Raw genomic sequence first — 57,671 nt, 5'->3', positions numbered from 1 at the left:
GCCATCGGCGTCGGTGCCGGTAATACGCCAGTGGTGATTGATGAAACCGCCGACCTGAAGCGGGCCGTCGCCTCGATTCTGATGTCCAAAACCTTTGATAACGGGGTGATCTGTGCCTCGGAACAGTCGGTCATCGTGGTTGATGCAGTTTACGACGCAGTGCGTGAGCGTTTTGCCAGCCACGGCGGTTACCTGCTGCAGGGCGCGGAGCTGAGCGCGGTACAGAATATCATTCTGAAAAACGGCGGTCTGAACGCCGCCATCGTCGGCCAGCCCGCGTTTAAAATTGCGGAGATGGCAGGCATCAGCGTGCCACCCAGCACCAAAATCCTGATTGGGGAAGTGAAGCTGGTGGACGAATCTGAACCCTTTGCCCATGAAAAACTTTCGCCAACCCTGGCGATGTACCGGGCGAAAGATTTCAACGACGCGGTAGACAAAGCAGAAAAACTGGTCGCCATGGGCGGTATCGGCCACACCTCGTGTCTCTATACCGACCAGGATAACCAGACCGAACGTGTGCACTACTTTGGCGACAGGATGAAAACCGCACGTATTCTGATCAATACGCCCGCTTCTCAGGGCGGTATCGGTGACCTCTACAACTTCAAACTGGCACCCTCTCTGACGCTGGGTTGTGGTTCCTGGGGCGGCAACTCGATTTCAGAGAACGTCGGTCCGAAACACCTTATCAACACCAAAACTGTCGCCAAGCGAGCTGAGAATATGTTGTGGCATAAACTTCCTAAATCTATCTACTTCCGTCGCGGTTCCCTGCCCATTGCGCTGGAAGAGGTAGCAACGGACGGCGCGAAACGGGCCTTTATCGTGACTGACCGCTTCCTGTTCAATAACGGTTATGCCGATCAGGTCACCCGCGTCCTGAAATCACACGGTATTGAAACGGAAGTCTTCTTTGAAGTTGAAGCCGATCCGACGCTGAGCATTGTGCGTAAGGGTGCCGAGCAGATGAACAGCTTTAAACCGGACGTAATCATCGCGCTGGGTGGCGGCTCTCCGATGGACGCAGCGAAAATCATGTGGGTGATGTATGAACATCCGGAAACCCACTTTGAAGAGCTGGCACTGCGCTTCATGGATATCCGTAAACGTATCTACAAGTTCCCGAAAATGGGCGTCAAGGCGCGTATGGTGGCCATCACCACCACATCCGGCACCGGTTCAGAAGTGACACCGTTTGCCGTCGTCACCGATGATGCGACCGGCCAGAAATATCCTCTCGCTGACTATGCGCTGACCCCGGATATGGCGATTGTCGATGCCAACCTGGTGATGGAAATGCCCCGCTCCCTCTGCGCCTTCGGCGGCCTGGATGCGGTTACCCATGCGCTGGAAGCCTATGTGTCTGTGCTGGCGAATGAATACTCAGATGGCCAGGCACTGCAGGCACTGAAACTGCTTAAAGAGAACCTGCCCGCCAGCTACGCGGAAGGTGCCAAAAATCCGGTGGCGCGCGAACGTGTTCACAATGCGGCCACTATCGCCGGTATCGCCTTTGCTAACGCCTTCCTTGGGGTCTGTCACTCCATGGCGCATAAGCTGGGGTCAGAGTTCCATATTCCGCACGGTCTGGCTAACGCCCTGTTAATCTCGAACGTCATCCGCTACAACGCAAATGACAACCCGACCAAACAGACCGCGTTCAGCCAGTATGACCGCCCACAGGCGCGCCGTCGCTACGCGGAAGTTGCTGACCACCTGGGCCTGAGCGCCCCTGGCGACCGCACCGCGCAGAAAATTGAGAAGCTGCTGGCCTGGCTGGATGAGATCAAAACTGAGCTCGGCATTCCGACCTCTATCCGCGAAGCCGGCGTACAGGAAGCGGACTTCCTGGCCAAAGTCGATAAGCTGGCCGATGATGCGTTTGATGACCAGTGTACCGGCGCAAACCCACGCTATCCGCTGATTGCCGAGCTGAAACAGATTATGCTCGACACCTACTACGGCCGTGAGTTTGTCGAACCTTTCTCAAGCGTTGCCGAAGCGGTCGCTGAACAGCCGGTAAAAGAAGTTAAAGCGGAGAAGAAAGCGAAGAAAGTCTGATAGTACCGTTCTGATAACCTGATAAAAAAACCCGCCGCGGCGGGTTTTTTACTGGCTGAAAAACGTGTCAGATGACTGGCGTATGTGCGCCGTGAATCGCCTGCAGCGAGCCCTGCTCTATGGCCTGTTTATAGTGCTTACGGCAGACCGAGATGTAGCGTTCATTCCCCCCGATGACTACCTGCTCACCTTCACTGAAAGGCTTCCCTTCGCTGTCCAGTCGCAGCACCATGCTGGCCTTGCGGCCACAGTGACAGATGGTTTTGAGTTCGACCAGCTTATCGGCCCACGCCAGCAGATACTGACTGCCAACAAAGAGTTCGCCGCGAAAATCGGTACGCAGGCCATAGCAGAGCACTGGAATATCAAGATCGTCGACCACATCAGAAAGCGCTTTGACCTGCTCACGGGTGAGAAACTGGCTCTCATCGACCAGCACGCAGTGAATAGGCTGTGCGGCATGTTCCGCCGCAATATCGCTGAACAGCGCGGTATCGGCATTATAGAGCAAGGCTGGTGACGAGAGTCCGATACGGGAGCTTACCTGACCGGCACCAAAACGGTTGTCAATTTCGGCAGTGTAGACCAGCGAGCGCATGCCCCGCTCCTGATAGTTATAGGAGGATTGTAACAGTGCGGTCGATTTCCCTGCGTTCATCGCAGAGTAATAGAAATAGAGTTGGGCCATAGGAGCGTATCTTCATCAGGACTGAACAGAATGGTGCGCATATTATCACAAAGCACAGCCCATGCATTGCTGCTGAGAGAGGGAGAAAACCTGACAGATAGCCAGAATTTTCATCAGGAACCGTTTCCAGTGCCGATGGGCTCTGTCGCAGAGTGAAATAGGTTTTTCTTATTTTAACCGCAATAAAAGAGATGACATTATTTGCAGCAACTTAAATACATTAAATTTATTTCATAACGACAGAGGGGAGATTATTTCTTCCGGGCATCGCTTTGATTTTTTATGATCAACATTATTTTTTAATTTTCATTTTATTCGCTGAAGAAATACATTTGTGATTGAAGTTATTTAATGTCACCACTACTATTATCGGGCAACACAACTTCTCCCTTATTCAGAGACCAGGACAATGAGCGAAGCACTAAAAGTTCTTAATAATATTCGTACGCTGCGCGCCCAGGCCAGAGAGTATTCCATTGAAACACTGGAAGAGATGCTGGAAAAACTGGACGTAGTGGTAAAAGAACGTCGCGAAGAAGAGTCGCATTTCCAGGCTGAAAATGAAGAGCGCGCGCGCAAGCTGAATCAGTATCGTGAAATGCTGCTGGCTGATGGTATTGACCCTTCTGAGCTGGTCAGCATGCTGACTGATACCCGCGCGACAGCAAAAAGCAAACGTTCGGTGCGTCCGGCTAAATATGGTTATACCGATGAAAAAGGTGAGTCAAAGACCTGGACCGGTCAGGGCCGCACGCCAGCCATAATTAAAAAAGCGCTGGAAGAAGAGGGTAAAAAGCTGGACGATTTTTTACTGTAACGGCGCGTTATTTTCCTGCCCGACGGGCAGCCTGAGGTGGAATAAAAAAAAGGAAGCGTACGCTTCCTTTTTTATTCAGACGCGATAGAAATCACGATACCAGTCAACGAAGCGCTTTACGCCCTCCTCCACACTGGTCTGAGGTTTAAAACCAATCGCCTTAAACAGGGCTTCGGTGTCGGCACTGGTTTCCAGCACATCACCGGGCTGCATCGGCATCAGATTTTTCTTCGCGGTCATCCCCAGTGCTTTTTCAATCGCCTCAATATAGCTCATCAGCGTTACCGGCTGACTGTTACCGATATTATAAACACGATACGGTGCTGAACTGGTTGCTGGCGATCCCGATTCAACCGTCCAGTGATCGTCCTGCTGCGGAATGACATCCTGCAGACGCACAATCGCTTCAGCAATGTCATCAATATAGGTAAAGTCGCGCTTCATCTGGCCCTGGTTATAGACATCAATCGCCTCACCGGCAATCATTGCGCGGGTGAATTTAAAGAGTGCCATATCCGGACGGCCCCACGGGCCATAGACGGTGAAGAAGCGTAATCCAGTAGTCGGCAGCTGATAAAGGTGCGAGTAAGTATGAGACATTAACTCGTTCGCTTTCTTCGTCGCTGCATATAAAGAGACAGGATGATCCACACTGTCGTCCGTTGAGAACGGCATCTTACGATTCAGGCCATAAACGGAACTCGACGACGCGTAGAGCAGATGTTCAATTTTATGATGACGGCAGCCTTCAAGAATATTGAGGTGACCTGTCAGATTGGAATCTGCATAAGCATGGGGATTTTCGATAGAGTAGCGGACGCCAGCCTGCGCGCCAAGATGAATAACGCGCTGAAAATTATACTGCCCGAACAGTGACGCTATCGCGTCACGATCGGCCAGATCCCGCTCGATAAAAGTAAAGCCAGGTTCAGCATTAATTAAATCGAGACGGGCACGCTTGAGATTTACGTCGTAATAATCATTCAGGTTGTCGATACCGACAACCTGGTGACCGGCGGCCAGCAGACGCTGACTGACATGAAAACCAATAAAGCCTGCGGCGCCGGTGACCAGAAAGTTCATAAATCCCTCGTTAATTATGCAGTTTGAATAGACGCTCCGCGGCCGATTGCATAATAAACGAAACCGCGTTTGCTGATACGCTCTGGATCATACAGGTTACGACCATCAAAAATCACGGCTTCTTTCAGCGCATTTTTGATAACGTCGAAGTCTGGCGCACGGAAGTTCTGCCACTCCGTACAGATGACCAGACCGTCTGCGCCCTGCAGTGCCGCTTCTTTGGTTCCCATCAGCTTAAGATCGCTGCGGTGACCGTAGATACGCTGCGCTTCATCCATCGCTTCCGGGTCAAACGCCTGAACAGATGCGCCCGCTTCCCACAGCGTTTCCATCAGCACACGGCTGGAGGCTTCACGCATGTCGTCAGTGTTCGGCTTAAATGACAGGCCCCAGAGAGCAAACGTCTTACCCTTCAGATCGTCGCCAAAATGGCGTTTGATGAAGGTTGGCAGCTTGTTTTTCTGGTTGTCATTGACATCTTCCACGGCCTGCAACAGACGTGGCTGATAGCCAATAGACTCCGCTGTACGGATTAACGCCTGCACATCTTTCGGGAAGCAAGAGCCACCGTAGCCACAGCCAGGATAGATGAAGTGGTAGCCGATACGGGGATCGGAACCGATGCCCTGGCGTACTTTTTCAATATCCGCGCCTAAACGTTCAGCCAGGTTGGACATCTCATTCATAAAGCTGATTTTGGTCGCCAGCATGCAGTTTGCTGCATACTTGGTCAGCTCTGCGCTGCGGATATCCATCATGATCATGCGATCGTGGTTGCGGTTAAACGGCTCATAAAGCTCGCGTAACAGCTCGACCACCTCATCGTTGTCGGTACCGACAACGATGCGCTCAGGACGCATGCAGTCATTCACTGCCGCACCTTCTTTCAGGAATTCCGGGTTCGACACCACATCAAAGGTGATGTTGGCGTCACGCGATTTCAGCGTTTCCGCCATCACCGCACGAACTTTGTCTGCTGTGCCAACCGGTACGGTTGATTTGTCGATAACCACTTTGTGATCGTTCATATGCTGCGCAATGGTGCGCGCTACGGCGGTCACATATTTCAGATCGGCAGAGCCGTCTTCATCCGGTGGTGTACCTACTGCAATAAACTGCATAACACCATGGTTTACGCCCTGTGCAGCATCAGTGCTGAACTTCAGACGACCCGCTTCGTAATTGGACATTACCAGCGGGGTTAAACCTGGTTCGAAAATAGGAATGATGCCTTTTTTCAGATTTTCGACTTTGTTTGCGTCGACATCAATGCAGAGAACGTCATGTCCGACTTCGGCTAACACCGCAGCCTGAACCAGACCGACATAGCCGATACCAAATACAGTGACTTTCATCGAGTTATCCTGTGTTTATAAATTACTTTTTGTTGCCAACTGCGCTATCGAGCCATTCAGAGAAATCTTTGCCCAATACCGGATGACGAACACCGTACTCAACGAAAGCCTGCATGTAGCCCAGTTTGTTACCACAGTCATGGCTTACGCCTTTCAGGTGATAAGCTTCAACGGTCTCTTTTTCCATCAGCATGGCGATAGAGTCGGTCAGCTGAACTTCGCCGCCCGCACCCGGAGGCGTCTTCGCCAGCAGAGGCCAGATGTCTGCAGACAGAACATAACGACCTACGACCGCCAGGTTAGATGGCGCTTCGGTCGCTTTTGGTTTCTCAACCACACCGACCATCGGTGCGCTGTCGCCTGGGTTCAGTTCTGCGCCCTGGCAATCGACAACACCGTAAGCGGTTACATCGGCAACCGGCTCAACCATAATCTGGCTGCGGCCTGACTCTTCATAACGGGTCAGCATCTCGGCCAGGTTATCTTTGGTTGGGTTAGATTCATATTCGTCGATGATGACGTCTGGCAGGATAACGGCAAACGGCTCGTTACCGATCAGTGGGTGTGCACACATCACTGCGTGGCCCAGGCCTTTCGCGATACCCTGACGAACCTGCATGATGGTCACGTGTGGCGGGCAGATTGACTGGATTTCATCCAGCAGCTGACGCTTAACACGTTTTTCCAGCATAGATTCCAGTTCGAAGCTGGTATCAAAATGGTTTTCGATGGCATTTTTAGATGAATGCGTAACCAGCACAATCTCGTTGATGCCTGCAGCGATACACTCGTTAACGACATACTGGATTAACGGCTTATCAACCAGCGGTAACATCTCTTTTGGAATCGCTTTGGTGGCCGGGAGCATACGCGTACCCAAACCCGCGACCGGGATTACCGCTTTTTTTACTTTGGTATTATTGGCAGACATTAAGTTACCTCTCTCATAGGCCGTTCAAGTTAATACTTGATATGTCGGTTTAAAATCGAAAATGAGTATATCAGTTAGTATCGAACGGATTTATCCTGGAAGGCATCAATCCGTCGAAATTAAGACTATTACCCAACTGTAAAGCTAAGTTCTGGCCCTGTCCTCAGCGCCAGAATCTTTCCATTTTTGCCGTTTATTCTTCTGCTGACAGCATCAGCCGAATGCGACCACCCGCGCCCCAGACGTGGCACTGCCAGTTGTCTGCGCGCTGACTGATTTGATTGAGGTGGGTGCTACCCATAGTGCCAAGGGGAACACCATTACTGAGCTGAATCTGATGGGTATCAACGTGAAGCGTGGCATTTAATCCGGCCGAGACCAGGATCAGATTTTTCAGACCACGATGATAGTAGCCCACCAGCAGAGGGAACTGGCCGCTGAGGTTCGCCTGGCGCAGCAGCAGATTGACCTGTCTGAGCAGCCCGTTAAGTTCCGGCAGACGCTGTTTTTGCCCGGAGAGCTGCTCCTGAAGCAGGCCGTTAAACAGCGCACGCAGCAGCAGAGCGGCCAGCACGCCATTATCACCCGCACGGGTGACGTCCAGACAGTAGAAGGCCAGGTCCTTTTCAGAGAGCGCCGCAATGTCGAGCACCAGGCCCGGCTGTTCGGCCATCGTCAGCTGACGATAGTTGACCCGGCAGTTGGCGACGGTCTGTTGCACCGGCGGCTGGAGTTGTTTGAGCAGTTTGGCGGCCGCTTTCGGGTCGCGGACCAGGGCGTCCCAGTCCTGGAACAGCTGCTCATCCTCTTCCACCTTCGAGGTGAACATGGAGGGATAGAGACATTCATAGACCGCTTCGCGGAAGCGTTCCAGATTTTTCAGTGGTTTAAGCAGCACATCCTGCACGCCAAGGCGCAGCACATGTGCGATGTCAGACATATTTTCTGTCGCTGAGATAATCAAAATCGGCACAACGTTACCGCGGGTACGAATGTGCTCAACAAACTGAATGCCGCTCATACGGGGCATTTCGAGATCGCTGATGATCAGGTCGACAGTATGCTGTTGTAGTTGTGCAATTGCTTCCAGTCCATCTTCCGCTTTTAACGTTACAGCACCCATCGATAACAAAAATTGGTCCAGCAACGAACGGAAAACAGCCTCATCTTCGACAATGAGTATCTTTTTGCCGAGTAGTGGTTTTTCCATTCTTTCCCCCTGCCTGCCAGATAATTCAATAGTGGTTCATAAAACGCAGTTGCGCCTTCAGAATTGCGTAAAGTCACCGTTTTGAATGAACAACCTGATTATCTGCCACGGACCAGTGGTAACAGTTCATCCATTTTCTTTTCCACGGCGGCCCTGCCTGCCTCAATGGCCTCTTCAGCCCGATGAAAGTCCAGCGTTGAAATCTGCGGACAGACCGGCTGTATTAAAACATCGGGTGGATCGCCTGCCATACGGTTGCGCTTCAGGCGATTTTCCAGCACCTGGATAGAGGTTGACATAATCTCCATCGCACCCGGTGACTGAGACGCACGGCGCTGGGTGAAACTCACCAGTCGCTGACGCAGCTTTCCACCCCAACTCAATGCCGCTGCAGCGGCTTCTTCTTCACTATTTTTAGGCGTAACGGAAAACAGATCCTGCTGCATTAAATGCGCGTCATGCTGCAGGTCAACCGCAATCACAATGTCTGCACCCAGCGCGCGGGTCAGTGAGATCGGCACCGGATTGACGACGGCACCATCCACCAGCCAATACCCATTGTAGCCCACCGGCGGTAATAAACCTGGCATACTGCAGGAAGCGCGAACCGCCTGATGCAGATCGCCCTCCGTCAGCCAGAGCTCCCGCCCCGTGCTGAGATTGGTGGCCACCACGCCGAAAGGTTTGCTGCACTGCTCTATCGCATCATTGGGGATCAGCTGGCGCACATGGTTAAAGACCCGCTCACCGCGCAGCAGTCCGCCCCGTTGCCAGGAGACATCCATCAGCCGGATCACATCCCAGTAGCGAAACGCACTGACCCACTTTTCCATCAGCGGCAGCCGGTTATTCACATAGGCTGACCCGACTAGCGCGCCGACAGAGCAACCCGCCACGACGTCGATCCCGATACCCGCACGCTCCAGTGCGTTGATCACGCCAATGTGCGCCCATCCTTTCGCTGCGCCGGCCCCCAGCGCCAATCCTATTTTTACCTTTCTCATTTGTATCTGGTCCTGCCGTCAATACGTAGCGTCACAGCGTGGGGTCAGCTAACATAGCGCGCTTATGAAACCGACTCATCATTTTCGGGAGCTAATGTGTCAGAAACCTGCCCATGTTGTAGCGGACAGCAGTATAGCGTATGTTGCGAGCCCTTTCTGCAGGGTAACCAGATTCCTGTTACGGCTGAACAACTTATGCGCTCCCGCTACTGTGCCTATGTTAAGCACAATGCCGAATATCTGGTCGCGACCTGGCATCCTGACAAACGTCATCCGGAGATGTCAGGGCTTTTATCTGAAAGTTTTTCCGGTACCGATTGGCTTAGCCTGAATGTAACCCGTTGTAATCATGGAAGCCATGATAATGAAGCGTTCGTGACTTTTTTTGCGCGATACCGCGAGAAAACGAACATTCATGCCATTCATGAGTGTTCCCGCTTTCTTCGCGAGGATCAACGCTGGTACTATGTTGACGGTTCCGTGCCGCCCGTTGGGCGCAACGATCGTTGCCCATGCGGCAGTGATAAGAAATACAAAAAATGTTGTGGTTGAGCTGAAGGCTGAGCCCGCAGTTTAACCCCTAATGCTTTGACAGGACTCTGATTGAGATGCAAGCGCAAACCATGCAAAGAAAAGTTTTACGAACCATTTGTCCCGATGCAAAAGGTCTGATCGCCAAAATCACCAATATTTGTTACAAGCACGAACTCAATATCGTGCAGAACAATGAGTTTGTTGATCATCGCACCGGGCGTTTTTTCATGCGTACCGAGCTGGAAGGCATCTTCAACGACAACACCCTGCTGGCCGATCTCGACAGCGCCCTGCCCCAGGGGTCAGTGCGTGAACTGCACAGCGCCGGTCGCCGTCGCGTGGTGATTCTGGTCACCAAAGAGGCGCACTGCCTGGGTGACCTGTTAATGAAGAGCGCGTTTGGCGGTCTGGATATGGAGATTGCCGCGGTCATTGGTAACCATGACACGCTGCGTTCGCTGGTTGAGCGGTTTGATATTCCTTTCGTTCTGGTGAGTCACGAGGGACTGACGCGGGAAGAGCACGATAACCGCATGGTGGAAGAGATTGACCGCTATCAGCCCGATTATGTGGTGCTGGCGAAATATATGCGCGTCCTGACCCCTGCCTTTGTGCAGCGCTTCCCGAACCAGATTATTAACATTCACCACTCTTTCCTGCCTGCCTTTATCGGTGCCCGGCCTTATCATCAGGCCTACGAGCGTGGCGTGAAGATCATTGGTGCCACCGCGCACTACGTGAATGATAATCTCGATGAAGGCCCAATCATCATGCAGGATGTGATTAATGTCGATCACAGCTATACCGCTGACGAGATGATGCGTGCGGGTCGTGACGTCGAAAAAAACGTACTGAGCAACGCCCTCTATAAAGTGCTGGGGCAGCGCGTCTTCGTTTACGGCAACCGTACGATTATTCTTTAATCAGCCAGCGCGCTGAATTGACTGCGGATTCAGCGCTACGCGTAAAAAGTGGGCAAACAGTTCCTGTTTTGCCAGTGGGCGCTTTACACCCTTATCGCATTTGGTATGATGCGCCCCGCTTTGAGAGTGAAAGATTCAGGCCATGGTGGGATTCCCGAGCGGCCAAAGGGAGCAGACTGTAAATCTGCCGTCACAGACTTCGAAGGTTCGAATCCTTCTCCCACCACCATCTGAATCTGAATACGCCTCAAGCCAGCATTATCCCCGGTGGGATTCCCGAGCGGCCAAAGGGAGCAGACTGTAAATCTGCCGTCACAGACTTCGAAGGTTCGAATCCTTCTCCCACCACCATCCTGCATTCAGCACACTTTCCCCATATCGTAACATCAGCTTCCTGTTCTGCGGGGAGAGGGATGAGAACCTTCGACTAAGGTTCGTGTCGAGCATCGTGAGACAACGCGCTTCAGCGCGGCCCGCAGGGTGAGGCGCAACGCGCCGAATCATCCTTCTCCCACCACCATCCTGCATTCAGTACATTTCCCCAAATCGATACATCAGCTACCTGTTCTGCGGGGAGAGGGATGAGAACCCCCTGCTGACAGAGCACCTCCACGTTTTCAAACGTTCTGCCCCCTCTTCTGCCATGACTTTTTCAGTAAAAATCGCTACCATCACCGCCTCTCATTTTCTGAACCATGGTTGACCTCATGAAATTTGTTTCATTCAACATCAATGGGTTGCGCGCCCGACCTCATCAGCTTCAGGCGCTGGTTGAACAGCATCAGCCCGATGTCATTGGCTTACAGGAAACCAAAGTCCATGACGAAATGTTCCCGCTGGAAGAGGTCTCAAAGCTGGGTTATCACGTTTTCTATCACGGTCAGAAAGGCCACTACGGCGTGGCACTGCTCACCAGAATGCAGCCGGTTTCAGTGAGCCGGGGCTTTCCGGGAGAGGATGAAGAGGCACAGCGCCGGTTGATCATGGCGGAAATTCCCAGCCCGATCGGCGACATCACGGTCATTAACGGCTATTTCCCGCAGGGTGAAAGCCGCGACCATCCCACCAAGTTTCCGGCAAAAGAGAAGTTCTATCGCGACCTGCAGCGTCTGCTGACCGAAGATCTGCCTGCCGATAAACCGGTTCTGATCATGGGTGACATGAATATCAGCAGCACCGATCGGGATATTGGAATTGGCGAGGATAGCCGCAAGCGCTGGCTGCGAACCGGTAAATGCTCCTTCCTGCCGGAAGAGCGCGAGTGGATGGATCGGCTGCTGGGCTGGGGCCTGGTTGATACCTGGCGTGAACATAACCCGGAGGTCGCCGATCGCTTCTCCTGGTTTGATTACCGTTCAAAAGGTTTCGATGATAATCGCGGCCTGCGCATCGATCTGGTGCTGGCAAGCAAAAATCTGGCAGCACACTGCGTTGAGACCGGCATTGATTATGAGATCCGTGGCATGGAGAAGCCCTCTGATCACGCTCCCATCTGGTCGCTGTTTCGCTTTTAACTGATGGTCGCGTGGCAGAGCGCCACGCGACACTTATTTCACTATCTTCCAGATCAGGTTGTTGGTGCCGATGGAGTGCTCATCCCGGGCGCACTGCAGCAGCACCCCTTCCGACTTCACCACCGCGCCTTCACTGTAGTTACGGTTTTCAAAAATACAGCAGCGCAGGCAGTCTGGCTGACGTCGCTCTGCCTGCGTCCAGGCTTCCGGCGGCATATCCACTACCACATCGGTGTTCATACCGTTATTACCGGGTGGCATCGACTGATAGCGACCGTTGGCCTGTACTGCGCTGGTTGCCAGCGACAGGGCCAGCACCATCAATACTGAGTAACGCCTCATTCCGTCTCCTTCACTTTACGTCTGGTTTTGCGCACCGGACGCTTCTGTCCGGTGGAGGGTAATCCCCGAAAGGCATGCGCCGCAGGCTGCTGTCGCGCCTGGTGGATCAGACCGGTTAAGGTCTGGACCAGCGGTTGCATAAATTCCTCATAACGACAGGCCTTTTCGCTGATACGGGTCAGTGTGGACTCCCACTGCGCCGTCATATCCGGGCGGGCAGCCAGATCGGGCAACGAGTGAATCAGGGCGCGTCCGGCCTCGGTCGCGTTGATGTATCGCCCTTTCTTCACCAGGAAACCACGACGAAAGAGCAGTTCAATAATGCCAGCCCGCGTCGCTTCCGTTCCTAAACCATCGGTCGCACGCAGCACTTTCTTTAATTCTTTATCCTGAACGAACCGGGCAATACCAGTCATCGCAGAGAGAAGCGTGGCATCGGTGAACGGACGCGGCGGCTGAGTTTGCTTCGCCAGCACCTCGCCGCGCTCGCACAACAGCGTATCCCCTTTCGCCACCACCGGCAGCGGCATGCCGTCATTCTCCTCGTCACGCTCTTTGCTGCCCAGCAGTGCACGCCAGCCCGCCTCCGCCAGGAAACGCGCTTTCGCAACAAATTTTCCCCCGGCAATTTCGAGGTCGATGACGCACTTACGGAACACCGCATCCGGGCAGAACTGCATCAGATACTGGCGCGCCACCAGCTCATAAATATGCTGCTCGTTTTCTGTTAGCTTTACCGCGCCGGCGCGGGCGGTCGGAATAATGGCGTGGTGGGCATCCACCTTTTTATCATCCCAGCAGCGGTTGCGCCGATCCGCATCGAAATCAGCGGGCGGGGTCAGCTGTGACTGATGCGCCTGAATCGCCTTAAGTACTGCATGACGCCCGGCAAAATGCTCTTCGGGCAGATAGCGGCTGTCCGAACGCGGATAGGTAATCAGCTTGTGGGTTTCATACAGCCGCTGACAGGTATCCAGTACCGTCTGCGCACTCAGCCCGTAACGTTTTGCCGCCTCAATCTGCAGGCTGGAGAGGGAGAATGGCAGTGGTGCCCCCTCATTTTCCCGTTTATCGCTGTAGGCCGTGACCGTCGCTGGCTGACCGGTAATCCGGGCCACCACATGATCTGCCAGGGCGCGTCTGAGCAGACGGCCCTCTTCATCCTGCCACGGCTCACAGGCTTCGCTGGGGATCCAGCTGGCCACAAACCGGGTGCCATCAGGCGTGACGATGTGGGCTTTAACTTCGAAATACTCTTTCGGCAGGAAGTTTTCAATCTCTTCATCACGCCGCACCACCAGCCCGAGCACCGGAGTCTGCACCCGGCCAACCGACAGCACGCCATCATAGCCTGCATTTCGCCCCAGCAGTGTCCAGGCGCGGGTCATGTTAATGCCATAGAGCCAGTCTGCCCGCGCGCGAGCCAGCGCCGAAACACACAGCGGAATAAATTCGCGATTCTCACGCAGACGGTTGACCGCCCGATCCACCGCCTGCGGGTTGAGATCGTTGATCAGGCAGCGCTGCACTTTGCTGCGCTTTTCCGCGGGCAGTTTCAGATAGTCGAGCACTTCATCGACCAGTAGCTGCCCCTCCCGATCCGGGTCACCGGCATGCACCACTTCTGTCGCCTGCGCCAGCAGTCCCTCGACCACCTTCAGCTGTTTCGCGACCGACGGGCGCGGTTGCAGCTGCCATTTTTCGGGAATAATCGGCAGATCCGCCAGCGACCAGCGTGCATAGCGGCTGTCATAAGTGTCGGGCTGCGCCTGCTCCAGCAGGTGCCCTACGCACCAGGTGACAATCTGATCGTTGCCGCAGGCAATAAATCCATCACCCCGTCGATGCGGTTTCGGCAGTACATCGGCAATCGCACGTCCCAGGCTCGGTTTTTCCGCAATAAACAAACGCATTGAATCAGCTAGTCCTTAACATCAGGGAAACGGAGAGTAACCGGCTCGGCTGTCGGTGTAAATTCAGGGCTATGTTAGCCTGGCAGGCCTGCTGGCGTAAGCATGACGCGCAGTGTTAGCGATCGTTCGCACAGGAACCGTGCAAAAAGCAGGGCTGAGAACGCCCTGCTGCCAGCGGATAAAGAGGATCAGAAATAGCGCACGAAAGGCGTGGTGTCAGGCGGGAGAACTGTGGTGCTTGATTTCAGTTGTGGCGTGCCCAGATAGAGGAAGCCGACAATGGCATCCTGCTCCCGGCAGCCAAATGCCTGCCGCACCTGCTCGTCATCGGTCCAGGGACCGCTGCGCCAGATGCCGTTGTAACCCTGCGCGACGGCGGCCATCTGCATTGCCATGACCGCACAGCTGGCTGAGGCAATCTGCTCCCAGCGCGGCACTTTATGATGCTCCTCGCAGTGGGCCACCACCGTGATGATCATCGGGGCGCGAAACGGCGACTGACTTGCTTTGTTAATCGCCTTTTCATCCAGCTGTTTTTCCCGTGCCGCACGCTCCAGCAGCTGGCTCATCCGGTCGCGCCCCTCCTTTTCCACAATGACGAAGCGCCAGGGTTGCAGGGTGCCATGATCCGGGGCGCGCATGCCCGCCCGCAGGATATTTTCAAGGATCTCACCCGCCGGGGCAGGTTCACTCAGGCGTGAGGCCGAACGACGATTTACCAGTAATTCAAGGGCGTCCATGTTTCTCTCCCGATCTCTGTATTGTTGCCTTCATCCTGGCACAGCCAGATTTTTTGTAACAGTGCGCGGTGATTTCCTGCTGACTTTTAACACGGCGCTCTTTAGGATGAGCTCGTCGGGGAAGCCGGGGCCGCGCGGCGGCCACTTCCTGCTACATATTTATGGAGAGTCTGATGCGCACATTGTGGCGAATAATCGCAGGTCTGTTCCGCTGGAGCTGGCGGGTATTAAATTTTATCAGGGAATTCATTCTGAATATTTTCCTGATTTTGTTGATTGTGGTGGGTGTAGGGATCTGGCTGCAGGTCAGTGGCTCAGGCAGCAGTTCAGCCCCCATTCAGCAGGGCGCACTGAAAGTCGATCTCAGCGGCGTGCTGGTCGATAAACCCTCAGTGAGCAACCGTCTCAGCAAAATTGGCCGTCAGTTACTGGGCGCCAGCAGCGACCGTTTGCAGGAAAACTCACTGTTTGATGTGGTCGATGCCATTCGTCAGGCGAAAGATGACAGCAACATCAAAGGGATGGTGCTCGATTTACGTGAGTTTGCGGGCGGCGATCAGCCGTCACTGCAATATGTGGGTAAAGCGCTGCGGGAATTTCGTGACAGCGGCAAGCCGATTTATGCCCTGGGCGACAGATACAGCCAGGCGCAGTACTATCTTGCCAGCTACGCCACCAGAATCTATCTCTCACCGCAGGGCACCGTGGATCTGCACGGTTTCGCCACCAACGGGCTTTATTATAAAACCCTGCTGGAGAAGCTGAAAGTGACCTCGCACGTTTTCCGCGTCGGCACCTACAAATCGGCGGTCGAACCTTTCCTGCGTGATGATATGTCCCCTGCCGCCCGTGACGCAGACAGCCGCTGGATTGGTCAGCTGTGGCAGAACTACCTGAACACCGTGTCGGCGAATCGTCAGATTACGCCGGAACAGCTGTTCCCGGGTGCGGCGGCGATTATTGCCGGGTTGAATGCAGTCAAAGGCGACACCGCGCAATATGCGCTGGATAACAAGCTGGTCGATGTTCTGGACTCGCGCGCGGCGGCCGATCAGGAGCTGGTGAAAACCTTTGGTCTGGATAAGCAGACTAACGATTACCGCAGCGTCAGCATCTATGACTACAGCGTGAAGTCCGCCTCAGCACAGCAGGATGGCAACATCGCCGTGGTGCTGGCCAGCGGTGCCATCATGGATGGTGAAGAGACGCCGGGCAACGTCGGTGGCGACACCACGGCGGCGCAGATCCGCGATGCGCGTCTCGATCCCAAAATCAAAGCGATTATTCTGCGGGTGAACAGCCCGGGTGGCAGCGTCACCGCCTCTGAAGCGATTCGCGAAGAGCTGGCGGCGGCGCAGGCAGCGGGCAAACCGATTGTGGTTTCGATGGGCGGTATGGCCGCATCCGGCGGCTACTGGATCTCAACGCCTGCCAGTTATATCGTGGCGAACCCCAGCACGCTCACCGGCTCGATTGGCATCTTCGGGGTCATCAATACCCTGGAAAATAGCCTGGACAGCATCGGGGTTCACACCGATGGTGTCGCAACCTCGCCGCTGGCGGATATTTCCACCACCAAGGCGCTGCCTGCTGAAGTGCAGCAGCTGATGCAGCTGACCATCGAAAATGGCTACCGCAACTTCGTTGGCCTGGTGGCGAAGTCCCGCCATAAAACGCCGGAACAGATCGATGCGATTGCTCAGGGCCACGTCTGGACCGGCAGCGATGCGAAAGCCAATGGTCTGGTGGATGCGCTGGGTGACTTTGACGATGCGGTGAAGAAAGCGGGTGAGCTGGCCAAAGTCAGCAAGCCGCAGCTGAGCTGGTATCAGGATGAGCCCGGCTTCCTGGATCTGATCCTGGGTCAGATGAATGCCTCAGTGCAGGCCGTGCTGCCTGCCACGCTTAAGGCCTGGCTGCCCGCCCCCATGCTGGATGTGATGAGTGCGATGAAAGCCCAGCCGGGTCTGCTGGACCATCTCAACGATCCGCAGAACCGTTACGCATTCTGCCTCAACTGCGGCGAAGTGCGATAAACCTCGCAGCCCGGCCGCTGGTCGGGCTGCTTTTCCCCGCTATTCCCCTTATACTGCGCGTTTTACGGCAAGTCTGAGTGTTTTCATGCAAAAGAAAAATATCTATGTAGCCTACACGGGCGGGACAATCGGTATGCAGCGTTCGGCGCAGGGCTATATTCCGGTTTCCGGCCACCTGCAACAACAGCTGGCAGACATGCCGGAGTTCCACCGCCCTGAAATGCCTGATTTCACGATTCACGAATATCAGCCGCTGATCGACTCCTCTGACATGACGCCGGAGGACTGGCAGTCTATCGCTGAAGATATCCGCCAGAACTACGATCGCTATGACGGCTTTGTGATCCTGCATGGCACAGACACCATGGCCTTCACCGCCTCCGCGCTCTCATTTATGCTGGAGAATCTGGCCAAGCCGGTTATCGTCACCGGCTCGCAGATTCCGTTAGCGGAATTACGCTCGGACGGTCAGCAGAATCTGCTGAACTCCCTTTATGTGGCGGCCAACTATCCGATTAGCGAAGTGTCGCTGTTTTTCAACAACACGCTCTATCGCGGTAACCGGACCACCAAGGCGCATGCCGATGGCTTTAACGCCTTTGCCTCGCCAAACCTTCCGGCGCTGCTGGAAGCGGGCATTCATATCCGCCGCCTTAATACGCCGCCTGCCCCTGCCGGTCAGGGTGAGCTGAAAGTTCACACCATTACCCCGCAGCCGATTGGCGTGGTAACTATCTATCCGGGTATCTCTGCGGATGTGGTGCGTAACTTCCTGCGTCAGCCGGTGAAAGCGCTGATCCTCCGCTCCTATGGCGTAGGTAATGCGCCACAGAACAAAGAGTTTCTGGCTGAACTGCAACAGGCCAGCGAACGTGGCATCGTCGTGGTGAACCTCACCCAGTGTATTTCAGGCAAGGTCAATATGGGCGGCTACGCCACCGGCAATGCGCTGGAACATGCGGGCGTGATCAGCGGATCGGATCTGACCGTGGAAGCGGCACTGACCAAACTACACTTTTTACTCAGCCAGGATCTCTCTGCCGATCAAATCCGCGCCCGGATGCAGCAGAATCTGCGCGGCGAACTGACCGAAGACTGACTACGGAGCGAATCAGAATGAAGCGGGCACTCATCATTATTGATATACAGAACGATTTTTGCCCCGGCGGCCCGATGGCAGTCCATGAGGGAGACCAGACGGTCGACGTGGCAAATCGCTATGCGCGAGCCTTTCGCGAGAACGGGGAATGCGTGCTGGCCCTGCAGGACTGGCATCCGGCCGACCATGGGAGTTTCGCCTCGGTCTCCGGTGAGCCGGTCTATACCCTGGGTGAGCTGAACGGTCTGGCACAGATCTGGTGGCCGGATCACGGCATACAGGGCTCGGCCGGCGCAGACTTTCACCCCGGCCTGGATCGTTCGCTGTTCGATGCAACCTTCCACAAGGGTCAGGACCAGGATGTCGACAGTTACAGCGCCTTTTTTGACAATGGTCATCGCCGTAAAACCGAGCTGGACAGCTGGCTGCGCGAGCGTGGCATCACTCATCTGGTGATGCTGGGGCTGGCGACCGACTACTGCGTTAAATACAGCGTGCTGGATGCACTGGAGCTGGGTTATCACGTTGAGGTGGTCAAAGAGGGCTGCCGCGGCGTGAATCTGAATCCTGAAGACAGCGACATCGCCTTTGCGCAGATGACCGCGCAGGGCGCGGTTCTGATTTAAAACAGAGCTGGCAGTACGCCAGCTTTTTTTTAGTGCAGATGAATACGGGTCACGTCCGATTCAATGCCGAACTCTTCCTTCAGCTCTTTTTTTGACTTCATCACCATCTCACCCCCTTTGCCGATGGTCATGTGCTGCGGCGCATCGTTGTGTCTCGCCTGCCACATCATGACCAGCTGCAGGCAGTTGTCACGCTGCTCCTGGGTCAGGGCCACGCCGTCGGGCCATTTACCGATCTCCACCGCCGTTGCCAGACGCTGATAGACTTCCGGCGTCATTGACGCCAGCATGGCTTCCAGTTGTTCCTTCATCGCCTTTACCCTCTGGTCTGTTCGCCCTGCTCATCGGTGAAATTCAGCGAGGCGGAGTTTACACAGTAGCGTTCGCCGGTAGGCTGCGGACCATCCGGGAAAACATGCCCGAGGTGCGCGTCACAGCTGCCGCAGCGGATCTCCACGCGCTGCATACCGTGAGAGTTGTCTTCGATATAGCGAATCGCCTCATCACTGACCGGCTGATAGAAACTGGGCCAGCCACAGCCTGAGTCATATTTGGTTTCTGACAGAAAAAGGGGCGCTTCACACACCAGACAGTGATAGATGCCCTCCTGCTTGTTGTGCAACAGGGCGCCGCTGTAAGGCGGTTCCGTTCCGCGATGCTGAGTAACGTAGCGCTGCATTTCAGTCAGCTGCGCAATTTTTGCTTCGGGTGCGGTCTCTTTAGCCATTTTAGGATTCCGGGCAGTGCCATTCTGAAAATTTCGTCTATTATTCTAACAAATGATCAACATAACCCGGGTCTTTTTTTGTGCTCACCCTTTCAGTCTGCCCATCGCAAAGCGGATTTGTGACTTCGATCACCTTTTATCCGGAGCATCCCTATATATTCGGCGATTGACTCAATGAAGCGCGATATCATTGGCGGCGCGCAAGCGGTTGCGCACCGAATAATTCCTCTCAGGCGAATTGATTTGTCGCAACAATTGACACGATTCCGCTTGACGCCTGGTAAGGTTTTTGTAATTTTACAGGCAACCTTTTATTCACTAACAAATAGCTGGTGGAATATATGACTATCAAAGTAGGTATCAACGGTTTCGGCCGTATCGGTCGCATCGTTTTCCGTGCTGCACAGAAGCGTTCTGACATCGAAATCGTTGCTATCAACGACCTGCTGGACGCGGATTACATGGCGTACATGCTGAAGTATGACTCTACTCACGGTCGTTTCGACGGCACCGTAGAGGTTCAGGATGGCGCACTGATCGTAAACGGTAAAAAAATCCGTGTTACTGCTGAGCGTGACCCGGCTAACCTGAAGTGGGATGAAGCAGGCGTTGACGTTGTTGCAGAAGCAACCGGTATCTTCCTGACCGACGAAACCGCACGCAAACACATCACCGCAGGTGCTAAGAAAGTCGTTCTGACCGGTCCATCTAAAGATGACACCCCAATGTTTGTTCGTGGTGCAAACTTCGACAAATATGAAGGCCAGGATATCGTTTCTAACGCATCCTGCACCACTAACTGCCTGGCTCCGCTGGCAAAAGTCATCAACGACAAGTTTGGTATCGTTGAAGGCCTGATGACCACCGTTCACGCGACCACTGCTACGCAGAAAACCGTTGATGGCCCGTCTCACAAAGACTGGCGCGGCGGCCGCGGCGCATCGCAGAACATCATTCCTTCATCAACTGGCGCAGCGAAAGCCGTTGGTAAAGTTCTGCCAGAGCTGAACGGCAAACTGACCGGTATGGCGTTCCGCGTACCAACCCCTAACGTTTCCGTTGTTGACCTGACCGTGCGTCTGGAAAAAGCGGCATCTTACAAAGAAATCTGTGCTGCGATTAAAGCTGCTGCAGAAGGCGAGATGAAAGACGTTCTGGGCTACGTTGAAGATGACGTGGTTTCTACCGACTTCAACGGCGAAGTCCTGACTTCCGTGTTTGACGCTAAAGCGGGTATCGCGCTGAACGACAACTTTGTGAAACTGGTTTCCTGGTATGACAACGAAACTGGCTACTCAAACAAAGTTCTCGACCTGATTGCACTGGTTTCTGCTAAATAAGGCAGCCAGACATCATTGAGAATAAGGGCGACTTCGGTCGCCCTTTTTTTGATCCGCACAGGAAGGAATCGAACATGCAAGACAAACTGTTTTCTCTGCCGGTAGTCACGCAGATCTCCCCTTACCTCTCGCAGCGCCAGGTGGGTGAATTACCGACCATTGTCGTCAGCCATCCTAAAGTCCGGGCGGCGATTACGCTGCAGGGCGCACACCTGATCGCCTGGCAACCCAGCGGTGAAAAGCCGGTGCTCTGGCTGAGTGATAAGAGCCTCTTCTCACCGGGTAAAGCCATTCGCGGCGGCGTGCCAATCTGCTGGCCCTGGTTTGGCCCCGCTGGTGAACCGGCACACGGTTTTGCCCGGGTTCAGCCGTGGAAGCTGACCGCGCATGACGAAAATGATGAGGGGGTGATGCTGACGCTGGTGCTGGAGAGCAATCCCCAGACGCTGAAACTCTGGCCACATGAGTTTACCCTGATTGCCCGCTTCCGCTTGGGTGAGCATTGCGAGATTGAGCTGGAAGCCTATGGTGACTATGAGGCCACGGCGGCGCTGCACAGCTACTTCAGCGTGAGCGATATCAGTGGTGTAGAGGTCTCCGGTCTCGGCAACAGCTATATCGATAAAGTGAACAACGGCGAGACCGGCAGCAGCGACGGCAGACAGCGTTATCCTGGCCGCATCGACCGCATCTTCACCGCGCCGGAAAATTGCTCGGTGATTCATGACACAGCGGGTCATCGTCAGGTCGAAGTTTATCATCACCATCAAAGTGACGTTGTCACCTGGAACCCCGGCGTAGAACTCTCCTGTAGCATGGCCGATATGGCGAATGAGGGTTATAAAACGATGGTCTGCGTGGAAACCGCGCGCATCAGTAAACCGCTGCGCAGTGCGGGCGAGAAACCGGCACGGCTGGCCACGACGTTCCGTCTGAAAAAGAAAGCCGCCGCCAGCGACAAGGCTATCGGCTAAACGATATCCAGCGGTAATTTATGCTGCGGTGCAGGCCAGGCGCGATCGATAAGCTGAAGCTCTTCGTCGGTCAGCACCACCTCCAGCGCCGCAGCATTCTCCTGCACGTGGGCCACAGAGCTGGCTTTAGGGATAGCGATCACGCCAGGCTGACGAATCACCCACGCCAGCAGAAGCTGCGCCACGCTGATGCCCTTCTGCTGTGCAATCTGAGTCAGCAGAGGATCGGTAAAGAGCGTATCCCGCAGCCGACCCGCCTGCGCCAGGGGACAGTAGGCCATCACCGGCACGCCCCGCTGCTGACAGGCTGGCAACAGATCAAACTCAATACCGCGTGACGCCAGATGGTAGAGAACCTGATTGGTCGCACAGTGCTCCCCATTGGGTTCGTCCCACAGTTCGGCCATGTCATCTGTATCGAAGTTTGACACCCCCCAGAAACGAATCTTGCCCTGCTGCTGCAGCGTTTCCATCGCGCGCAGTGTCTCTTCCAGTGGAATATTTCCGCGCCAGTGCAGCAGGTAGAGGTCGAGGTAATCGGTCTGTAACCGGCGCAGACTGCGCTCGCAGGCTTCAATCGCATCCGAGTGACCTGCATTCCAGGGATAGACTTTGGAGATCAGCAGGGCCTGATCGCGGCGACCGCGCAGCGCCTCACCGACGACCTCTTCTGCGCCGCCATCCGCATACATTTCGGCCGTATCGATCAGCCGTAACCCGCAGTCGAGTCCGGCCTGCAGGGCAGCGACTTCACGGGCACGCTGCGACGGATTTTCACCCATAAACCAGCTGCCCTGACCGATAACCGGCAGCGACGCATGGCCGGCAAACGTGATTCTGTTGCGCATTCTCTTCCCTTACCCCATTACGGGGCCCTGTAAAAGAACAGAGGGCGGTAAACGCCCTCTTTTAGTGCATACTCAGAAGCTGTAGCTGACGCCGGTCCAGACCGTCGCCTGCCCGCTTTTATCAATCATCGGGCTGTCTTTGATTTCGCTGTCAAAGCGGGTGTAACGCCCTACTACTCCGACGTTCCACTGCGTGTCAATCTGATAGCTGGCGCTCAGCTCAACATAAGGTGACCAGCTGTCATCCGGATTATAACGACTGATGCCGGTCCGGGCGCTCTCATGACCGGAGACACCGTAGTAATAACGGTTCTGATTGGCACTGTTCCACATGGCACCGATGCCTGGCGTCAGGCTGAAGTCGCCCATCTGGAAGCGATAGAGATAGGTCAGGTCCCAGATGACGCCGTTGCTGTTGTTCAGCACATCACCCAGCAACGCGGTGCGGACAATCCCCCAGTCTGCCGTGTGACGGTAAGTGGCACCGCCCATCAGCGTCATGCGGCGCTTATCCAGTCCTTTCATATCGCCCAGATCGTTGTCGCTGGGTTTGTACTCCTGCGGTGACCCCAGCAGGGTCAGCGACAGCTGATTCTGTGGATCTTTCCACAGGTAGTAACCGCCCTGCAGGCTGCGGAACCAGAAGTTTTCACCTTCGTAGTTGATCACCGGAACCGGAAGATACCGGTCCTGTCCGCCGCGATACGGTGACTCTGCGTAGATGACCGATGCGCCCAGAGAAAGCGGATCGGCACTCGCCTGCCCGGTAAGTAAATAACAGGGCAGAAGGGCAACAAGCGTCTTAAATTTGAATTGGTTCACAATTTATTCATTCCATAAATATAACAATCAAACCCTAAGTCTAACGGTTTTTTACCGCTGGATTAACTTATATCAAAATCCTTTAAGTCAGTTACCGATGCAGGTGGCATTAAAGGTTAAAAGTACGTTAAGTTAATGCTTCAGTCAGTTGAACCCATCTCACAACAAATCAAAATTGCCGTTGATCTTCCCCTCATTCACGCAAACCCACGGAGGAAATTTCTTAGAAGCCATCTACAGTTAGAAGTAACAGCAAAGAGTTTGGACGAGCAGAGTAACCACAAACGTTGTGTATCCCGATAAAAAAGATCAGGTTGGCATAAGGGTTGCTGTACTCAACAGAGAATATCTTCCGGGAGCTGCTACAAGCCTCTAATTACGCTCCTTACCTGTGCTAAAAACGAAAGGACGGGCATCGCTATGAATATATTCGATCACTATCGTCAGCGTTATGAAGCTGCCAAGGACGAAGAGTTCACACTGCAGGAATTTCTTGCCATCTGTAAGCAGGATCGCAGTGCATACGCCAACGCTGCAGAACGACTGTTAATGGCTATCGGAGAGCCGGTAATGGTCGACACTGCTCAGGAGCCACGCCTTTCCAGAATATTCTCCAATCGTGTGATGGGACGCTATCCGGCGTTTGAGGAGTTCTACGGTATGGAGGAGGCAATTGAACAGATTGTCTCCTACCTGAAACATGCCGCCCAGGGACTGGAAGAGAAGAAGCAGATTCTCTATCTGCTCGGCCCGGTCGGTGGCGGTAAATCGTCACTGGCGGAACGACTCAAGTCGCTGATGCAGCGGGTGCCCATCTATGTGCTGAGCGCCGACGGCGAGCGCAGTCCGGTGAACGATCACCCCCTCTGCCTGTTTAACCCGCAGGAAGATGCGCACATTCTTGAGAAAGAGTATGGCGTTCCGCGTCGTTACCTGGGCACCATTATGTCGCCGTGGGCCGCTAAACGGCTGCACGATTTCGGTGGCGATATCTCCCGCTTTAAGGTGGTAAAAGTCTGGCCATCCATCCTGGAACAGCTGGCCATCGCGAAAACCGAACCGGGTGATGAGAACAACCAGGATATTTCCGCGCTAGTGGGTAAAGTGGACATCCGTAAACTGGAGAACCACGCGCAGAACGATCCGGATGCTTATGGTTACTCCGGTGCCCTCTGCCGCGCCAACCAGGGGATTATGGAGTTCGTGGAGATGTTTAAAGCGCCGATCAAGGTGCTGCATCCGTTACTGACCGCCACCCAGGAGGGGAACTACAACGGCACCGAGGGAATTTCGGCGCTGCCCTTCAACGGCATCATCCTGGCGCACTCCAACGAATCCGAATGGGTCACCTTCCGCAACAACAAAAACAACGAGGCGTTCCTTGACCGTGTCTACATCGTTAAGGTGCCTTACTGCCTGCGCGTCTCTGAAGAGATCAAGATTTATGACAAGCTGCTGAACCACAGTGAGCTGGCCACCTCGCCCTGTGCGCCCGGAACGCTGGAAACGCTGGCCCGCTTCTCCATCCTGTCGCGTCTGAAAGATCCGGAGAACTCCAGCATCTACTCCAAAATGCGGGTCTACGATGGTGAAAGCCTGAAAGATACCGACCCGAAAGCGAAGTCGTGGCAGGAGTATCACGACTACGCCGGTGTGGATGAGGGAATGAACGGCCTGTCGACCCGCTTTGCCTTTAAGATTCTGTCGCGGGTGTTTAACTTTGACCACACAGAAGTGGCGGCTAACCCGGTCCATCTCTTCTATGTGCTGGAGCAGCAGATTGAACGTGAGCAGTTCCCGCAGGAGCAGGCTGAGAAGTACCTTGAGCACCTTAAAGGCTATCTGATTCCTAAGTATGCTGAGTTCATCGGCAAGGAGATTCAGACCGCCTATCTGGAATCCTACTCTGAATATGGTCAAAACATCTTTGACCGTTACGTTACTTACGCCGACTTCTGGATTCAGGATCAGGAGTACCGCGATCCCGATACCGGACAGCTGTTCGATCGTGAATCGCTCAACGCGGAGCTTGAGAAGATTGAGAAGCCCGCCGGGATCAGTAACCCGAAAGATTTCCGTAACGAGATCGTGAACTTCGTGCTGCGTGCCAGGGCACACAATAACGGTCGTAATCCGAACTGGACCAGTTACGAGAAATTACGCACCGTCATCGAGAAAAAGATGTTCTCGAACACGGAAGAGTTACTGCCGGTCATCTCGTTCAACACCAAGACCTCTACCGATGAGCAGAAAAAGCATGATGATTTTGTCGATCGCATGATGGAAAAAGGCTATACCCGCAAACAGGTTCGCCTGCTCTGTGAGTGGTATCTGCGAGTGCGCAAGTCGTCCTGATAAGAGTCTGTAAGCATGCCGGGTTGTCAGACCGGCACCACAGGTCGGGTTCGCCCGGCCTGCTTACAATGCAGTTTGGGGGAATACCATGGCCTATTTCATCGATCGCCGGCTGAACGGCAAAAACAAGAGCGCGGTCAACCGCCAGCGCTTCTTGCGCCGTTACAAGTCACAAATCAAGCAGTCGATCTCCGAGGCCATCAATAAACGCTCGGTGACCGACGTCAGCAGCGGTGAGTCTGTCTCAATCCCGATTGACGACATCAATGAGCCGATCTTCCATCAGGGACGGGGCGGAAATCGCCATCGGGTCCATCCGGGTAACGACCATTTTGTGCAGAATGACCGCATCGAACGGCCTCAGGGTGGTGGAGGCGGTGGCGGCAGTGGTCAGGGCAATGCCAGTCAGGATGGTGAAGGTCAGGATGAGTTTGTCTTTCAGATCTCGAAAGATGAGTATCTCGACCTGCTGTTTGAAGACCTCGCCCTGCCTAACCTGCGCCGCAACCAGCATCGTCAGCTGAACGAGTATAAGACCCACCGGGCGGGTTTTACCTCTAACGGCGTCCCCGCCAATATCAGCGTGGTGCGCTCGCTGCAGAACTCGCTGGCGCGGCGTACGGCGATGACGGCGGGCAAGCGCCGGATGCTGCACGAACTGGAAGAGACACTTCTGCAGGTGGAGAACACCGAACCGGCACAGCTGCTGGAGGAGGAGCGGCTGCGCAAAGAGATTGCCGAATTGCGGGCCCGCATTGAGCGGGTGCCCTTTATCGATACCTTCGACCTGCGCTACAAAAACTTTGAGAAGCGCCCGGAGCCCTCTAGTCAGGCGGTGATGTTCTGTCTGATGGATGTCTCCGGCTCCATGGATCAGGCGACCAAGGATATGGCGAAACGCTTCTATATCCTGCTCTACCTGTTCCTGAGCCGCACCTACAAGAACGTCGATGTGGTCTACATCCGTCACCACACCCAGGCGAAAGAGGTGGATGAGCAGGAGTTCTTCTACTCGCAGGAGACGGGCGGAACCATCGTCTCCAGTGCGCTGAAACTGATGGATGAGGTGGTGAAGGATCGCTATGACCCGGCGCAGTGGAACATCTATGCGGCGCAGGCGTCCGATGGCGATAACTGGGCCGACGATTCGCCCCTCTGTCATGAGATTCTGGCGAAGCACATTCTGCCGGTGGTGCGCTATTACAGTTATATCGAAATCACCCGCCGTGCCCATCAGACGCTGTGGCGCGAATATGAGCATCTGCAGGCGATGTTCGACAACTTTGCGATTGAGCACATCCGTGAACCGGAAGATATCTACCCGGTGTTTCGTTCACTGTTTCACAAACAGGCCACGGAAGCCTGATTCGCAGACATTGCAGAGTGACGCTCTTTTTTACACGAAGCCGGTTAACCACCGGCTTTTTTTATCAGCTGAATAACCTGTTAAAACAACCTGTTTTCCTCCCCTTGCCTGCCAACCCCCTCATTCTTCACATTAATCTGATTCCGTATACGTTTAAGCAATTCGTATAATGTGCATTTTCACAATGACAACTCCTTGATAAACCATTATCTTTCAGAGATAGCATGGATATTTATCACCGCTTGGGCATCGCACCGTCATATCTCAGGAGACCGGGTTTGAACCACACTATCGTCTACAGTCTGTTTATCATCGGTTCCGTGCTGGTCGCATCGAGCATTCTGCTCAGCTCTTTCTCATCCAGGCTGGGCATTCCTATTCTGGTCATCTTCCTTGCGCTGGGTATGCTGACCGGGGTCGATGGTATCGGAGGCATCGCTTTTGATAACTATCCGGCGGCCTATCTGATTTCCAACCTGGCGCTGGCAATCATCCTGCTGGATGGTGGCATGCGCACCAAAGCCAGCTCGTTTAAGGTCGCGCTGGGGCCCGCGCTGTCGCTGGCCACCATCGGCGTCATGATAACCGCCGGCTTAACCGGTGTGGTTGCCGCCTGGTTGTTTAAGCTGGATATGATGCAGGGATTCCTGATTGGCGCGATTATCGGCTCCACGGATGCCGCCGCGGTCTTCTCCCTGCTGGGTGATAAGGGCCTGAACGAGCGCGTCAGCTCGACACTGGAAATCGAGTCCGGCAGCAACGACCCGATGGCGGTGTTTCTGACCATCACCCTGATTGAGATGATCGAACAGGGCCGCAGCGGGCTTGACTGGATGTTTCTGGTGCACCTGGTGCAGCAGTTCGGCCTGGGGATCGTGCTGGGCCTGGGCGGCGGCTGGGCGCTGCAGCAGCTGATTAACCGCATCAGCCTGGCGGGTGGCCTCTATCCGCTACTGGCGCTGAGTGGCGGCATTCTGGTGTTCGCGCTGACCACCGTACTGGAGGGCAGCGGCATCCTGGCGGTCTATCTGTGCGGCTTTTTACTCGGCAACAGTCCGATTCGCAACCGCCACGGTATTCTGCAGACCTTTGATGGTATGGCGTGGCTGAGCCAGATAGGCATGTTCATTGTGCTGGGGCTGCTGGTCACCCCTTCCGACTTGTGGCACATCGCCGTGCCGGCGATGATCCTCTCACTGTGGCTGATTCTGGTGGCGCGCCCCCTGTCGGTATTTGTTGGCCTGCTGCCGTTCCGCAGTTTTACCACCCGTGAACGCTTCTTTATCAGCTGGGTCGGGTTACGCGGAGCGGTGCCGATTATCCTGGCGGTGTTCCCGATGATGGCCGGATTAGAAAACGCCTCACTCTATTTCAATATCGCCTTCTTTGTGGTGCTGGTCTCGCTGATGTTGCAGGGAACCTCGCTGGGCTTTGCGGCAAAAAAAGCGAAGGTGGTGGTGCCGCCGACGGCCTCCCCCATCAGCCGTATCGGTCTGGATATCCATCCGGAGAATCCGTGGGAGCAGTTTGTTTATCAGCTCAGCGCCGACAAGTGGTGTATCGGGGCTGCGCTGCGCGATCTGAAGATGCCGCGTGAGACCCGCATCGCCGCTCTGTTTCGTGACAATGTGCTGATGCATCCCAACGGCGGGACACGCCTCAGAGAGAACGATGTGATCTGCGTGATTGGCCGTGAGCGCGATCTGCCAGCCCTGGGCAAAATGTTCAGTCAGTCGCCGCCGGTTTCGCTCGACCAGCGGTTCTTTGGTGACTTTATTCTGGATGCAGAAGCACGCCTGCGCGACGTCGCGCAGATCTACGGGCTGGAACTTGATGAGAACACCAACGATCAGCAGTCGCTGGGACAGCTGATGCTGGGCATGCTGGGTGGCGCGCCCGTGGTCGGGGATCAGGTTGAATGGAATGAGCTGACCTGGACCGTGGCGGAAAAAGAGGATAATCGTATCGTGAAAATTGGTGTCCGGCCGGCAGAAGAGAAGGAATAATCCTAATCATTCAGCCACGTTATTTTCTGTTGATACGCTAAGCTTACAGCTCTGTGCCAGAAAAAACGGGAGAAATGAATGGGACACGTGGTTAAAATTGGTCGTTATGAGATTGTTGATGCCGATCTTGACGGTGAGCACCCTGACACCGTCAGCATTCCCTGTCACACCAATCCCGGCTTAATTACCCAACTCGACGGCTGGGATCGCGATACCAGCGTACCGGCGTGGATTGATGGAAAACCGGTGGATCTGCAGATTGGTCATTATGATAAAGAGCAGGACCGCTGGATTTTAAAAAGACCCGCCTGATGCCTTATCACTACCGCCAGTCGCGAGATTTGGCGGTAATTCCTAAAAAGCGTCTTAAACAGTTTAGTTATAACTGCACCCCTGCTTATTTTATCCTTATATTACATGGCGTTATCCGTTTAAAACTTTAATCACTTTTGTTGTTTTCAGATTTTTTCCGTATTAACGCCGTCAAATATCTCCTGCATACTCATTCTCAATGCTGCAACATTTCGTGAGTACCATCACGCTTTAATCTTCATCTTTTTTGCAGCTGTACTGGCTTTACTGACTGCAACAGACTGAAAATTATTTTTTAATTTTTCGGTGGCTCACTCCTGAGCGCGTCCCTGATTCTGGTCAGGCCATCTTTTACTTAAGAAAGAGAGCAGGTTTTATGGCAAGTACATTGATAATGAATAGCCCGAGCCGCTCATGGAGCGGCACGCGTAAAAATATCATCGTGAAATTCGCCCTGAGCTTTTCCGATCTGATTGCACTCAACCTCGCATTATTTTTATCCGCCGCAACCATTCAGGGTATTTGGGGCGAGCTGGATACGTTTATTCCCCCGCATCAGATTGAATACCGTTTTGTGGCGCAGTTTATTATGTCCGTGATGTGCACCGGCTGGTTCTGGGTTCGTCTGCGTCACTACACCTATCGCAAACCCTTCTGGTTCGAGCTGAAGGAGATTGTAAAAACGCTGTTTGTTTTCTCACTGCTCGACCTCGCGCTGATCGCGTTTTCGAAATGGGACTTCTCCCGCATGGTGTGGGTTTTCAGCTGGACATATGCCCTGCTGCTGCTGCCGCTGATGCGAACGCTGGTCAAACGCGCCATTAACCGGGCGGGCCAGTGGCAGAAAGAGACCATCATCATCGGCTCTGGCCGCAACGCTACCGAAGCCTATGCCGCCCTGCAGAGTGAGGAGATCCTGGGCTACAACGTACAGGCCTTTATCTCTGTCGACGATGAGCCCTCTCAGCAGAGCGTCAATGGCGTGCCAGTGATCACCTGGAAAGACATTAACTGGCAGACCATTGACCGCGACAACGTGCAGTTTATTGTGGCCATGGAGTATGAGCAGCAGCCGATGCGTGACCGCTGGCTGAAATTCCTGTCGAAGATGAACTGCCGTTCGGTTTCCGTGATCCCGACGCTGCGCGGCGTGCCGCTCTACGGCACCGACATGTCCTTTATCTTCAGTCATGAAGTGATGATCCTGCGTGTCAGCAACAACCTGGCGAAGCACTCTTCGCGCTTCCTGAAGCGGACCTTTGATATTGTCGTCGCCTCCATGCTGCTGCTGTTCCTCGGCCCGATCTTCGCCCTGCTCTGCTTTATGGTGAAGCGCGATGGCGGCAATGCCATTTATGGGCATGAGCGTGTGGGTCAGGATGGCAAAAAATTCAAATGTCTGAAATTCCGTTCCATGGTGACCAACTCTAAAGAGGTGCTGGAGAAGCTGCTGGCGACCAGTGAAGAAGCCCGAATGGAGTGGGACAAAGATTTCAAACTGAAGAATGACCCGCGCATTACCCGTATCGGTGGCTTCCTGCGTAAAACCAGCCTCGACGAGTTACCGCAGCTGTGGAACGTGATCCGCGGTGAGATGAGCCTGGTCGGCCCGCGCCCGGTGATTGAGGCGGAGCTGGAGCGTTACGCCGGCGATGTGGATTACTACCTGATGGCCAAGCCCGGCATGACCGGCCTGTGGCAGGTCAGCGGACGCAACGATATCGACTACGATACCCGCGTCTACTTTGACTCCTGGTATGTGAAAAACTGGGCACTCTGGACCGATATTGCCATTCTGTTTAAAACCGCAGGCGTCGTGTTACGTCGCGACGGCGCTTACTGAGTTAAACCCGCGATGCCTGTAAAAAGCAGGCATCGCACTTTCCGCACAGCTTACGCTTTCTTTTTCCCCTCTGAATCATTACCCTCTTCGGCTCGTTTTTTAACAAAACGTTTACCCTCTGGTTGTTATGCAAAAATTTACTTTATTGTTATTAAGCCTGGTGCTGCTGGCACCCTTAGGCATTGACCTCTATTTGCCCACGCTGCCGCAGATTGCTGAAGGGCTGAATACCCCGGTCAGTCTGGTGCAGACCACCATTCCTCTCTTTCTGCTGGTAATGGGGCTGGGACAGCTGGTGACCGGGCCGCTGGTGGACAATTATGGCCGTAAGCCCATCGCCCTGCTGGGGCTGGCGCTCTACATCGCCGGCAGCGTGATTGCCGCCACCGCCACCTCCTTTCCGCTGTTCGTGATTGCCCGTCTGGTGCAGGGCTGCGGCGTCTGCTGCAGCGCGGTGGTCGCCTTCAGCGGCGTGCGTGACCGCCTCAGTGGCGATGCCGCCGCCCGTGCTTACGGCTTTCTGAATGGCGCACTGAACATTGTCCCGGCGCTGGCCCCGCTGCTGGGCGGCCTGCTGGCCAGCGCCTTCGGCTGGCGCGCGCCCTTCTGGTTCCTCTGCGCCTATGGTGTGGTGATTACGCTGCTGGTGCTGATCGGCCTGCCCGAGACGCGTCCGGCAGATACCCTGCGGGTAAAAGGCTTACCGGTGAAGCAGTACGCCGCTATCCTGCGTCAGCCACGCTTTCTGGCGTTTGCGTTCGCCAATGCCGGTGCACTGGGCATGGTGCTGACCTACGTATCGCTGGCACCTCAGGTGCTGATGACCGAAGGCGGGCTGACGCCGATCCAGTTCTCCTTCGCTTTTGGCGCAAATGGTTTCTGGATCATGTTTGTCAGCATGTTCGTCAATAAAGCGATTCGCAAGGCGGGCCGGCCTTTCTGCCTGGCGATGGGATTCTTCACCATGCTGCTGGGCGCGGTGCTGCTGGTTGCCGGGATGCAGATCTTCCCGGCGGCGATGCAGACGCACTGGGCGCTCTACATGTTCCCGGTGGCGGTTTCTGTTGCCGGTCTGGCCTTCACCGTCGGCCCGGCCACCAGCTATGCGCTGGAGCCTTACCAGCAGCAGGCGGGTGTGGCGTCGGCGTTACAGGGATTTATTCAGATGGCGGGCGGTGCCGCAGGCAGCCTGATTGTTGTCACACTGCCGGTGGCGGAGAAGCTGTCACTGAGTCTGATGATGCTGCTGGGTGCAGCGCTGGCCTTTATCGCCTGGCGCTGCAGCAGAAAAATGCGCGGCAGTCTGACCGCGCTTAGCTGAGGGTGACCGGAACGCGGGGTGCCAGCGCACACATCAGCTCGTACCCTACCGTTCCGGCTGCTTTCGCCACCTGATCGATTTTCACCTGCTCGCCCCACAGCTCAACCGCTGAGCCGATTCCCGCCTGGGGACAGGGGGTCAGATCCACCGTGATCATATCCATCGACACCGCGCCGACGACCTGGGTCATCACGCCGTCAACGCAGACGGGGGTGCCGGTCGGGGCATGCCGTGGATAGCCGTCGGCATAACCACAGGCGACCACGCCAATCCGCTGCGCGGCGCTGGCATGATAGCGGTAGCCGTAGCCGACCCCGTCGCCCGCCTGCAGCTGCTGCACGGCGATGATCTCACTACTTAACGTCATCACCGGTTTCAGGCCGCTGCCCGCGATATCCTGCCAGTCGCCGCTGGGTGACGCACCATAGAGCACGATACCCGGGCGAACCCAGTCGAAATGCGCTTCGGGATGCCACAGCGTACAGGCGGAGTTGGAGAGCGACCGCGGACAGTTGAGTCCTTCTGCCGCCTGCTCAATGCGCTGCATGGGCGCAATCAGTCCCTCGGGGTTTTCGGCGTCGGCAAAATGCGCCATCAGCGTCATCTCGCCCGTGTTGCTCAGCGCACGCAGGCTCTGCCAGGCGCCGCTGACCTGTTCCGGCCGAAAACCGAGCCGGTTCATCCCGCTGTTGACCTTAAGATAGATATCCACCGGCGCTGACAGTCTGGCGTTCGCCAGCGCTTTGATCTGCCAGTTACTGTGAACGCTGGTGGTCAGGCGATAGCGGTCGATCAGTTGCAAATCTTCCGGCCTGAAAAAGCCTTCCAGCAGCAGAATCGGTTTGTTCCAGCCGCGCTCGCGCAGCAGGATCGCCTCTTCCATATTGAGCAGCGCGAAGCCATCGGTGTCAGACAGCGGCTCGCGTACCCGATCAATACCGTGGCCGTAAGCATTGGCTTTAACCACTGACCAGACGCGGGATGCGGGGGCAGCCCGGCGCACGATAGCCAGGTTATGACGTAACGCCTCCGGGTTGATGGTCGCGACAATCGGACGTGACATCCTCTCTCTCCCTGAATACTTAACGAGTTGCGCTGGCGTTACGCAGCGGCGATGAGGTCGCCGCGAAACCAGGTAAGTAGCGGAATACCGCTAAGTCATCCGCCGCAATCGCCGGCGTTTTACCGGAGATCAGATCGGCCAGTAACTGCCCTGAACCACACGCCATCGTCCAGCCCAGCGTTCCGTGACCGGTGTTGAGCCAGAGATTAGAGATGGGGGTGGCGCCGACAATCGGCGTACCGTCTGGCGTCATCGGACGTAAACCGGTCCAGAAACTCGCCTGTGCAAGATGACCGCCTTCAGGATAGAGATCACTGACCACCATCTCCAGCGTTTCCCGCCGCGCTTCGGTCAGTTTGGTGTTAAAACCAACAATCTCTGCCATCCCGCCAACGCGGATACGATCGTCAAACCGGGTCACCGCCACTTTGTAGGTTTCATCGAGGATGGTGGAAACTGGCGCGGCATCGGGATTTTTGATCGGAATGGTGAGTGAATAACCCTTGAGCGGGTAAACCGGGATGCTCAGAACGTTCTTCAGCAGCGCCGTGGAGTAAGAGCCAAAGGCCACCACATAGCTGTCTGCTTTGATGATCTCATCACCGCACTTCACGCCATAAATGCGATTTCCGTCGCGCAGCAGATGATCGACCGGGGTGTTGAAGCGGAATACCACGCCCGCCTCTTCGGCCATCTTTGCCAGCCGCTGGGTAAAGAGCTGACAGTCGCCTGTTTCATCGTTGGGGAGACGTAATCCGCCGGTGAGTTTATGCCGGGTTGCCGCCAGTGCAGGTTCCACGCGTGACAGCTCATCGGCCTGCAGCAGTTCATAAGGCACCCCCGCGTCACGCAGCACCGCAATATCCTTGCTGGCGCTGTCGAACTGTTGCTGGGTGCGGAACAGCTGCAGCGTTCCGCCCTGCCGGCCTTCATAGGCGATGCCGGTTTCACTCCGCAGCGCTTTCAGGCAGTCCCGGCTGTATTCGGCAATCCGCACCATGCGGCTTTTATTCTGCTGATAGTGGTTGATGTCGCAGTTGCGCAGCATGTGCCACATCCACTCCAGCTGAAAGCTGCTGCCATCCAGCCGGATAGCCAGCGGCGCGTGGCGCTGGAACATCCACTTCACCGCTTTCAGCGGCACGCCGGGCGCGGCCCAGGGGGCGGCATAACCTGGCGAGATCTGACCGGCATTGCCCGCGCTGGTCTCCATCGCCGCGGCAGGCTGACGATCGATGACGGTGACCTGATGTCCGGCTCGCGCCAGATACCAGGCACTGGCTACGCCGACAACCCCACTTCCAAGAATCACTACGTGCATAGTTTCCCCATCCAACGTCTAAAAGCATAATTCACTGTTCAGAAGATGATAGTCAGCGGATCACCGCAGCGGACACCACCCCGAAATCACAGCATCCATTTCACATCTTTTTCACTTTTCAGGTAACTAAAATCTTGCTGCACGATGAATTTCAGCGCTTTATGCGCCTTATTCCTTAAACGCAGAAATAAATGACAACAAAGGCAGTTAAATCTGCGCATGGCAGGAGAATCATTCAACCTCATACATTCCACTTATAAACAGGACTTTATCCTGCCATCTGGCGCATGGTTCGAATTAAAAACGGTTAAATTCCCTGTTGCCTCACACTTAATGATTTTGTGCCAAAGATTTCATTTGAGTTCGCATTTCGGATAGGCGACAGTGGGCTATCATTGTTGTGTTCGCTCAGTTTTTTTCGGGTTCCCTTTTTCAGGATGAAGCCTTAAATAACCAGAACGGGTTGTCTTTCGGGTCAGCCGGTTTGCCACAAAGAGGTGCGCTATGACGACAATCTTTGACGAAGCCATCAGAGACAGCAAACGACTCAATGACGGACCAGACTGGACATTCGAACTGCTTGATGTCTACTTAGCGGAGATCGACCGCGTCGCGAAGCTCTACCGTCTGGATACCTACCCGCACCAAATCGAAGTGATCACCTCTGAACAGATGATGGATGCCTATTCCAGCGTCGGCATGCCAATCAACTATTCACACTGGTCATTCGGCAAAAAGTTTATCGAAACCGAGCAGCGCTATAAGCATGGTCAGCAGGGGCTGGCCTATGAAATTGTCATCAACTCCAATCCCTGCATCGCCTACCTGATGGAAGAGAACACCATGACCATGCAGGCGCTGGTGATGGCACATGCCTGCTATGGTCATAACTCTTTCTTCAAAAATAACTACCTGTTCCGCAGCTGGACGGATGCCGGATCGATTGTCGATTACCTGCTGTTTGCCAAAAACTATATCAGTGACTGCGAAGAGCGCTATGGCGTTGAAGAGGTGGAGCGGCTGCTCGACTCCTGCCACGCCTTAATGAATTATGGCGTGGATCGCTATAAACGCCCGCAGAAGATCTCCCTGCAGGAGGAGAAAGCCCGCCAGAAAAGCCGGGAGGAGTATCTGCAGAGTCAGGTGAACACGCTCTGGCGCACGCTGCCGCGGCGTGAAAAAGAGGCGGTCACGTTCGAAGCCGCACGCTACCCTTCTGAGCCGCAGGAGAACCTGCTCTATTTCATGGAGAAGAATGCGCCGCTGCTGGAGCCGTGGCAGCGTGAGATCCTGCGCATTGTGCGCAAGGTGAGCCAGTATTTCTATCCGCAGAAGCAGACTCAGGTGATGAATGAGGGCTGGGCAACCTTCTGGCACTACACCATCCTTAATCACCTCTATGACGAAGGCAAAGTGTCGGAACGCTTCATGATGGAGTTTCTGCACAGCCATACCAATGTGGTCTATCAGCCGCCCTACAACAGCCAGTGGTATAACGGCATTAACCCTTATGCTCTGGGCTTCGCGATGATGCAGGATATCAAGCGTATCTGTCAGTCCCCTACCGAAGAGGATCGCTACTGGTTCCCGGATATTGCGGGTTCTGACTGGCTGGATACGCTCCATTTTGCGATGCGTGAGTTTAAGGATGAGAGCTTCATCAGCCAGTTCCTGTCGCCGAAGGTCATGCGCGACTTCCGGCTGTTTACCGTGCTGGATGATGACCGCAACAACTATCTCGAAATCGCCGCCATTCACGATGAGGCTGGCTATCGGGCAATTCGCCAGCAGCTCTCCGCCCAGTACAACCTGAGTAATCTCGAACCCAATATTCAGGTTTATAATGTCGATCTGCGCGGTGACCGTTCGCTGACCCTGCGCTATGTACCGCAGAGCCGCACGCCGCTGGACAAGAGCCGCCGCGAAGTGCTGAAGCACGTGCATCGGCTGTGGGGATTTGATGTGATTCTGGAGCAACAGAATGAGGATGGCAGTGTTGAGCTGCTGGACCGCAACCCGCCGCGAAATACCTCACTCTGACCGCATAAAAACCGGACGCGATGTCCGGTTTTTTTTATCGTTTATTGCCGAGATCGTCAGGCAGATTTTTCTGCATGCTGTGCCAGATTTCACCGCTGCGGCGACCGTAGTTGCGCACCACCTCCACAATCTCATCCTGTCCCGGCGATGTGTCACACAGCGCCAGCAGCGTCAGATAAAAATCACGCGCCACCTGACGGGCTTCGGGATTTGAGAAGTAGTGACGTCCCACGCGGGTGTAGAGCCCTTTCAGGCCGTTAAGGATCAGACCATAAATCGGGTTGCCGGAAGCAAATGCCAGACCGCGGAAGACGCGGTAGTCGAGTTCGGTATAGGCATCCGCCTGGTCGGCCGTCGCATCGACCGTCTCCAGCACCTCACGCGCCTTGTCAGGATGATGACGCAGTGCACGGCTGATAAAGATGGAAGAGATATTGCTGCGCACTGACAGCAGGTTGTCGATCAGCACCGGCACGCTGTCGTGGTCGAGACGCGCCAGGGTTTCGAGGATATTCAGGCCAGAGGTCTCCCAGAAATCGTTCACCCGGGTCGGTTTACCGTGCTGAATCGTCAGCCAGCCATCACGCGCCAGGCGCTGCAGCACTTCACGCAGGGTCGTACGTGTCACCCCGATCAATTCAGAAAGCTCACGCTCAGCAGGAAGAATCGACCCCGGGGGAAAGCGGCTGTTCCAGATGCTTTCAATAATGTACTCTTCAGCAAATCCCGCTGGACTCTGCGCCTTTATAACCATAGCAATGTGTTCTCGTTGCTTTTCTAATCGTGATGGGCACTCATCATACCAGACGCCCTATAGCGGATATAGCCTGCGCAACCATTAAAACCGGGCGCAGCGCATATTTCAGGTTGCCTCTCCCGTGCTCCTGGGGGCTAACGGAGTAAAGCTGATTGCGCAGCAAAATGCCAGACGCCCCATAATCGCAAAACACGCGGCTTATTTTCACATAACCTGTTCTGGATCAGTCTGAGGTCATGTCTGGATACGATTTTTCCCTGGCCCGGGCTGGTTTGCCCCCGCTTTTGGTTTACACTGCGTGGCATTAACGTTTACAGGGAATGCAATATGTTGCGATATCTGAATCACTGTTCCCGGGGCCGCGGAGCCTGGCTATTACTGGCACTGACTGCACTGGCGCTGGAGCTCACGGCATTATGGTTTCAGCATGTGATGGGCCTGAAGCCCTGCGTCATGTGTATCTACGAGCGCAACGCGCTGTTTGGTGTGATGGGCGCGGGTCTGGTCGGCGCGATTGCGCCAAAATCGCCGTTGCGTCTGGCGGCGCTGGCGTTATGGATCTACAGTGCCTGGGAAGGTCTGCGTCTCTCCTGGGAACACACCATGATTCAGCTGCACCCTAACCCCTTTACCACCTGTGATTTTGCCGCCCGCTTCCCCAGCGGTCTGCCGCTGGATAAGTGGCTGCCGTCGGTGTTTCTCGCCAGCGGTGACTGCGCCGAGCGCAGCTGGACCTTTCTGACGCTCAGTATGCCGCAATGGATGATTGGGGTATTTGCCGCTTATCTGCTGGTGGCGGTGCTGGTGCTGATTGCCCAGCCTTTTAAAGCAAAACGGCGCGACCTGTTTGGTCGCTGAACAGAAAAAAGGCTGCCCGTGGCAGCCTTTTTTTTCATCCTGTCCGGGACAGCGGCACTCAGCCGTTGCGATCGGGCCGATCGATGATGTGATCTTCCCAGTCCCGCACTTCACTCTCGCGAACCGCAATGTAGCGCACCGAAATACGCTGTGCGTGCATCTGCGCTTTCGAACCGGCGCGCAGCGGATGCCAGGCCGGTAAGCCCTTGCCCTCGCCCAGCAACCGGTAGGCGCAGGTGCGCGGCAGCCAGTTGAAGGTGGTCAGGTTTTCACGCGTCAGCTTGATGCAATCCTCTTCTAACTCGAAGCGGCGCTCATAGTTGCGGCACTGGCAGGTTTTGATATTGAGCTGGTTGCAGGCGACGTTAGTGAAATAGATCTCATCCGTGTCGGCGTCCTGCAACTTGTTCAGGCAGCACTGGCCGCATCCATCACATAAGGATTCCCATTCCTCATCGCTCATTTGTGCCAGGCGTTTATGTTGCCAGAAAGGGGTGTCAGTCATGATGATTGTCCGCAGTGTGCCTAAACCGCACCTTATAAAGCCTATGCGGTGGTGATGCAAGTCTTTAGAGCACGCGCGTGCTGATCCCATGCCCCGCCAGAGAGACTTCGAGCTGATCGCCTGCGCGCATCGGACCCACCCCTTCCGGCGTACCGGTCAGAATCACATCGCCGGCACGCAGCGTGAAGTAACGACTCATGTGGGCAATCAGCGGCAGAATTTTATGAATCATATCTGCCGTGCTGCCCTGCTGACGCACTTCACCATTCACCAGCAGCTTAAGCTCCACATTCTGCGGGTCGTCACTGAACTCCGCAACCGGGATAAAACCGGAGATGGGGCAGGCATTGTCGAAGCCTTTCGATTTTTCCCACGGCTGGCCCGCTTTTTTCAGCCCGGCCTGCAGGTCACGCAGCGTCAGATCCAGCGCCACACCATAGCCTGCAATGGCCTTCGCCACATGCTCTTCGGTTGCCTGTTTCAGGGTTGCGCCAATCAGCACGGCCAGTTCAACTTCATGATGCACTTCGCCAAACGCATCCGGGATAGAGAGCGGCTGACGCAGATCACAGAGCGCCGTTTCCGGCTTGATGAAGATCACCGGTTCTGTTGGGGTGGCGCTCCCCATCTCTTTGATGTGTTTTGCGTAGTTACTGCCAACGCAAACCACTTTGCTGACCGGAAAATCTAACAGAGCGCCTTGCCAGTTACGATGCTGATACATGCTCATCCCCTGTTCAGGTTAGGTGTGATGCCAGCACTGCTGGCGGGTTGATGTTTGCTTTTGCGCTGGTCGATCTGCCAGCCTCATGGCGAGATAATAAGATCCTTTTAACGGTCCGGGGTGCGGAATTTGTCAAAAAGCGTAAACAGCACCGCCGAAGTGCTGAATAATCGTACAAATAAGGACAAAAAGCCGGGCAGGAAATTTAATGAGAGTGAAAACAGATAAGCTGCGCCGTTAATTCTGCGCAGCCTCAGAGCAATATTATCCTGACAAAATCGCGACGGCAGGATTTATATTTACAGAAGAATCCGAGTTAAACTTTTTTATCGGCCTCTAAATGAATTTTCAGCAGACTTTCGATCGGCGGTGGAATCTGCAAATAATAGCCCTGCTCGCTCAATCCCTGCTTAACTTTATTGATATCCGCATTTGCCAGCCTGTCGCGCCCCGCCAGCTTTAGCACCATCGCCAGCTGCGGCTTGCCAAACCCTTTCAGCAATTCCTCCGGCACGCGGGAGAAATCGTCCTTTTTTTCAACATAGAGATAAGTCTGGTCACGTAACGGGCTTCTGTAGATCACACAAAACATATTTTTTACTCGAATTAACCGGGGTTGAGGCTTGTCTGAATATAGCTGTAACTATAACATGCTTGCAGAACTTCGAATATTCACCGTTAGCGCTTCAGTGACGATTTTATCATCGCCTGGCTGACGGTAGTGAAAACAGGACTGAGTCGGGACAGATGTCGCAAACGCCAATCGAATTCAAAGGTAGCAGTTTCACCCTGTCTGTCGTCCATTTGCATCACCATGACCCGGCGGTGATTCGCAAGGCACTTCAGGACAAGATTGACCAGGCTCCGGACTTCCTGAAAAACGCCCCGGTGGTGCTTAACGTTGCCACCCTGAGTGCCGATGTTAACTGGAAGCAGTTGCAGCAGGCGATTCTTGCCACCGGCTTACGCATTGTTGGCGTAAGCGGCTGCAAGGATGAGGCGCTGAAACGCATGATCGCCCGTGCCGGTTTGCCGGTGCTGGCAGAAGGTAAAGAGGCCAGGCCGCAGGTGCAAGCCCCTGCCCCTGCCGCTGTGCCTGAACCGCAGCCGGTGGCAGCGGAAGCGGTGGCCGCGAAAACCCGCATCGTGAACACCCCGGTGCGCTCAGGCCAGCAGATTTATGCACGTGATGCCGATTTGATCATCACCAGCAGCGTCAGCGCCGGTGCCGAACTGGTTGCTGATGGCAATATTCACATTTACGGCATGATGCGCGGTCGTGCCCTGGCGGGTGCCAGCGGTGACCGCAACTGCCAGATATTCTGTACTAACCTGGCCGCTGAGCTGGTTTCGATTGCCGGGGAGTACTGGATCATGGATCAGATCCCGCAAGAATTTTTTGGTAAAGCTGCGCGCCTGTGCCTGCAGGATGGCGCGCTGACTATCCAGACACTTAATTAGGCCCCTTTTCTTTTGTTAAGGAAATCAACATTTATGGCACGCATTATTGTAGTTACATCCGGTAAAGGGGGCGTTGGTAAGACCACGTCAAGCGCGGCCATCGCCACCGGTTTAGCGCAGAAAGGCAAGAAAACGGTCGTGATCGACTTCGATATCGGTCTGCGTAATCTGGATTTGATCATGGGCTGTGAGCGCCGTGTGGTCTACGATTTCGTCAACGTCATTCAGGGCGATGCCACCCTGAACCAGGCGCTGATCCGCGACAAACGCACCGAGCAGCTCTACATTCTGCCTGCGTCACAGACTCGCGACAAAGATGCGCTGACCCGTGAAGGCGTTGAAAAAGTCCTGAACGATCTGGCCGCAATGGAGTTCGATTTCATCGTCTGCGACTCACCGGCAGGGATTGAAACCGGCGCCCTGATGGCGCTCTACTTTGCCGATGAAGCCATCATCACCACCAACCCGGAAGTCTCTTCAGTCCGTGACTCCGACCGTATCCTCGGCATCATCTCCTCTAAATCCCGTCGCGCAGAAAACAGTCAGGAGCCGGTAAAAGAGCACCTGCTGCTGACCCGCTACAACCCGGGTCGCGTCAGCCGTGGCGATATGCTGAGCATGGAAGATGTGCTGGAAATCCTGCGCATTCCTCTGGTCGGCGTCATCCCGGAAGATCAGTCGGTGTTACGTGCCTCCAACCAGGGCGAACCGGTGATCCTGGACGGTGAATCTGATGCTGGCAAAGCCTATGCCGATACCGTTGAACGGTTGCTCGGTGAAGTACGCCCCTTCCGCTTTATTGAAGAAGAGAAGAAGGGTTTCCTGAAACGCCTGTTCGGGGGATAAACCATGGCATTACTTGATTTCTTTTTATCCCGGAAGAAGAACACTGCCAATATAGCCAAGGAAAGGCTGCAGATTATCGTGGCAGAACGGAGAAGGGGCGACAGTGAGCCCCACTATCTTCCGCAACTTAAGCGCGACATTCTGGAAGTGATTTGCAAATATGTGAAGATCGATCCAGAGATGGTCACGGTACAGCTCGATCAGAAAGGTGATGATATCTCGATTCTGGAGCTGAACGTGACGCTTCCGGAGACGGAAGACGCGACTAAATGATTCTGACCGCCGCCTGAATTTCCCCTGCGCAGTGGCAGGGGAAATTTATCCGGTCAGCAACCCGCCAGGATCTCATCGATGCCGGGTTTCAGCAGTTCGCCCCGCCATCCGGTCAGTAACTCCGGTGGACGCCCCTGCGGCTTAATGCCCCAGTGCTGACTCAGCACCTGATTAATCTGACGGCGTGACGCCAGCAACTCCTGACTGAAGCCACTCTGCTCACTGACCTGCTGCACCAGCGCCTTCATCGCTTTGAAGACCGATTTGTAATTCGGATGGTCGATCAGATTTCCCAGCGGAGCCGGTAATTCACTCTCCTCCAGTGCCGCCGCTTCCGCCACCAGCGCGACCAGCGTTTTGCCGTGAAAACGAATTTCGTGTCCTGACAGCCCCAGATGATCGAGTTCACCCAGCGAGCCCGGCATAAAGCGCGCCACCTTCCACAGGTTTTCTTCACGCACCACAAAGTTAACCGCCATATCCTTTTCACGCGCCAGCGTCAGACGCCAGGCCGCCAGGCGCTGCAGCGCCGCCAGCTGACGCGGACGCAGTTGCCAGGCGTTGGTGATATCGCGCCAGGCCTCTTCCGGGGCCAGACTGTCCAGACGGCGCTGACAAAGGTTATCGCACTCGCTGAGTGCGGCGGCCATGTTGCCCGCCTCTTCCGTATTGACCATCAGCTGACGGGCAATCGGCAGCAGGTAGTGAACGTCGGCTGCCGCATAGACACACTGGCGTTCCGTCAGGGGACGGGCTAACCAGTCGGTGCGTGATTCGCTTTTATCGAGTTCAACCTGGGTGAAGTGCGCCACCATCGCGGCGAAGCCCCAGGAGAGTGGCTGGCCGGAGAAGGCCGCCAGAATCTGGGTGTCGATCATCGGTGTCGGCAGCACGCCAAAACGGTGCAGGAACACCTCCAGATCTTCGCCGCCCGCATGCAGGAATTTGGTCACGGCGGTGTCGGTCAGCAGCGCCACAAAGGGTGACCAGTCGCGGATGTTGAGCGGGTCTATCAGCACCAGTTGTTCGTCGTCAAACAGCTGGATCAGGCCAAGCTGAGGGTAATAAGTGCGGGTACGCACAAACTCGGTATCCAGTGCCACCGCCGCGTGCTGGCGCGCTTTCTGGCACACGTCTGCCAGTTGATCATCCTGGTCGATAAGGGAATAGTTCACGTCTGATTTCCACCGCAGCAGACTCCGCGCGGCGCTCCATGTTAAAAACAATAAAAACGCCGGACATGCCGGCGTTCAACCTCAATTCTTATCCGGATTCAGCGGGTGCCGGATTTCACCTCATCGCGCAGCTCACGCCGCAGGATCTTGCCAACGTTGGTCTTGGGGAGCTCATCACGAAACTCAATGATTTTGGGCACCTTGTAGCCGGTCAGCTGACGGCGACAGTGATCGAGCACCTCCTCCTTCGTCAGCGACGCCTCTTTTTTCACGATGCAGACTTTGACCGCCTCACCGGAGAGATCGCTGGGAACCCCGATGGCCGCGGCTTCACGCACTTTCGGGTGCTGCATCAGCACATCTTCGATTTCATTCGGATAGACATTAAAGCCTGACACCAGAATCATATCTTTTTTACGGTCGACGATGCGAATAAAGCCTTCCTGATCAACGGTAACAATATCACCGCTATGGAGCCAGCCATTTTTCAGGACTTCCGCCGTCGCTTCCGGATGCTGCCAGTAACCCAGCATCACCTGCGGGCCGCTGATGCAGAGCTCACCCGGCTCGCCTGGTGCCACTTCATTTCCCGCTTCATCCAGGATCAGCACATCGGTCGAGGGCACCGGCAGGCCGATGCTGCCGGTATGACAGCTGATGTCGTAGGGATTGACCGAAACCAGCGGCGAACACTCCGTCAGGCCGTAGCCTTCCAGCAGATAGTGCCCGGTCAGCTTTTCCCAGCGTTCAGCCACGACTTTCTGCACCGCCATCCCGCCGCCTGCGGAAAGCCGCAGCGTGGAGAAATCGAGTTTCGTAAACTGCTCATCGTTCAGCAGCGCATTAAACAGCGTGTTGACCCCGGTGATGGCGGTAAACGGAAACCTGCTCAGCTCTTTAACGAAGCCAGGAATATCGCGCGGATTGGTGATCAGCAGGTTCTGACCGCCCAGCTCAAGGAAAAGCAGCCCGTTCACCGTTAATGCAAAGATGTGATAGAGCGGCAGCGCGGTGACGACGCACTCTTTGCCGTCACGCAGCAGTTTGCCGTAGGTCGCTTTCGTCTGCTCAAGATTCGCCTGCATGTTGCGATGCGTCAGCATCGCCCCTTTGGCCACCCCGGTGGTGCCGCCGGTATATTGCAGGAAGGCAAGATCGTCATTCGACACGGTCGGACGGCGATAATTCAGCGTCGCCCCCACGTCCAGAACCTGACGGAATGAGATAGCGCCCGGCAGATGGTATTTCGGCACCAGCTTTTTGACATACTTGACGACGAAATTCACCAGCGTCGCCTTAATGGGGGCGAGCTGGTCGCCCATCCGGGTCAGGATGACGTGACGGACCGCGGTTTCCCCCACCACCTTTTCCAGCGTATGCGCGAAGTTGGAGACGATAACGATGGCGCTGGCGCCGCTGTCGTTAAGCTGATGCTTCAGCTCTCGCGGCGTGTAGAGCGGATTGACATTGACCACCACCATTCCCGCGCGCAGCACGCCAAACAGGGCCACCGGATACTGGAGCAGGTTAGGCATCATTAACGCCACCCGGTCACCCGCTTTCAGGCCCAGTTCATGCTGGAGATAGGCGGCAAAGGCGCGGCTCTTCTCCTCCAGCTGGCGATAACTCATTTTCTGACCCATGTTCAGGAACGCGGGTTGATCAGCGTAGCGTTTTGCGGCCTGCTCAAACAGATCCACCAGAGAGGTATAACGATCTGCACTTATTTCGGCAGGCACATCTGCCGGGTAGCGTTTCAGCCAAACCTTATTCAAGGATCCACCCCGATAATTATGTTGTATTTCCATCGCCGCCTCAGCCAATCTGGTTTGTTAACAATATTTTAACTGATTGTACCAGTTTGCCTGTTTCGGCATGTTGAGGTTGCGAAGTCCATCACTAAATTTCGTGCTGTGAAAACAGACAAATAAAAAGCCCGGCAGCGAGCACCGCGACCGGGCTGAATAGCAGGTCTTAATGTTACTCGGTCAGTATGGTCTGCACCTCGGTCGGGCCACTGTTAACCATGCCCCAGTAGGGATTGGGTCCCCAGTATCCCCCGCGATGGCGGGTCGGACCGTACCAGATCCAGGGATCCATGGGCTGTGGCGGTGCGGTCACCTGCTGGGCAAGACGCCAGCGCTGATAACCGCGCACATCGATGACGGCAAATTTGTAATCTGCCTCGCCGATTTTGCCCTGCTCCGTGCCTTTCAGCGTGCCCAGCACCGTGACGTACTGATTTCTGACATCCACCGGATCAACAAAACCGTGGATGTCAGCATAGATCCGGCCGACTGACGCCGCGCCCAGACGCGGTCTGGCGCTCTCATCCAGCGGCTGTGCCGCAATCTCCAGACGGGTTTTGCCGTTCAGGTTGGTGACGTTCACCACCTTACCGCCAAAGCGCGACTCCTGGCCGACATAGATAGCAGGGTCATTCATCACCCGCAGCAGATCCTGCTGAGGCTGAGGGGAACTGCCCTGCAGCGTGTCAGGAATAGAGACACAACCCGTTAACACCAGCACACAGGTCAGCAGCAGACCTGAAAGCCCTTTACCACACATTGACGACATAGACGCTCTCCCGTTAGGTAAAGTCTTAGACTGGACGCATAACAATAAGTTGCGTGCGACTTAGCGGCCAGGTAACTTTTTCCAGGCAACTTCATTGCGCAGGTAGGTCGGCTCCGCCGTTTCCGGCAGCAGGGTATCCCCGTCTGCCAGCGCCAGCGTCGCCAGCGGCAGCATATCCTGTGCGGCAGGCAGGGTCACCTCACTGGCGGTCAGCGTCAGTGCGTGCCCCTGCTGCAATGCCGGGAAGGCTTCCCAGCCGGTGCCGGCGGTCATCCACTCACCGGTAAGCGCCTGCATTCTGGCCACCGCCGCCTCGGGCGTCAGCACGCTTTCGCTGGCTTCACCCTGCCAGCGCCCCTGCTCATCCCGCTGATACTCTGCCCAGTAGACTTCACCCATTCGCGCATCAATGGCGGTCAGTACCCGACGAGCGCCGTGCAGACGCCACGCCCCTTCCGCCATCGTCGCCAGCGTCGAGACCGCGATCATCGGCAGGGCTGCGCCCAGTGCCAGGCCCTGCGCAATACCAATACCGATACGGACGCCGGTAAAGCTGCCGGGGCCGCGCCCAAAGGCCAGCGCATCCAGATCGGTCAGTTCCAGCTGACCGGCGAGCAGGAGCTCTTCAACCAACGGCAAAATACGCTGGGTGTGATCGCGCGGGGCGATTTCGAATCGGGCATCGATCTGTTGCTGATTCAGCAAGGCGGCTGAACAGGCTTCTGTCGCCGTATCCAGCGCTAAAATTCGGGCTGACATGACTACCTCAGAAGAAAGAAAACGGCGCGCATCTTAGCACAGAATTATGCGTCTGGTTCGGGTTGCTGGCGGATAAAGGCGATGGCGCGACGGATGTCCCGGGTGCGCGGCGTCGGCGGCAGACTGTTCAGGAACAGCGCGCCGTAAGGGCGTGACACCAGCCGTTGATCGCAAATCACCAGCACGCCGCGATCGTCGGTGTCACGGATTAACCTTCCCACGCCCTGCTTCAGGGTGATCACCGCATCCGGCAACTGCACATCCGCAAAGGGATCGCCGCCGCGAATCCGGCAATCTTCCATCCGGGCTTTCAGCAGCGGATCTTCCGGTGAGGTGAAAGGCAGCTTGTCGATAATCACCAGCGACAGGGCATCCCCGCGCACATCCACCCCTTCCCAGAAACTGCTGGTCGCGACCAGCAGCGCATTCCCCTTCTCAATAAACTGCTGCAGCAACTGGCCTTTGCTGGTTTCACCCTGCACCAGCACCGGCAGCGTCATGGAGGCGCGAAATTCGGCCGCCAGCTCACGCATCATCAGGTGTGAAGTACAGAGGAAGAAGCAGCGACCTTTGTTGGCATCAATCAGCGGCTTCATCATCGCGGCCAGCTGACGGGCGCCCCCCGGACGGTTAGGCTCCGGCAGATTGCGCGGCACGCAGAGCAGCGCCTGCTTCGCAAAGTCGAACGGGCTGTTGAGGATCAGGCTTTTTGCCGCATTGACACCCAGCCGTTCCGAGAAGTGCGCCATCTTCTCATCCACTGCCAGGGTGGCTGAGGTAAAGATCCACGCGGCTTTACGGTTATCCATCACTTCACGAAAACGCTCCGCCACGGAGAGCGGCGTCAGCGCCAGGATAAAGTGACGTGAGGTACATTCATACCAGTAGCTGTAGCCCGGCTCGTTGATGGCCCGCAGCCGTTTCAGACGGGTACGATAGAGCGCGGCGCGCTCAAAAGCGGCATCCAGCAGGGCTGAACGTCCCAGAGAGAGCTTGATGACGTCGTAACAGAGTTCGAGTGCATCATCCAGCAGCGTAAACATCCGCAGAATAGCGTTGTCACTCAGCAGCTCACGCAGATTCCCGCGATAGCCGGGATCGCCCAGTGACAGGCGAAAGTCCTGTGCGCACTGCGCCAGACGGTCAGCGGATTTTTGCAGCTGCTGGGCATCGCGCACCTCGGTGCGGTAGGCGATGATGATATCTTTGGCGAGGTCGAGTAATTGACGGCTGGAGAGCTGCTGACCAAAATACTGGCTGGCGATGTCGGGCAGCTGATGGGCTTCGTCAAAGATCATCACATCCGCTTCAGGGATCAGTTCCCCAAAACCGCCCTCTTTAACCACCAGGTCGGCGAGAAAAAGATGGTGGTTCACCACCACCACATCCGCGTCCATGGCGCGCTTTCGCGCCTTCACCACAAAGCACTCTTTGTAACGCGGGCAGTCGGTGCCCAGGCAGTTATCGTTGGTGCTGGTGACCAGTGGCCAGACCGGGCTGTCTTCGGTCACGCCCGCGCAGCTGCTGATGTCGCCATCTTCGGTCTGTGATGACCAGCTGCGCAGGGTCACCAGATCGGTGAGCGCCTGCGCGGTGAGATCGCCACCCGCCATCGACTGCTGTTCCATGCGTTCCAGACAGAGGTAGTTAGAGCGGCCTTTCAGCAGCGCGGTTTTGCCTTTGAACTTCAGCGCCCTGACCATGGTGGGCAGATCGCGCCCATAGAGCTGATCCTGCAGCGCTTTGGATCCGGTCGAGACAATCACTTTTTTATTGGCCCGTAAGGCGGGTGCCAGGTAAGCGTAAGTTTTACCGGTACCGGTACCGGCTTCGACGACCAGTTCACCCTGCTCTTTTACGGCTTCAGAGACCGCCTGCGCCATCTCGCGTTGTGCTTCCCGCGGCTTAAAACCCGGGATACCCAGCGCCAGCGCGCCATCCACTGCAAAATCGTCTGCCACATACCCTCACTAAGAACGGCAAAAACACTGTAATTATGTCAGTATTGCTCAGACAAAGCAAAACGGAGTCTTATCAATATGTTATGCAGGAATGGTCAGTTCTCCGACAGCATGTGTGTTCTCCTGAACGTGCTGTTAGTGCTTCCCCTGCGGCATAAAGTCACATCCACTGAACGTTTAATTCGCGGTGTCCGTGAACGCGGGGAAGGAACGGAGAGGAAATAACCCAGTGCGACGAAAGAGAGACGGGTTTCATTAACGTTGTGCGTGCGCAGGATTATTTAAGCAGGGATTGAACGCTATTTTCTTCGCACATGAATCTGCTGCGGAAATAAAGAACCGCAAAACGGCGCACAGGCGGTTTTGCGGTGTTAGCAGAGGGGGCGACCGGTGTCAGACATCTCTTACGGTCGGATCGTCTTCCTCATCCTCTTCTTCATCTTCCGGGTAGATCTCAGCATCATCTGGCAATGGCTCATCGTAATCTGGACGTTCAGACATAATTACCTCCGGTGATAAATAGCAGCACTGCTATTTGATCTGATCATAGTTAACCGGCGCCGGAGGCCGCTGAGTTTCCTTGTGAACTGTGAGCCAGGCGTAAGATCGTTGTAACAGATTGAAAACGATCGCGAGGTGACGCCGCGCTGTGCTAGTGCCGGATATAAAACGCGCCCGCCAGCATGGCAACAAACAGCAGGGCAAAGGTAATAAAACCCTGCTTACTGCCTTTAGAGAGACCGACAAAGGCCGATATCACAATAAACAGCAGCGTCAGTGCGCCCGCCATCACCCAAAACAGATACTGCGTATTCGCCATGTGCTCATCCTCATCCTGTGGCGCGATATTTCGCTGATTTATACCATTTTTACGCCTGGCCTGTCCTGCATTCCCGCGCCTCGCCAGCCGGCTGCTACCGCATTCCGTCCCCGCCTGCCCGCTAAAGCCTGTGACGCAGTCAGCAAATGCAGAGGATAACAGCAGGAAATAACCACCCGGATTATAATGATTAAATCGGCTTACCGTTGAGATGTGGCACCCGTAAGCTGACGTGCTGAGACTGGCTTAACGTTCTCTTCAGGCTGCGTTAAGCAGATGGCCTTAACCCGACTGCCTGACTCAGGCGGAGGATTGCTATGAATACTTTCCGCATCGGCTCTCTGACTGGCGTGCTGCTGCTCTGCAGCTGTCAGGCCCCCACCCCCGATCAGGCGCGTCTGCAGGAACCCCTCTTTCAGGGCCAGAGCACCCGCACCGTTCCTCAACTCAGCGACTGCATTTATCGCGGCTGGTCCACGACCAGCGTGGTGGCCCGCGATGACACGACCCATACCCGGCCCGGCGGCAGTGCGATCAGCGTCTTTACCTGGGAGGATTCTATCTTTGCGGATGTCTCGCCTTACGGGCGAGGGGCAGAGGTCAAATATTTTACCACCTTCCGGATGGCACCTCAGGTGATGGCAGACAGGCAGGCGATTGTTAAGCGCTGCCTGTGAGGGGTGACAGCGATGCGGGGAATATGGCAGGCTACCTCCCACTTTATTCAGGGAGAAGCCGATGAGTATTACCCGTATTGACCCGGAACACCGCATGTCCGAAGCCGTGATTCACAATGACACGATCTACTACACCAGCGTGCCGGAAAACCTGGACGCCGACGCCGAAGCGCAGACGGCCAATGCGCTGGCGGTGATTGATGCGATGCTGACGCGTCTCGGCAGTGACAAGAGCAAAATTCTCGATGCCACACTGTTTCTGGTAGATAAGGCTGATTTCCCTGCCATGAACCGCGCCTGGGACGCCTGGGTCTCTCCCGGTAATGCACCGGTGCGCTGTACGGTTCAGGCCGGGCTGTTAAATCCAAAGTACAAAATTGAGATAAAAATTATCGCTGCACGTTAAGCAGAGCGGGCGTTATTCTTCTTCGTTTTCGTCATCTTCGTCGTCGAAGAGCGCCCGGATCTGTTCGCCCGAGTGAGTCTGCCGGATCTCCTGCGCCACCTGGGCGATAGCCTGACCACTCGATAAACCCCCTGCCATCAATTCCTGAATACGCTCGACGGCCTGCTGCTGCTGCTCATGAGAGAGCGCCGGTAATCCTGTAAACATGTTCTGCTCCTGTGTTGGGTCAGACAGTATCCCACGCGGAACTAACAGGTGCCAGTCAGGAAAAAATATGTCAGTCTGACCGCCTCTTTGCTTGCTGATTTTTCTGCCCGATGATTGTTGAAACCCTCACGCTTGATTATACCCCGGATGCGCTGACCCGGCGTTTTGCCCCCATTGCCCATCTGCCCTGGGCGATGCTGCTCTCCTCCGCCCAGGCCAGCCACAGCGATAACCGCTTTGATATACTGACGGCTAATCCCCGCGCCACCCTGGTGACCCGCGGGGCGATCACCTCGATCAGCGATCGCAGCGGCACCCGTGAATCGGCCGCCGACCCTCTGCTGCTGGTGCAGCAGCAGTGCGATGCGCTGGGCGTGACGCCTGCCGCCAGTGAGACGCTGCCGTTTCAGGGCGGCGCGCTGGGTCTGTTTGGCTACGACCTGGGCCGCCGATTTGAAACGCTGCCCGCAAGGGCCGAGGCCGACCTCATCACGCCCGATATGGCCGTAGGGATCTATGACTGGGCGCTGATTGCCGATCACCATCAGCAGACCCTGACCCTGGTGGCGCTGGAGGCGGCGCAGGCGCGGCTCGCCTGGCTGACACAGTGGCCCGCGCGTGAGGCGCTGCCCTTTTCACTGACCAGCGGCTGGCGTTCTAATCTGAGCTACGCCGACTATGCCGCCCGCTTCGCGGCGGTTCAGGACTATATCCAGGCCGGTGACTGCTACCAGGTTAATCTGGCGCAGCGTTTTCAGGCGGCTTATCAGGGAGATGAGTGGCAGGCGTTCTGTCAGCTGAATGACGCTAACCGTGCGCCGTTCAGCGCTTTTCTTCGCCTGCCGGAGAGTGCCATCCTCAGCCTGTCGCCGGAGCGTTTCCTCTCGCTGAATAACCGGCAGATCGAAACCCGCCCGATCAAGGGAACCCGGCCACGCTGCGCGGATCCGATAGCGGATGCCCAACAGGCGGAGGCGCTGCGCCATGCGGAGAAAGATCGGGCCGAGAACCTGATGATCGTCGACTTACTGCGCAATGACATTGGCCGCGTGGCGCAGCCCGGCTCTGTTACCGTGCCGGCACTGTTTGAGGTGGAACCCTTCCCCGCCGTGCATCATCTGGTGAGTACGGTTCGTGCGCGGCTGCCCGCCTCTCTGCAGGCCACCGACCTGCTGCGGGCCTGTTTTCCGGGAGGCTCGATTACCGGCGCGCCCAAGATCCGGGCCATGGAGATCATCGATGAGCTGGAGCCCCAGCGGCGCAATGCCTGGTGCGGCAGCATTGGCTATCTCAGCCTCTGTGGGCGGATGGATAGCAGCATCACCATTCGCACCCTGATTGCCGAGGGCCAGCAGCTCTACTGTGCAGCCGGTGGCGGTCTGGTGGCAGACAGCGATCCGCACGCGGAATATCAGGAGACGCTGGACAAAGTGAGCCGGATCTTACCGGCACTGGAACAATCGGGAGGTTCAGTTGGCTCTGACGCTTGAGACTTTTCGCTGCCGCTTTCTGTTGCAGCAGCCGGCGCGCACGACGCAGCGCCTCTCTGGCCGGCACGCGGCAGTCCTCGTGCCCATCGTGGCGCGGCCTGAGCCAGGCCTGTTGCTGACGCAGCGCTCGCACGCCCTGCGCAAACATGCCGGACAGGTCGCCTTTCCCGGCGGAATGCAGGATGACGACGACGCCTCGCTGATCGCCACAGCACTCCGCGAGGCTCATGAAGAAGTGGGCATCGAACCGCAGCAGATCGAGATACTCGGTTCGCTGCCTGCGGTGACCAGCAGTACCGGTTTTCAGGTGACGCCGGTGCTGGGGATCATTCCGGCCAATCTGCGTTTAACCCTCAACCCGGATGAGGTGCACAGCGCCTTTGAGATGCCGCTGGCTGAGGCGTTACAGCTCAGCCGCTACAGTTCGCTGGAGGTTCATCGGGCCGGTGTCAGGCACCCGGTCTGGCTGTCACGCTATCAGGATTATCTGGTGTGGGGGATGACCGCCGGAATAATCCGCGCACTGAGCACGCAGATCGCCTTCTGACCACCCCTTTTCCCGCACGAACCTTCCGGAAGCCCGTCAACTCCCTGCCGGGCCCCGCTATAATATTTTCTATCGGTTTTGATAAGTTTATTTCATGCGAAAAGCTGCTCTTTTCCGGTGCATGACCATTACTATTAGCGCCATAAACTGCCCCGGCAGAGTGAGAATAATTGTGAGGAGTGTCACCTGTGATTAGTGTTTTCGACATGTTCAAAGTGGGCATCGGCCCCTCGAGTTCGCATACTGTCGGCCCGATGAAAGCGGGTAAACAGTTTGTGGACTTGCTGTGCGAACAGGGAAAGCTGCAGGAGGTCACCCGGATCGCTGTGGATGTCTACGGTTCCCTGTCGCTGACCGGCAAGGGTCACCATACCGACATCGCCATCATTATGGGTCTGGCGGGCGAATCGCCGGACACCGTCGATATTGATGCGATCCCCGCCTTTATCAAAGACGTTGAGCAGCGTGAGCGACTGCTGGTGGCGAAAGGTGCACACGAAGTCGACTTCCCGCGCGAAGGCGGCATGGTGTTTCGCAGTGAGAATCTCTCGCTGCATGAAAATGGCCTGCGCCTGCTGGCCTTTGCCGGCGACCTGCTGATCCTGTCAAAAACCTACTATTCCGTGGGTGGCGGGTTCATTGTTGATGAAGAGCATTTCGGCCAGTCGGCGCTGGATGAGGTCTCGGTTCCGTGGCCGTTCCACTCTGCCAAAGATCTGCTGGCGCACTGCCGTGAAACCGGCCTGTCACTCTCCGGCCTGGTGATGAAAAATGAGCTGGCGCTGCACAGCCGCGACGAGATCCATGCCTACTTCGCCACGATCTGGCAGACAATGCAGGCCTGTATCGATCGCGGTCTGAATACCGAGGGCGTCCTGCCCGGTCCTCTGCGTGTGCCACGCCGCGCCGCGTCGCTGCGTCGCCTGCTCACCTCCTCAACCAAACACTCCAGCGACCCGATGATTGTGATCGACTGGATCAATATGTTTGCGCTGGCCGTCAATGAAGAGAACGCGGCGGGCGGCCGGGTGGTGACCGCCCCGACGAACGGTGCCTGCGGTATCGTCCCTGCGGTGCTCGCCTACTATGATCACTTTATCGAACCCGTAACGCCCGATATCTTCCTGCGTTACTTCCTCGCCTCGGGGGCGATTGGCGTGCTCTATAAGATGAACGCCTCCATCTCAGGCGCAGAAGTGGGCTGCCAGGGTGAAGTCGGCGTTGCCTGCTCCATGGCGGCGGCCGGGCTGGCTGAGCTGCTGGGCGGCAGCCCGGAGCAGGTCTGCGTAGCGGCTGAGATCGGCATGGAGCATAACCTGGGTCTGACCTGTGACCCGGTCGCCGGACAGGTGCAGGTGCCCTGCATTGAGCGTAATGCTATCGCCTCTGTCAAAGCGATTAACGCCGCGCGTATGGCCCTGCGCCGCACCAGTGAGCCGCGCGTCTCTCTGGATAAGGTTATCGAGACGATGTATGAAACCGGCAAAGACATGAATGCCAAGTATCGTGAAACCTCCCGCGGCGGTCTGGCCATTAAAGTACAGTGTGATTAAGCGAAACGTTTAAACGTTCAAATAACGTGCAAACGTAATCAAATCCGCATCCTGCGCTATCTCAGCGCAGGTTTACACGGTAGAGTATTTTCCGCGCAGCCGTCCGGCCTGCGCAGCTATCCAGACCCGCTTTTCTGCATTCCGGCCTCAATTTTAATGGGGCCGTGCCGATATTAACCCCGATATTTTTTGCTTTTTTCTGGCTTTAGGGAAGGTGGATACTGATGTATATGGCCCAGCAATTTGTTGGACAATTCAGACGAAAGCGTTTGCTTATTGCACTGTCAATCGCCACCGTAGTGCTGATACTCACGCTGGCCTTTCGCTATATCGAAGAGAAGTCACGTATTGAGCAGCAGGCAATGGATTTTGCCGACAAAGCGATTATGCGCTTTGACCGGATGTTCTCGCCGCTGGAGGTATCCGCCAATAACACGCTGGGTCTGGTCGGCGTCCCCTGTCAGGACGTTCGCTTTCCGCTGATTGAAAAAATCTCTTCCCTGCAGACCGTCCGGGCGATTCTGCTGGTGGATAACGACAGTATCTACTGCTCCAGTATTTACGGGCCTCGCGCCATCCCCTTCAGCCAGACCTACCCCGATTTAGCTTTTAACAACCAGCGCATGACCCTGTCCACCGACCAATACCTGCTGAAAGGCTCGCCGGTTCTGCTGCTGTGGACCCCCAGAAGCCTCGATAACCGCGCCGGGATTCTGCAGGTGATTAACATCGAGATGATGAGCAACTATGTGCTCGAACCGCAGCTGCCCTGGGTGGAACGTGCCGTGTTCAACGTCAACGGCCAGAGTCTGGAGTATGGTAATCCCCTTATTGAGCCGACCGTACCCTCGGAAGAGGAGGTGAGCTATGAGCAGGGCTCGCTGCGTTACCCCTTTACCCTGACGCTCTATGGCCCCTCACCGACCCGACTGGCGCTCGCAACCCTGCCCTCGCAACTGCCGCTGGCGCTGCTGCTCAGTCTGCTGATGGGCTACATTGTCTGGCTGGCGACCGCAAACCGGATGAGCCTGAGCTGGCAAATCAGTTATGGCATCACGGCTAATGAGTTTATGGTCTACTGTCAGCCGCTGATCAACAGCAGCAGCGGCGAGTGCGACGGCATCGAGCTGCTGCTGCGCTGGCATAACCCCCGCCAGGGCTGGATTGCACCGGATGTGTTCATCCCGCTGGCCGAACGTCAGAACCTGATTAAGCCGCTGACCCGCTTTGTGCTGAATGAGGTGGTCAGGCAGTTACCCCAGCTACCGGATGACCGCAACTTCCATATTGCTATCAACGTCGCTGCCAGCCATTTCCGGGACCGCGCCATCCTGCAGGATCTGCAGAACCTCTGGTGGCCTGCCAATCCGGTGCCAAAACTGGTGGTCGAGCTGACCGAGCGGGATGCCCTGCCGGTGGTCGATCAGTCGGTGATTGCGCAACTGCACGAGATCGGCGTACGGCTGGCAATTGATGACTTCGGCACCGGTCACAGCTCGCTCTCCTATCTGAAGGATTTGCAGCCTGACGTGCTGAAGATCGACAAGATATTCACGGCGGCCATCGGCACGGACGCGATCAACGCGACGGTGACGGATATGGTGATTTCCCTGGCGCAGCGCCTGAACATCAGCCTGGTGGCCGAGGGAGTAGAAACGGCTGAGCAGGCCGCCTACCTGTGCGAACGCGGGGTGGATCATCTGCAGGGCTACTATTTCGCCCGCCCGATGCCGCTGGAGGACTTTCCGGCCTGGCTGACGCAGCACCGGCTGGAGGTGCGGCAGCCCTCATAACCGGACGCGTCGGAAGCGATGTGCCCTGGCGCTTTGCCGCCACCGATAAAAAAACAGCCGCGGCGGTCAGGCAGCGGCTGTCGGAGAGAGTCAGCGCGGCCTCAGTAACAGACCGCGCATCGAAAAGCGTTACGCCTCTTCATCCTCATCGTGTGGCTTATCTTTAGTAACGCGCACCAGATCGATACGGTAGTCGGTCGCTTCGATAATCTGAAAGTGCAGCGGGCTGATATCGATCACGTCCCCCGGAAGCGGCAACTGCCCTTTCTGCGCAATCAGCAGACCCGCCAGCGAGGCGTGATCTTCGGTCGGATCGACCAGTTCATGGAAGTCGAGCAGCTGCTGCAGCGAGTGCAGATCGGTGCCGCCCTTCACTAACCAGCCATCCCCATCAGCCACGATCTCCGGCGTTTCATCTTCATCCGGGAATTCACCCGCAATCGCTTCCAGCACGTCCAGCGGCGTAATCAGCCCCTGCACGACGCCAAACTCATTGGTGACGATGACGAAGCTGCCACGAGCACGACGCAGCACGCCAAGCAGGTTAATCGGGTCCAGCGTTTCAGGTACCACGATGGTAGGCGTATTCGCTGCAAACGTCGCCACATCCACGCCATGCTCCAGCGCCACCAGCAGCTCTTTCGCCCGCACCACACCGATAATTTCATCCAGCTCGCCCCGGCAGACCGGGAAGAGGCTGTGAGGCGTATCCAGCAGCTGATCGCGAATCTCATCCAGCGGGCGGTTTGCATCGACCCAGGAGATCTCGCCGCGCGGCGTCATGATGCTGCGGATGGAGCGGGACGCCAGCGTCAGTACGCCATTAATCATGAAGCGCTCTTCATCTTTAAAGGCTTCCTGCGGCATCGCCTCGGCCAGCGCAGACTCTTCGCTGCTGCCTGCATTGCTGCTGCTCGCCGTCTGCGCGCGGTTGCGACCGCCCATCAGGCGCAGAATCGCCTCAGCGGTGCGCTCACGCATCGGCCGGTTTGACTGATGGCGGATAAAGTTCCGGCGCGCAATCTGGTTGAACAGCTCAATCAGGATTGAGAAGCCAATCGCCGC

Annotated in this window: 54 protein-coding genes, 2 tRNA genes and 1 other RNA gene (2 of these 57 cut by a window edge); 30 read left to right on the top strand and 27 right to left on the bottom strand. The window is 55.8% G+C overall.

The genetic code is table 11. The annotated features are described in order from the left end of the window. Positions 1-2,064: the 3' portion of a bifunctional acetaldehyde-CoA/alcohol dehydrogenase gene (gene adhE / locus F3I47_RS00590; protein WP_150029520.1), read on the top strand. The gene continues 624 nt to the left of window position 1, outside the view; only the last 2,064 of its 2,688 coding nucleotides appear in the window; its start codon lies beyond the left edge, outside the window; its stop codon occupies positions 2,062-2,064. A gap of 67 nt (positions 2,065-2,131) precedes the next feature. On the opposite strand, the gene tdk is transcribed toward adhE, so the two are convergent. Further along, the gene (tdk, locus tag F3I47_RS00585; protein ID WP_009089905.1) at positions 2,132-2,752 is read right to left on the bottom strand and encodes a thymidine kinase; all 621 of its coding nucleotides are present in this window, start codon (positions 2,750-2,752) and stop codon (positions 2,132-2,134) included. A 409-nt stretch (positions 2,753-3,161) separates the two neighbouring features. Between tdk and hns the strand changes: the two genes are divergently transcribed. Then, entirely contained in the window at positions 3,162-3,569 is a 408-nt protein-coding gene (hns, locus tag F3I47_RS00580; protein WP_058958169.1) for a histone-like nucleoid-structuring protein H-NS, read from the top strand. 75 nt (positions 3,570-3,644) lie between these two features. Here the strand turns inward: hns and F3I47_RS00575 are convergent, their stop codons facing one another. The 5 genes from F3I47_RS00575 to rssA form a co-directional block, all read right to left on the bottom strand. After that, complete coding sequence (locus tag F3I47_RS00575) at positions 3,645-4,652, bottom strand: NAD-dependent epimerase (RefSeq protein WP_009089903.1); 1,008 nt, start codon at positions 4,650-4,652, stop codon at positions 3,645-3,647. Positions 4,653-4,666: 14 nt separating this feature from the next. Next, a complete protein-coding gene (locus F3I47_RS00570) occupies positions 4,667-6,007 on the bottom strand; it encodes a UDP-glucose/GDP-mannose dehydrogenase family protein (RefSeq protein ID WP_009089902.1) in 1,341 nt (446 codons plus the stop codon). 22 nt (positions 6,008-6,029) lie between these two features. Beyond that, a complete protein-coding gene (gene galU / locus F3I47_RS00565; RefSeq protein WP_009089901.1) occupies positions 6,030-6,938 on the bottom strand; it encodes a UTP--glucose-1-phosphate uridylyltransferase GalU in 909 nt (302 codons plus the stop codon). Between the two features lie 193 nt (positions 6,939-7,131). After that, positions 7,132-8,148 (bottom strand): two-component system response regulator RssB, encoded by a 1,017-nt coding sequence (gene rssB / locus F3I47_RS00560; protein WP_009089900.1) that lies wholly within the window; start codon positions 8,146-8,148, stop codon positions 7,132-7,134. 98 nt (positions 8,149-8,246) lie between these two features. Then, on the bottom strand, positions 8,247-9,152 hold the full coding sequence (gene rssA, locus F3I47_RS00555; protein WP_009089899.1) for a patatin-like phospholipase RssA: 906 nt from the start codon (positions 9,150-9,152) through the stop codon (positions 8,247-8,249). 96 nt (positions 9,153-9,248) lie between these two features. Here rssA and F3I47_RS00550 point away from each other — a divergent pair, with 96 nt between their 5' ends. From F3I47_RS00550 to xthA, 6 genes are all read left to right on the top strand, one after another. Beyond that, positions 9,249-9,704 carry a YchJ family protein gene (locus F3I47_RS00550; RefSeq protein ID WP_072052716.1) on the top strand — a complete coding sequence of 152 codons (456 nt, stop codon included), beginning with the start codon at positions 9,249-9,251 and terminating at the stop codon, positions 9,702-9,704. Positions 9,705-9,760: 56 nt separating this feature from the next. Further along, the gene (gene purU, locus F3I47_RS00545) at positions 9,761-10,609 is read left to right on the top strand and encodes a formyltetrahydrofolate deformylase (protein ID WP_009089897.1); all 849 of its coding nucleotides are present in this window, start codon (positions 9,761-9,763) and stop codon (positions 10,607-10,609) included. A 144-nt stretch (positions 10,610-10,753) separates the two neighbouring features. Then, positions 10,754-10,838 (top strand) — tRNA-Tyr (locus tag F3I47_RS00540). Between the two features lie 37 nt (positions 10,839-10,875). Continuing rightward, positions 10,876-10,960: transfer RNA gene (locus tag F3I47_RS00535), tRNA-Tyr, on the top strand. A 41-nt stretch (positions 10,961-11,001) separates the two neighbouring features. After that, positions 11,002-11,129: non-coding RNA, RtT sRNA (locus F3I47_RS00530), on the top strand. 187 nt (positions 11,130-11,316) lie between these two features. Continuing rightward, complete coding sequence (gene xthA, locus F3I47_RS00525) at positions 11,317-12,123, top strand: exodeoxyribonuclease III (protein WP_009089896.1); 807 nt, start codon at positions 11,317-11,319, stop codon at positions 12,121-12,123. Between the two features lie 33 nt (positions 12,124-12,156). Here xthA and F3I47_RS00520 read toward each other — a convergent pair whose 3' ends face one another. The 3 genes from F3I47_RS00520 to F3I47_RS00510 all read right to left on the bottom strand — a co-directional run bounded on the left by F3I47_RS00520 (position 12,157) and on the right by F3I47_RS00510 (position 15,118). Then, positions 12,157-12,465 carry a YnjH family protein gene (locus F3I47_RS00520; RefSeq protein ID WP_150029519.1) on the bottom strand — a complete coding sequence of 103 codons (309 nt, stop codon included), beginning with the start codon at positions 12,463-12,465 and terminating at the stop codon, positions 12,157-12,159. Next, entirely contained in the window at positions 12,462-14,378 is a 1,917-nt protein-coding gene (locus tag F3I47_RS00515; RefSeq protein ID WP_009089894.1) for a DNA topoisomerase III, read from the bottom strand. Before F3I47_RS00515 ends, F3I47_RS00520 begins: the two co-directional genes overlap by 4 nt. Before the next feature lie 188 nt (positions 14,379-14,566). Next, positions 14,567-15,118 (bottom strand): NAD(P)H nitroreductase, encoded by a 552-nt coding sequence (locus tag F3I47_RS00510; protein WP_009089893.1) that lies wholly within the window; start codon positions 15,116-15,118, stop codon positions 14,567-14,569. Between the two features lie 173 nt (positions 15,119-15,291). Between F3I47_RS00510 and sppA the strand changes: the two genes are divergently transcribed. From sppA to pncA, 3 genes are all read left to right on the top strand, one after another. Continuing rightward, on the top strand, positions 15,292-17,154 hold the full coding sequence (sppA, locus tag F3I47_RS00505) for a signal peptide peptidase SppA (protein WP_150029518.1): 1,863 nt from the start codon (positions 15,292-15,294) through the stop codon (positions 17,152-17,154). Between the two features lie 85 nt (positions 17,155-17,239). Next, on the top strand, positions 17,240-18,253 hold the full coding sequence (gene ansA, locus F3I47_RS00500; RefSeq protein ID WP_009089890.1) for an asparaginase: 1,014 nt from the start codon (positions 17,240-17,242) through the stop codon (positions 18,251-18,253). A gap of 17 nt (positions 18,254-18,270) precedes the next feature. Continuing rightward, complete coding sequence (gene pncA, locus F3I47_RS00495) at positions 18,271-18,879, top strand: bifunctional nicotinamidase/pyrazinamidase (protein WP_046101931.1); 609 nt, start codon at positions 18,271-18,273, stop codon at positions 18,877-18,879. Between the two features lie 29 nt (positions 18,880-18,908). Here pncA and F3I47_RS00490 read toward each other — a convergent pair whose 3' ends face one another. Continuing rightward, complete coding sequence (locus tag F3I47_RS00490) at positions 18,909-19,190, bottom strand: YeaC family protein (protein WP_009089887.1); 282 nt, start codon at positions 19,188-19,190, stop codon at positions 18,909-18,911. A 5-nt stretch (positions 19,191-19,195) separates the two neighbouring features. Further along, the gene (gene msrB, locus F3I47_RS00485; RefSeq protein WP_046101932.1) at positions 19,196-19,606 is read right to left on the bottom strand and encodes a peptide-methionine (R)-S-oxide reductase MsrB; all 411 of its coding nucleotides are present in this window, start codon (positions 19,604-19,606) and stop codon (positions 19,196-19,198) included. A 341-nt stretch (positions 19,607-19,947) separates the two neighbouring features. Between msrB and gapA the strand changes: the two genes are divergently transcribed. Further along, the gene (gene gapA, locus F3I47_RS00480) at positions 19,948-20,946 is read left to right on the top strand and encodes a glyceraldehyde-3-phosphate dehydrogenase (RefSeq protein WP_046101933.1); all 999 of its coding nucleotides are present in this window, start codon (positions 19,948-19,950) and stop codon (positions 20,944-20,946) included. Positions 20,947-21,020: 74 nt separating this feature from the next. Beyond that, positions 21,021-21,920, top strand: a complete 900-nt coding sequence (locus F3I47_RS00475; RefSeq protein ID WP_150029517.1) for a D-hexose-6-phosphate mutarotase — start codon at positions 21,021-21,023, stop codon at positions 21,918-21,920. On the opposite strand, the gene F3I47_RS00470 is transcribed toward F3I47_RS00475, so the two are convergent. After that, positions 21,917-22,768: an aldo/keto reductase gene (locus F3I47_RS00470; RefSeq protein WP_150029516.1), complete on the bottom strand. Its 852-nt coding sequence runs from the start codon at positions 22,766-22,768 to the stop codon at positions 21,917-21,919. The genes F3I47_RS00475 and F3I47_RS00470 overlap by 4 nt on opposite strands. 72 nt (positions 22,769-22,840) lie before the next feature. Beyond that, positions 22,841-23,590, bottom strand: a complete 750-nt coding sequence (locus F3I47_RS00465; protein WP_009089879.1) for a MipA/OmpV family protein — start codon at positions 23,588-23,590, stop codon at positions 22,841-22,843. A 420-nt stretch (positions 23,591-24,010) separates the two neighbouring features. Between F3I47_RS00465 and yeaG the strand changes: the two genes are divergently transcribed. The 6 genes from yeaG to F3I47_RS00435 all read left to right on the top strand — a co-directional run bounded on the left by yeaG (position 24,011) and on the right by F3I47_RS00435 (position 32,793). Next, positions 24,011-25,945, top strand: coding sequence for a protein kinase YeaG (gene yeaG, locus F3I47_RS00460; protein WP_009089877.1), 1,935 nt, complete (start codon positions 24,011-24,013; stop codon positions 25,943-25,945). Between the two features lie 88 nt (positions 25,946-26,033). Then, on the top strand, positions 26,034-27,311 hold the full coding sequence (locus tag F3I47_RS00455) for a YeaH/YhbH family protein (RefSeq protein ID WP_111207572.1): 1,278 nt from the start codon (positions 26,034-26,036) through the stop codon (positions 27,309-27,311). Positions 27,312-27,589: 278 nt separating this feature from the next. Next, positions 27,590-29,317, top strand: a complete 1,728-nt coding sequence (locus F3I47_RS00450; RefSeq protein ID WP_150029515.1) for a potassium/proton antiporter — start codon at positions 27,590-27,592, stop codon at positions 29,315-29,317. Positions 29,318-29,395: 78 nt separating this feature from the next. Next, the gene (locus F3I47_RS00445; protein WP_009089872.1) at positions 29,396-29,629 is read left to right on the top strand and encodes a DUF1480 family protein; all 234 of its coding nucleotides are present in this window, start codon (positions 29,396-29,398) and stop codon (positions 29,627-29,629) included. A gap of 376 nt (positions 29,630-30,005) precedes the next feature. Next, on the top strand, positions 30,006-31,472 hold the full coding sequence (wbaP, locus tag F3I47_RS00440; protein ID WP_033736229.1) for an undecaprenyl-phosphate galactose phosphotransferase WbaP: 1,467 nt from the start codon (positions 30,006-30,008) through the stop codon (positions 31,470-31,472). Between the two features lie 127 nt (positions 31,473-31,599). Continuing rightward, positions 31,600-32,793, top strand: a complete 1,194-nt coding sequence (locus F3I47_RS00435) for a multidrug effflux MFS transporter (protein WP_111207571.1) — start codon at positions 31,600-31,602, stop codon at positions 32,791-32,793. Here F3I47_RS00435 and dadX read toward each other — a convergent pair. After that, on the bottom strand, positions 32,786-33,856 hold the full coding sequence (gene dadX / locus F3I47_RS00430) for a catabolic alanine racemase DadX (protein WP_150029514.1): 1,071 nt from the start codon (positions 33,854-33,856) through the stop codon (positions 32,786-32,788). The genes F3I47_RS00435 and dadX overlap by 8 nt on opposite strands. Before the next feature lie 19 nt (positions 33,857-33,875). After that, positions 33,876-35,177 (bottom strand): D-amino acid dehydrogenase, encoded by a 1,302-nt coding sequence (locus F3I47_RS00425; protein WP_009089864.1) that lies wholly within the window; start codon positions 35,175-35,177, stop codon positions 33,876-33,878. 504 nt (positions 35,178-35,681) lie between these two features. On the opposite strand from F3I47_RS00425, the gene F3I47_RS00420 reads away from it, so the two are divergent. Further along, on the top strand, positions 35,682-37,217 hold the full coding sequence (locus F3I47_RS00420) for a SpoVR family protein (RefSeq protein WP_009089862.1): 1,536 nt from the start codon (positions 35,682-35,684) through the stop codon (positions 37,215-37,217). Positions 37,218-37,251: 34 nt separating this feature from the next. Here the strand turns inward: F3I47_RS00420 and fadR are convergent, their stop codons facing one another. Further along, a complete protein-coding gene (gene fadR, locus F3I47_RS00415) occupies positions 37,252-37,971 on the bottom strand; it encodes a fatty acid metabolism transcriptional regulator FadR (RefSeq protein ID WP_009089861.1) in 720 nt (239 codons plus the stop codon). 330 nt (positions 37,972-38,301) lie between these two features. On the opposite strand from fadR, the gene dsbB reads away from it, so the two are divergent. Continuing rightward, complete coding sequence (gene dsbB / locus F3I47_RS00410) at positions 38,302-38,832, top strand: disulfide bond formation protein DsbB (RefSeq protein WP_009089859.1); 531 nt, start codon at positions 38,302-38,304, stop codon at positions 38,830-38,832. Positions 38,833-38,890: 58 nt separating this feature from the next. Here dsbB and F3I47_RS00405 read toward each other — a convergent pair whose 3' ends face one another. The 3 genes from F3I47_RS00405 to F3I47_RS00395 form a co-directional block, all read right to left on the bottom strand. Next, positions 38,891-39,337 (bottom strand): YcgN family cysteine cluster protein, encoded by a 447-nt coding sequence (locus tag F3I47_RS00405; RefSeq protein WP_009089856.1) that lies wholly within the window; start codon positions 39,335-39,337, stop codon positions 38,891-38,893. A gap of 64 nt (positions 39,338-39,401) precedes the next feature. Further along, the gene (locus F3I47_RS00400) at positions 39,402-40,061 is read right to left on the bottom strand and encodes a fumarylacetoacetate hydrolase family protein (RefSeq protein ID WP_058957294.1); all 660 of its coding nucleotides are present in this window, start codon (positions 40,059-40,061) and stop codon (positions 39,402-39,404) included. A 316-nt stretch (positions 40,062-40,377) separates the two neighbouring features. Continuing rightward, the gene (locus tag F3I47_RS00395; protein ID WP_009089851.1) at positions 40,378-40,653 is read right to left on the bottom strand and encodes a YcgL domain-containing protein; all 276 of its coding nucleotides are present in this window, start codon (positions 40,651-40,653) and stop codon (positions 40,378-40,380) included. A 155-nt stretch (positions 40,654-40,808) separates the two neighbouring features. Between F3I47_RS00395 and minC the strand changes: the two genes are divergently transcribed. From minC to minE, 3 genes are read left to right on the top strand one after another with little or no spacing between them, the layout of a single operon-like run. After that, positions 40,809-41,522 carry a septum site-determining protein MinC gene (gene minC / locus F3I47_RS00390; RefSeq protein WP_009089848.1) on the top strand — a complete coding sequence of 238 codons (714 nt, stop codon included), beginning with the start codon at positions 40,809-40,811 and terminating at the stop codon, positions 41,520-41,522. Between the two features lie 33 nt (positions 41,523-41,555). Further along, on the top strand, positions 41,556-42,368 hold the full coding sequence (gene minD / locus F3I47_RS00385; RefSeq protein ID WP_046101942.1) for a septum site-determining protein MinD: 813 nt from the start codon (positions 41,556-41,558) through the stop codon (positions 42,366-42,368). Positions 42,369-42,371: 3 nt separating this feature from the next. Continuing rightward, positions 42,372-42,641, top strand: a complete 270-nt coding sequence (gene minE / locus F3I47_RS00380; protein ID WP_009089844.1) for a cell division topological specificity factor MinE — start codon at positions 42,372-42,374, stop codon at positions 42,639-42,641. Positions 42,642-42,694: 53 nt separating this feature from the next. Here minE and rnd read toward each other — a convergent pair whose 3' ends face one another. The 6 genes from rnd to F3I47_RS22245 form a co-directional block, all read right to left on the bottom strand. Continuing rightward, positions 42,695-43,816: a ribonuclease D gene (gene rnd, locus F3I47_RS00375; RefSeq protein WP_009089843.1), complete on the bottom strand. Its 1,122-nt coding sequence runs from the start codon at positions 43,814-43,816 to the stop codon at positions 42,695-42,697. 98 nt (positions 43,817-43,914) lie between these two features. Then, entirely contained in the window at positions 43,915-45,591 is a 1,677-nt protein-coding gene (fadD, locus tag F3I47_RS00370; protein ID WP_140028620.1) for a long-chain-fatty-acid--CoA ligase FadD, read from the bottom strand. Between the two features lie 205 nt (positions 45,592-45,796). Beyond that, on the bottom strand, positions 45,797-46,393 hold the full coding sequence (locus F3I47_RS00365; protein ID WP_033736224.1) for a Slp family lipoprotein: 597 nt from the start codon (positions 46,391-46,393) through the stop codon (positions 45,797-45,799). 60 nt (positions 46,394-46,453) lie between these two features. Further along, positions 46,454-47,152, bottom strand: coding sequence for a tRNA (adenosine(37)-N6)-threonylcarbamoyltransferase complex dimerization subunit type 1 TsaB (gene tsaB / locus F3I47_RS00360; RefSeq protein ID WP_140028621.1), 699 nt, complete (start codon positions 47,150-47,152; stop codon positions 46,454-46,456). 44 nt (positions 47,153-47,196) lie between these two features. Continuing rightward, positions 47,197-49,113 (bottom strand): ATP-dependent DNA helicase, encoded by a 1,917-nt coding sequence (locus F3I47_RS00355; RefSeq protein ID WP_140028622.1) that lies wholly within the window; start codon positions 49,111-49,113, stop codon positions 47,197-47,199. A gap of 652 nt (positions 49,114-49,765) precedes the next feature. Then, on the bottom strand, positions 49,766-49,933 hold the full coding sequence (locus tag F3I47_RS22245; protein ID WP_167428132.1) for a hypothetical protein: 168 nt from the start codon (positions 49,931-49,933) through the stop codon (positions 49,766-49,768). Between the two features lie 317 nt (positions 49,934-50,250). On the opposite strand from F3I47_RS22245, the gene F3I47_RS00350 reads away from it, so the two are divergent. Both F3I47_RS00350 and F3I47_RS00345 read left to right on the top strand, forming a co-directional pair. Next, entirely contained in the window at positions 50,251-50,610 is a 360-nt protein-coding gene (locus F3I47_RS00350; RefSeq protein ID WP_150029513.1) for a hypothetical protein, read from the top strand. A gap of 61 nt (positions 50,611-50,671) precedes the next feature. Continuing rightward, a complete protein-coding gene (locus F3I47_RS00345; protein ID WP_009089831.1) occupies positions 50,672-51,016 on the top strand; it encodes a RidA family protein in 345 nt (114 codons plus the stop codon). Positions 51,017-51,028: 12 nt separating this feature from the next. On the opposite strand, the gene F3I47_RS00340 is transcribed toward F3I47_RS00345, so the two are convergent. Beyond that, positions 51,029-51,223, bottom strand: a complete 195-nt coding sequence (locus F3I47_RS00340; RefSeq protein WP_009089830.1) for a YoaH family protein — start codon at positions 51,221-51,223, stop codon at positions 51,029-51,031. 110 nt (positions 51,224-51,333) lie between these two features. Between F3I47_RS00340 and pabB the strand changes: the two genes are divergently transcribed. The 4 genes from pabB (at position 51,334) to F3I47_RS00320 (ending at position 56,606) form a co-directional block, all read left to right on the top strand. Next, positions 51,334-52,713 carry an aminodeoxychorismate synthase component 1 gene (gene pabB / locus F3I47_RS00335; protein WP_150029512.1) on the top strand — a complete coding sequence of 460 codons (1,380 nt, stop codon included), beginning with the start codon at positions 51,334-51,336 and terminating at the stop codon, positions 52,711-52,713. Next, positions 52,697-53,260, top strand: coding sequence for a CoA pyrophosphatase (locus tag F3I47_RS00330; RefSeq protein ID WP_150029511.1), 564 nt, complete (start codon positions 52,697-52,699; stop codon positions 53,258-53,260). The genes pabB and F3I47_RS00330 overlap by 17 nt, the downstream gene beginning before the upstream one ends. A gap of 188 nt (positions 53,261-53,448) precedes the next feature. Continuing rightward, positions 53,449-54,813, top strand: coding sequence for an L-serine ammonia-lyase (locus F3I47_RS00325; protein WP_046101949.1), 1,365 nt, complete (start codon positions 53,449-53,451; stop codon positions 54,811-54,813). A 224-nt stretch (positions 54,814-55,037) separates the two neighbouring features. Then, positions 55,038-56,606: an EAL domain-containing protein gene (locus F3I47_RS00320; protein WP_150029510.1), complete on the top strand. Its 1,569-nt coding sequence runs from the start codon at positions 55,038-55,040 to the stop codon at positions 56,604-56,606. A gap of 129 nt (positions 56,607-56,735) precedes the next feature. On the opposite strand, the gene F3I47_RS00315 is transcribed toward F3I47_RS00320, so the two are convergent. Further along, positions 56,736-57,671, bottom strand: the 3' portion of a protein-coding gene (locus tag F3I47_RS00315; RefSeq protein WP_046101951.1) for a TerC family protein. Its footprint extends 645 nt past the window's final position; only the last 936 of its 1,581 coding nucleotides appear in the window; its start codon lies off the right edge, out of view; the stop codon is at positions 56,736-56,738.

Origin of the sequence: Pantoea sp. M_10 (assembly GCF_008631515.1) — a bacterium.
GTDB classification, from domain to species: domain Bacteria; phylum Pseudomonadota; class Gammaproteobacteria; order Enterobacterales; family Enterobacteriaceae; genus Pantoea; species Pantoea anthophila.
This window is presented reverse-complemented; position numbering and strand designations above follow the sequence as displayed.

Excerpts from the sequence above, each read along its gene's own strand:
- tdk (WP_009089905.1), bottom strand. The coding sequence starts at position 2,752 with ATGGCCCAACTCTATTTCTATTACTCTGCGATGAACGCAGGGAAATCG.
- hns (WP_058958169.1), top strand. The coding sequence starts at position 3,162 with ATGAGCGAAGCACTAAAAGTTCTTAATAATATTCGTACGCTGCGCGCC.
- F3I47_RS00575 (WP_009089903.1), bottom strand. The coding sequence starts at position 4,652 with ATGAACTTTCTGGTCACCGGCGCCGCAGGCTTTATTGGTTTTCATGTC.
- F3I47_RS00570 (WP_009089902.1), bottom strand. The coding sequence starts at position 6,007 with ATGAAAGTCACTGTATTTGGTATCGGCTATGTCGGTCTGGTTCAGGCT.
- galU (WP_009089901.1), bottom strand. The coding sequence starts at position 6,938 with ATGTCTGCCAATAATACCAAAGTAAAAAAAGCGGTAATCCCGGTCGCG.
- rssB (WP_009089900.1), bottom strand. The coding sequence starts at position 8,148 with ATGGAAAAACCACTACTCGGCAAAAAGATACTCATTGTCGAAGATGAG.
- rssA (WP_009089899.1), bottom strand. The coding sequence starts at position 9,152 with ATGAGAAAGGTAAAAATAGGATTGGCGCTGGGGGCCGGCGCAGCGAAA.
- purU (WP_009089897.1), top strand. The coding sequence starts at position 9,761 with ATGCAAGCGCAAACCATGCAAAGAAAAGTTTTACGAACCATTTGTCCC.
- xthA (WP_009089896.1), top strand. The coding sequence starts at position 11,317 with ATGAAATTTGTTTCATTCAACATCAATGGGTTGCGCGCCCGACCTCAT.
- F3I47_RS00520 (WP_150029519.1), bottom strand. The coding sequence starts at position 12,465 with ATGAGGCGTTACTCAGTATTGATGGTGCTGGCCCTGTCGCTGGCAACC.
- F3I47_RS00515 (WP_009089894.1), bottom strand. The coding sequence starts at position 14,378 with ATGCGTTTGTTTATTGCGGAAAAACCGAGCCTGGGACGTGCGATTGCC.
- F3I47_RS00510 (WP_009089893.1), bottom strand. The coding sequence starts at position 15,118 with ATGGACGCCCTTGAATTACTGGTAAATCGTCGTTCGGCCTCACGCCTG.
- sppA (WP_150029518.1), top strand. The coding sequence starts at position 15,292 with ATGCGCACATTGTGGCGAATAATCGCAGGTCTGTTCCGCTGGAGCTGG.
- ansA (WP_009089890.1), top strand. The coding sequence starts at position 17,240 with ATGCAAAAGAAAAATATCTATGTAGCCTACACGGGCGGGACAATCGGT.
- pncA (WP_046101931.1), top strand. The coding sequence starts at position 18,271 with ATGAAGCGGGCACTCATCATTATTGATATACAGAACGATTTTTGCCCC.
- F3I47_RS00490 (WP_009089887.1), bottom strand. The coding sequence starts at position 19,190 with ATGAAGGAACAACTGGAAGCCATGCTGGCGTCAATGACGCCGGAAGTC.
- msrB (WP_046101932.1), bottom strand. The coding sequence starts at position 19,606 with ATGGCTAAAGAGACCGCACCCGAAGCAAAAATTGCGCAGCTGACTGAA.
- gapA (WP_046101933.1), top strand. The coding sequence starts at position 19,948 with ATGACTATCAAAGTAGGTATCAACGGTTTCGGCCGTATCGGTCGCATC.
- F3I47_RS00475 (WP_150029517.1), top strand. The coding sequence starts at position 21,021 with ATGCAAGACAAACTGTTTTCTCTGCCGGTAGTCACGCAGATCTCCCCT.
- F3I47_RS00470 (WP_150029516.1), bottom strand. The coding sequence starts at position 22,768 with ATGCGCAACAGAATCACGTTTGCCGGCCATGCGTCGCTGCCGGTTATC.
- yeaG (WP_009089877.1), top strand. The coding sequence starts at position 24,011 with ATGAATATATTCGATCACTATCGTCAGCGTTATGAAGCTGCCAAGGAC.
- F3I47_RS00455 (WP_111207572.1), top strand. The coding sequence starts at position 26,034 with ATGGCCTATTTCATCGATCGCCGGCTGAACGGCAAAAACAAGAGCGCG.
- F3I47_RS00445 (WP_009089872.1), top strand. The coding sequence starts at position 29,396 with ATGGGACACGTGGTTAAAATTGGTCGTTATGAGATTGTTGATGCCGAT.
- wbaP (WP_033736229.1), top strand. The coding sequence starts at position 30,006 with ATGGCAAGTACATTGATAATGAATAGCCCGAGCCGCTCATGGAGCGGC.
- F3I47_RS00435 (WP_111207571.1), top strand. The coding sequence starts at position 31,600 with ATGCAAAAATTTACTTTATTGTTATTAAGCCTGGTGCTGCTGGCACCC.
- dadX (WP_150029514.1), bottom strand. The coding sequence starts at position 33,856 with ATGTCACGTCCGATTGTCGCGACCATCAACCCGGAGGCGTTACGTCAT.
- F3I47_RS00425 (WP_009089864.1), bottom strand. The coding sequence starts at position 35,177 with ATGCACGTAGTGATTCTTGGAAGTGGGGTTGTCGGCGTAGCCAGTGCC.
- F3I47_RS00420 (WP_009089862.1), top strand. The coding sequence starts at position 35,682 with ATGACGACAATCTTTGACGAAGCCATCAGAGACAGCAAACGACTCAAT.
- fadR (WP_009089861.1), bottom strand. The coding sequence starts at position 37,971 with ATGGTTATAAAGGCGCAGAGTCCAGCGGGATTTGCTGAAGAGTACATT.
- dsbB (WP_009089859.1), top strand. The coding sequence starts at position 38,302 with ATGTTGCGATATCTGAATCACTGTTCCCGGGGCCGCGGAGCCTGGCTA.
- F3I47_RS00405 (WP_009089856.1), bottom strand. The coding sequence starts at position 39,337 with ATGACTGACACCCCTTTCTGGCAACATAAACGCCTGGCACAAATGAGC.
- F3I47_RS00400 (WP_058957294.1), bottom strand. The coding sequence starts at position 40,061 with ATGTATCAGCATCGTAACTGGCAAGGCGCTCTGTTAGATTTTCCGGTC.
- F3I47_RS00395 (WP_009089851.1), bottom strand. The coding sequence starts at position 40,653 with ATGTTTTGTGTGATCTACAGAAGCCCGTTACGTGACCAGACTTATCTC.
- minC (WP_009089848.1), top strand. The coding sequence starts at position 40,809 with ATGTCGCAAACGCCAATCGAATTCAAAGGTAGCAGTTTCACCCTGTCT.
- minD (WP_046101942.1), top strand. The coding sequence starts at position 41,556 with ATGGCACGCATTATTGTAGTTACATCCGGTAAAGGGGGCGTTGGTAAG.
- minE (WP_009089844.1), top strand. The coding sequence starts at position 42,372 with ATGGCATTACTTGATTTCTTTTTATCCCGGAAGAAGAACACTGCCAAT.
- F3I47_RS00365 (WP_033736224.1), bottom strand. The coding sequence starts at position 46,393 with ATGTCGTCAATGTGTGGTAAAGGGCTTTCAGGTCTGCTGCTGACCTGT.
- tsaB (WP_140028621.1), bottom strand. The coding sequence starts at position 47,152 with ATGTCAGCCCGAATTTTAGCGCTGGATACGGCGACAGAAGCCTGTTCA.
- F3I47_RS22245 (WP_167428132.1), bottom strand. The coding sequence starts at position 49,933 with ATGGCGAATACGCAGTATCTGTTTTGGGTGATGGCGGGCGCACTGACG.
- F3I47_RS00350 (WP_150029513.1), top strand. The coding sequence starts at position 50,251 with ATGAATACTTTCCGCATCGGCTCTCTGACTGGCGTGCTGCTGCTCTGC.
- F3I47_RS00345 (WP_009089831.1), top strand. The coding sequence starts at position 50,672 with ATGAGTATTACCCGTATTGACCCGGAACACCGCATGTCCGAAGCCGTG.
- F3I47_RS00340 (WP_009089830.1), bottom strand. The coding sequence starts at position 51,223 with ATGTTTACAGGATTACCGGCGCTCTCTCATGAGCAGCAGCAGCAGGCC.
- pabB (WP_150029512.1), top strand. The coding sequence starts at position 51,334 with ATGATTGTTGAAACCCTCACGCTTGATTATACCCCGGATGCGCTGACC.
- F3I47_RS00320 (WP_150029510.1), top strand. The coding sequence starts at position 55,038 with ATGTATATGGCCCAGCAATTTGTTGGACAATTCAGACGAAAGCGTTTG.